We start from the raw sequence: 57,671 nt of genomic DNA on the forward strand, positions 1-57,671 counted from the left end.
TCGTGAGTGGTAATTCGGGTTAGAACCCGAATTACCACTCACGACCACCAGCCACGGCAAACGGTGACCTTGTTTCCCCAGGTCACGCACACAAGTGTCCCTGCAGTACTAGCCCTCAATACCACTCACGACAAGCCGCGGCAGACCACCCGACTACCGCGTCCGACGACTTCGCCAACAGCACCGCCGGACGTCCCGAATGAGTCATTCGCGACCTTCCGGCGAGCGCGAGCCGCGCCGGAGGTCCGCCCGGCGGCGCGGAAACGTCCGAAGAGGACGGTCAGTGGGCGAAGGCGGTGAGGAACCGGTCGCGGAAGGAGTCCATCTTCCAGATCGGCGCCTGCGCGCCCGGGTGCAGGCCGTCCTGCCAGCCCCAGCCGGCGATCCGGTCGAGCACCTTCGGGTCCTTGGCCACGATGGTGATCGGCACGTCGTGGACCGCGCCCTGCGGGGTGACCACCGGCGGCTGGTGGTCACCGAGGAACACCAGGACCGTGTTTTCGTCGCCGTACTGCTTGACGAACGAGATCACCGTCTTCAGCGAGTAGTCCGTCGCGTCGCGGTAGGCCTCGCGGATCTTCTCCGGATCCTTCCAGACCGACTCCGGTGCCTCCCCCGCCGCGGGCTGGGGGTTGAAGATCGAGCCGTCGCCGACCTGGTTCCAGTCGACCAGCCAGGGCCGCGGCGACCACGGCGCGTGGCTGGAGACGAGGTCGACCTCCGCCATCACCGGCCGCTGCGGCGAGGCGTTCGCGAGCTCCTTGCGCTGCAGCATCGAGAGCGAGAACTGGTCGGGCATGGTGGCGTAGGCGTAGCCGGGCCCGTGGTACCCGATGGAACGGGCGTCGTAGTAGGCGTCCGGGTGGTAGAACTTCTGCCCCTCCGGCCAGTCCTTCGTGTGCGCGGGCACGTCCCAGACCGTCCGCCAGCCCGCCCGCTGGAACGCCCCGCCGAGGGTCAGCCGGTCGCTGCCGAGGAGGTCGTTGTACCGCTGCTGGTTGTCGATCCACATCCCCGACTGCACCGTCGAGTGCGCCAGCCAGCTGCCGCCACCGAACGTCGAGGAGGACAGGAAGGCGCTCTTCGCGCCGATGCCCGCCGCGCGCAGCTCGGCCGTGCCCGCGTCGAGCGTCGGGCCGATCTTCGCCCCGATGACCGGGTCGTCGAGCGCGACCCGGCCGTAGCTCTCCACGAAGGTCAGCACGACGTTCTTGCCGCGCAGCCCGGTCAGCAACTGGGCGCCCGGGGTGGCCCGGAACGCGTCGTCGGCGGCCACCTCCCCGAACGGCCGCTGGTCCTTCAGGTCGGCGCCGACCTGGCGCAGGTCGCCGTAGGCCAGCGCGGCGGCGCTCTGCGCGGCGACCGGCTGCCCCGGCGCGATCTCGACGCCGAACACCGAGGAGACGATCCAGACCACGGCGAGGACGGCCACGACCCGTGTCGAGCCGGTCCGCCGTCCGGCGGCGACGCGGCTCAGCCGCAGCATCGCCAGCACCATGAGCACCACGACGGCGACGGCGAGCAGGCCGGCGCCGATCAGCGCGGCGATCGTGGCCGCGTTGCCGATCTGGCCGGCCAGGAACTCCACGCCGGCGTGGAAGAAGCTCCAGTCGTAGATCGGGTCGAACGGCTTCTCGAGGGTGGCGTAGAAGCCGGTGTCGAGGGCCTTCATCAGGGTCAGCAGCCCGAGGCCCAGCCCGACCAGCACGGCGGCGACGCGGCGCGCCCGCGGCGGCAGGACCAGCAGGAACGCGCCGATGACGAGCCCCTCGACCGGCACCCGCACCAGCGCCGCGAGAGAAAACGAGCCGAGGTCGTCGGGGGCGAGGAGCCCGAACAGCACCAGCAGCGCGGCCAGCACGGTGAGGACCCGGCCCGCGACGACGTGACGGCGCCGCCCGGGCCGGGGCAGCCCGAAGTCGGGCAGCGCCGCTCCCGCGATCGGGATGCGGCGGCGGACGCGCCGCCCCAGCGGCAGACCGATGTTTCCAACCATGGCGAGCCTCACGTCGTGGTGCACGGTGGTGACCGCCGGCCCGTGCGGCCGGGCGGCGATCGTCACCCCGATATACGGGCAACGGCGGCCCGTGGTTCACGCGCCCCCGGGTCCGCACACCGCCGGCGGCCGGAGGTACGCCTTTTCCGGGACGATCCGGACGATCGGCCGCCCGGCATCCGGTTCCGGCGGCGGCGCCCGCCCCGTACCGGCCGGCGCCGCGTCCGAAAGGCGTCCCCGGTACCCGGACGTGCTCGCCCCAAACCCCGCACACCGCCTTTCACCCGCGCAACCGCCCGAAATCCCCGGGACAGGGGAAGGAGCGTTGCGGGCCCGCGTCACCGGTGTTCTCCTCGGGGTGTCCGAAGATCGGATTACCGACGGAGGCACACGATGAATCTGTTCGACAAGGCGAAGGAAGCGCTCGGGAAGCACCCGGACCAGGCCGACCAGGGGGTCGACAAGGCCGCCGAGGCCGCCAAGCAGCGCTTCGGCGAGCACGCCGACAAGATCGACCAGGGCTCGGACAAGGTGAAGGACTACCTGCGCAAGCAGGGCGGCGGGGAGCAGGAGGCGCCCCCGCAGTGAGCCCGGCCCGGTGCTCGCCCAGCCGTCCGGGGGACGCACGCTTCACCACCCCCGCGGCTGGGTACCACCGGCTCCGTGGTCGCCACCTACCTCGTCCCCGTCCGGACCGCCCTGCTCCTGTTCCCGCTCGTCGTGCTGGCCGTGATGCTCCCGGCCGCCTTCGTCAGCTACCGCCGCCGCGGCCGCGCCGGCGGGTGGCCGACGTTCGTCTTCTACGCGTTCCTGTTCTACCTGCTGGCGGTCGCGACGCAGACGGTGCTGCCGCTGCCCGCCGACCCGGCCTACTGCGCGGGCCACACCTACGCGAGTTCGCCGCAGCTGCGGCCGTTCTACTTCGTCGAGGTGGTTTCGCAGCGGGCCCGCGGGCACTGGAGCCCCGGTGCGCTGCTGCACAACCCGGCGGTCTGGACCACCGCGCTCAACGTCGTGATGCTGGCGCCGCTGGGGTTCTACGCCCGGTACGCCCAGCGGGTGCGGCTGCTGCCCACCACCCTGATCGGCTTCGGCGTGTCGCTGTTCTTCGAGCTGACGCAGCTGACCGGCCTGTGGTTCGTCTACCCGTGCCCGTACCGGCTCTTCAGCGTCGACGACCTGCTGCTGAACACCGCGGGCGTCGTCACGGGCTGGCTGCTGGCCGGCCCGCTCGCACGCCTCCTCCCGTCGCCGGAACCCGAGCACGACCGGCGCCGCTACGCCGCGAAGGTCACCTTCACGCGGCGGCTGTTCGCCCTCGCCACCGATCTGCTCGGGTTCGCTGCGCTGCTCGGGTTCCTCTTCGGCCTGCTGACGCTGTTCGGCGAGGACCTGCACCACCGCGACACGCCGGTCGTCATCCTCGCCCTCGTGTGGTTCGTGGTGCTGCCCACCGTCACCGGGTCGACGCCCGGAAAGCGCGCGATGCTGCTGCGGGTGACCCGCCGCGGCGGGCGCCGGGCCGGGCCGATCGCCCTGCTGGTCCGCAACGGCGTGCTGCTCTCGCCGCTCTGGCTCACCTGGCTGCTGCTGGACCTGGACCGCTGGGACCTGGCCGGGCACCCCGAGCAGCTGCTCCTGCCGGTCGCGCTCGCCGGGTCGGTGTTCGTCGTCGGTGTCTGGACACCGCTGGCGGTGCTGCTCGACAACGAGCACCGGGCCCCCTACGAGCGGCTGACCCGCACCGTGAACGTCGCCGTCGTGCCACCGGAGGCCGCGGAGCCGGTACCGGTGCCGGGGCCGCCGGAGAAGGTCCTTAAAGGACAGTGACGGGATACCGCGCTGCCCGGGATCGACAGCGCTGGTAGATTGCGTGCGGAACGGGTTGAGCCGCCAGCCCGGATCCGCCCGTCCCCATCCTGGAGCTTTCGATGACCACCGACGCAGCGCGGCCCCGGCAGCGGCATTCGGGTGACGTCCGGGCGTTCGAAGCTTCCTCGGGTGCGGCATGACGAACTCGGACGACCGTGTCGGCGAGCCCGGTTCCGGGCATGAAGAGGGGGAGGGCCTCCCCACGGGGGCCGGCACGGCGAAGGAGGCGGACATGAAATTCCGAGCTGTCCGGCACGAACTCGGCATCTCCCCGGAGCTCTCCGAACTGGCGCGGGTCCGCCACTGGGTCCGGACGGTCCTGCGCGGTTTCCCGGCGACCTTCGTCGGCACGGCCGTCATGGTGGTGGACGAGCTGACGTCGAACGCGCTGCGCCACGGCCGCGCGCCCTTCCACGTCCGTCTGCTGCCCGGCGCGGCCAAGCTGCGGATCGAGGTCGACGACGGCGGGGGCGAGCCCGCCCGCCGCCGGGCGCCCTCCGACCACGGCGGACGCGGGCTGCTGCTGGTCGAACGCTGCGCGGCGGCCTGGGGCCAGCTGCGCCGGCCCAGCGGCAAGACCCTGTGGGCGGAACTGGCCACCGACCCGGATCCGGCGGGCGCCCGTGGCTGATCCGGCGCACACCGCGCCCGCCGTCGCGATCGACGGCACCGGAGGCAGGACGGCCGCACCGGCCGAAGCCGTGGTGATCGACGGCACCGGAGGGCGGACGACCACACCCGCCGCACCCGCTCCGACCGACAGCATCGGAGGCTGGACGACCGCACCCACCGCCGCCGTGGTGATCGACGCCGCCGGAGGGCGGACGACCACACCCGCCGCACCCGCCGCGATCGACAACACCGCAGACCGGACGACAGCACCGGCCGAAGCCGTGGTGATCGACGCCGCCGGAGGGCGGACGACCACACCCGCCGCACCCGCCGCAACCGACAGCACCGGAGGCTGGACAGCCGCACCCACCGCGGCCGTGGTGATCGACCGGTCCGGGACGATCCGCGCGCTCAACGATGCCGCCCACCTGCTGTTCCCTTCCGCCGGGGCCGGCCGCGCGGCGGCCGACACGGTCGCGGGTTGGCTGGTCGCCGCCCACGACCGCGGCTCGGACGAGGTCGTCCGGGGCGAGGCCGGCGAGCGTGCCTTCGTCGCGTACCCGGCGCCGCACGGCGAGGCCGTGACCTGGTGGCTGGTCGACGAGACCGACGCCCGCTCGGCGCGCGAGGCACTGGCCCGCGAGCAGCGGCGGACCGCGTTCCTCAGCGAGGCCTCCGCCGCGCTGCTGGGATCGCTGAACCTGGACCGCTGCATGGACGTCGCCGCCCGGCTGGCCGCGGAGCACCTCGCCGACGCCGCGCTCGTCGTGGCGCCCGCCGCGGGCCGGGGGTTCCCCGCCGTCTCCTGCGTGCGTGGAGGCCGACCGGCCCGGGTCCGGCTGGACATCGACCCGGACGAGCTGCCCGGTCTCGGCGAGGCGCTGCAGGGCTTCCCGCCGGTGCCGTCGCGCTGGCTCGACCCGGGCTCGGCGCCGTCCTGGGTGCTGCCGGCGGGCTTCGGGCCGGTCGGCTCGATCGTCGTGACGCCGCTGCCCGGCCACGGCGTCCCGGCCGGTGCACTGGTCCTGCTGCGCCGCGGCGACCGGGCGTCGTTCACCGACCAGGAAGAACTCTTCGCCCGGCTGTTCGCGGCGCGGGCCGGCGCGGCCATGTCGGCGGCCCGCGTGTTCGCGCTGCAGGCGTCGATCACCGACACGCTGATGCGCGAGCTGCTGCCGCCGACCCTCGCACAGCTCGGCGGGGTCGAGTTCGCCGGCCGCTACCGCCCGGCCCGCGACGGGGAGCGGATCGGCGGCGACTTCTACGACGTCCACCCGGCGATCACCGCCGACGGCGACGAGTCCCTCGCCGTGCTCGGCGACGTCTGCGGCAAGGGCCTCGACGCGGCCGTGCTGACCGGCAAGATCCGGACCACGCTGCGGGCGCTGCTGCCGATGGCCGGCGACCACCACCGGCTGCTCGAGCTGCTGAACCGCACCCTCGGCGGCAATGCCGACGCCCGGTACGTCACGCTCGTGCTGGCCTCCGTGCGACGCGAAGGCGCCACCGTCCGGCTGCGCGTGACCTGCGCGGGGCATCCACCGCCGCTGATCGTGCGGACCGGCGGCGGGGTCGAGGAGGCCGACAGCCGGGGCACCCTGATCGGGGTGCTGCCCGAAATCAAGGCGACGAGCGCGGACATCACGCTGCAGCCCGGGGAGACCTGCTTGCTCTACACCGACGGGATCGTCGAAGCGAAGGGCGGCCCGCTCGGAGACGCGATGTTCGGGGAAGAGCGGTTGAAGCAGGTGGTGGCCGAGTGCGCGAACATGCCGGCCGACGCCGTCGTCGAGCGCGTGCAGATGCTCGCCTCGCAGTGGATCGGGCGCGGCACCCACGACGACATGGCCGTGCTGGCGATCACCGCGCCGCGCGCGCAGCCGACCGGTCCTGACCTCGCATGAGCATCGCTGCCCACCGCACCGGGGTGGCCGAGCACGCCGAACGGCTCTGGGCCGCCGTCACGACCGGCGACGAATCCGCCGCGGTCGACGTGGTGACCCGGACGCTCGGCGACGGGACCGACCCGGAGACCGTGCTGCTCGACGTGATCGGCGCGGTCCAGCGGCGGGTCGGCCGCGAGTGGGCGGCGAACCGCCTCTCCGTCGCGCAGGAGCACGTGGCGACCGCGATCAACGACCGGGTCATCGCCACCTTCGGCCACCTGCTGAAGCGGCCGGAGCCGCACCTCGGCCGGATCGCCGTCGCCTGCGTCGACGGCGAGTGGCACGCCATGCCGGCCCGGCTGCTGTCGGAAGTCCTGCGGCTGCGCGGATTCCAGGTCGACTACCTCGGCGCGCAGGTGCCGGCCCCGCACCTGGTGGCCCACCTGCACCGGACCGGCCCGGACGCGGTGGCGCTGTCCGGCTCGCTGGCGACCCGCCTGCCGACGGCGCACGCGACGATCACCGCGTGCCAGGCGGCGGCGACCCCGGTCATCGCGGGCGGCGCCGCTTTCGGGCCCCACGGCCGGTACGCGCGACTGCTGGGGCGCCGAAGCGTGGGCCCCGGACGCGCGGGCGGCCGCCGACCGGCTGGCCGAGCCGCTCCCCCGGCCGCACAGTGCTCATCAGCCGCTCGACGATCTGCCGCACCTGGCCGACCAGGAGTACACGCTGGTCACCCGCAGTTCGGGCCGGCTGGTGAAGACGGTGCTCGCCGGCCTGGAGGAGCGGCTCCCGGCCATGCGCGCCGACACCGACCTGCAGCGCCAGTACACGGCCGAGGATCTCGCGCACATCGTCGAGTTCCTCGCGACCGCCCTCTACGTCGGCGACGGCGAGCTGCTCACCGGGTTCCTGACCTGGACGGCCGGCATCCTGACCGCGCGGGGCGTCCCGGCGGTCTCGCTCGTGCCGGCCCTCGAGCTGCTCGAAGCGGAACTGCGCGACTTCCCGCGGGCCACCGGCATGCTCCGCAGCGCGCGAACGGATCTGGCGGAGCGGCCCGCCGGATCGGCCCGGCCGGCATGACGATCACCGGCGAAGCGCGGGATTTCCGAGCTTGGCTCGATTCCTGAATCGTCGCCGAGCGGCCATCGCCCGGACGTGGTCGGCGGTAAGGGTGCTGGCCGACCGGGCGGACGAGCATCTCGTTCACGTCCACCGTGGCGGGCCGGCCGACCGCATGAAGCACTGCCCCGGCGACGTCGGCGGGTCGAGCTTGGGGTGTTCCACCCCGGCCTGCCGCCCCTGCACGGCGCCCAGGCCGGCACCCGGTTGGAACAGGGTGCCCGGACCGGCCGCGACGCTGGTCGCGCAGGCCCAGGTCCGGTCCGGTGACGTCGGGATCATCTTCGCCAACTCCGGCGTCAACGCCTTCCCGGTCGAAATCGGCGACGAGCTGATGCTCTGAAGGCCCGCGACCGGCGCGCTCACGCCTGCCGGCGCGCCGGCTTCGACGGCCACCAGATGCGCCGCCCGACGTCGATGGTCAACGCGGGTACCAGCAGGGAGCGCACCAGCAGCGTGTCCAGCAGCACCCCGAACGCGACGATGAACGCGATCTGCGCCAGGAACAGGATCGGGATCACCGCCAGCGCCGAGAACGTCGCGGCCAGCACCACGCCCGCCGACGTGATCACCCCGCCCGTCAGCGACAGCCCGCGCAACGTCCCCTCGCGCGTTCCCCGCGTCAGCGCTTCCTCGCGTACCCGGGTCATCAGGAAGATGTTGTAGTCGATCCCCAGTGCCACCAGGAAGACGAACCCGAACAACGGCACCACCGGGTCGGCGCCCGGGAAGCCGAAGATGTGGTTGAACACCAGCGCCGACACGCCCATCGTCGCCGCGAACGAGAGCACCACCGTCGCGATCAGCAGCAGCGGTGCCAGCAACGACCGCAGCAGCAACGCCAGCACCAGGAAGATCACCAGCAGCACGATCGGGATGATCAGCGCCCGGTCGCGCTTCGACGTCTGCTGGGTGTCCAGCTGGATCGCCGTCGGGCCGCCCACTTTCGCGTTCGCCTGCGGGACCGCGTGCACCGCGTCGCGCAGGCGGGCGACCGTGGCGACCGCCGCCTCCGAATCCGCCGGATCCGTCAGCACCGACAGGATCTGGACGCGGCCGCCTACCTCCTTGGGGCGACCGTCCGGGCCGGGCACCGGGAACGACTGCGCCACTCCGTCTATTGTGGACGCCTTCAGCACCGCGGGCAGCGCGCCGGCGTCGGCGATCGTGATCGCGGGTGCGCCGAGGCCGCCCGGGAAGTGCCGGCCGAGGACCTCCTGGCCGGTCCCGGATTCGACCTCGGTCAGGAAGACGTCCGACTGCGCGGTGCCGGACGCCTTGAGCTGCGGCAGGAACGCGACCCCGACGCCGAGCACCAGCGCCGTCACCACCCAGACCGTGCGCGGGCGGCGGCCGACCAGGCGCGCCACCCGGCCCCAGATCCCGGACGTCTCCGGGTGCGGCGAGCCCAGCGCCGGCTTGAACGGCCAGAACGCGCCGCGGCCGCACAGGGCCAGCGCGGCGGGCAGGAACGTGGTCGAGGCCAGCAGTGCGGCGCCGATGCCGATCGCCGCCACCGGGCCGAGGCCCTTGTTCGAGTTCAGGTTGCTGAACAGCAGGCACAGCACGCCGAGCACGACCGTGCCCGCCGAGGCCGCGATCGGTTCGAGCGTCGCGCGCCAGGCGAGCTTCAGCGCGTCGAACCGGCTCGGCGTGTCGCGCAGCTGCTCGCGGAACCGCGCCACCAGCAGGAGCGCGTAGTCGGTCGCCGCGCCGAAGACGAGGATCGAGAGGATGCCCTGGCTCTGGCCGTTGAGCGCGAGGACGTCGTGCTTCGCCAGCAGGTAGACGACGAGACTGGCGAGCCCGAGCGCGAACACCGCCGACAGCAGCACCAGGAACGGCAGCAGCGGGCTGCGGTAGACGGCGATGAGGATCAGCGCGACCACGCCGCCGGCCACGAGCAGCAGGATGCCGTCGATGCCGCCGAACGCCTTGACCAGGTCGGCGATCTGCCCGGCCGGCCCGGTGACGAGCACGGTGAGCCCCTCCGGAGCGCCGCCGAGGCGCGCCCGGACCTCCTTGACGACGTCGGCGGGGTTGCCGTCGGCGAAGACGGGCACCGCGAGCTGCGCGGCCTGGTCGTCCCGCGGTGCCGGCTCCGGCTCGCCGAGCGGGCCGGCCACCCCGGGCACACTGCCCAGTTCCCGCGCCCTGGCCTCGAGGAACCGCCGGTCTTCGCCGGTCAGGCCGTCGGTGCGCTCGACGACGACGGTGGCGGGCAGCACCTGACGCGGGCTGAATGCCTTCTGCTCGTCGGAAACCTCGGTGGCTTCGGCCGAGCGCGGCAGGAAGGCGGCATTGTCGTTCTTCGCGACCTCGCTGAGCTTGCCGGCGAACGGCCCGCCGAAGCCGCCCAGGCCGAGCCAGGCGATCACCAGGAGGGCCGGGATCAGCCAGCGGAGGCGGCGCGGGTTCTCGTTCATAGTCGCTAAGGTCCTTTCGAGCGCGAACACGCCCAATTGTTCAGCAAGCTGAACATTCTGCACGATGACCCTGACGACCCCTGAGCGACGGGTGAGCACAGCACGGTGAGCACGACCCCCGAACCCGATCTGAGCACCTGGCCGACCGGCCGGCTGCTGGCCGTGGCCGCGCGACTGGTGGAGCAACGCTGGGTGGCCGTGCTCGATGGCATGGGCCTCACCCACGCGGGCCTCATCGCGCTGCACACCCTGCGCGACGGGCCGCTCCCCCAGCGGACGCTGGCCCAGCGCTGCCAGGTGACCGACCAGACGATGAGCCGCACCCTCGACCGCCTGGCCAAGGCCGGGTTCGTGAGCCGGGCAGCGGACCCGGCCGACGGCCGCCGTCACCTGACCCGGCTGACCACCAGCGGCCGGGCCGTGCACGAACGGGCCGTGCGCGCCGAACCCGCGCTGCTCGGCGGACTGGGCGACGACGACGCCTTCCGCACCGGCCTGCTGGCCCTGATCACCCGGTTGTCCGCGGGCGATTGAGAGCGCGCGGCTCGGGGTAGCTCTTCCTACATGTGGATCGCGCTGAGCACACCGGTGGCCGTCCTGATCGCTACCGTCCTGATGGAGCGGTTCGAGCGACGATGCAGCCCGGTGCCCAGCGCCGAGACCGAAAGCCCGCCGGCCCGAGGCTGACGCGGACCGCACCCCTCCCCTGTGATCCACGTCTCACTCTCCTCCTGAGAGAACCTCGACCACCCCGCCCGGCGACTGACCGGGCAGATCCGGTGCGACGAGAACCGGGTTCAAGGGAGGAGAAGATCACCATGCGCGGCACGAAATCCACCCGCACGGTCACCGGCCTGGCCCTCGCGGCCGGGCTGGTCACGGCGGCGAGCATCGGGATCGCCGGCGGCGCGTCGGCGGATCCGGGATCCACGGAGGGGACCATGACGAACGCGAATCAACCGCCCCGGGGCGCACGGGCGACCGTGCAGGTGAGCCCCAACCCCACCACCCAGCGGGGCCAGGAGGTGACCATCACCGGCAACTGCGGTGGCGGCACCGGGCTGAAATCCGTGCTCGGCGGGTTTCCCGAGCGACCGGCCCTGGAGAACATCCGGATCATCGAGTCCGGCCCGGACCGGTTCGTGGCCAAGGCGAACGTGGCCGGGCACATCGGCAACGGCGTCGGGCCGGTGTTCGTCGACTGCGGCGGCGAGGCGGGGGTGACCCTGCTGGTCACGCACGTCTGAGGAGGTACGGCAAACCCGCTCACCGGCACAAAGCCCTCAGCCGGTGAGCGGGCGCCGCGACAATGTCCGCCGGAATTCAGCAGGTCTTCCACGCGAAGTGATAAATCGTGTCCACGCTCGCGTGTTCGGAATCCATTTCGATGTAACTGCCACCGGACGAGGAACCCGCATCCGCCCGCAGTTCCGCATTGATGTTCAGGTTGCGGCTCTCGCCGCACGGGGCGAACACCAGCTCGGCCACGTCGGTGACGTCGGAGGCTCGCCACACCCCGTGGAACGGGCCGGGGAAGGTGTGCCGCACCCGGGCGGTCGGCGCCGTCCCGGCGAAGTAGTAGTTGGCTTGCTCGAGTGCGCTCGCCCCGCTCTCGATGTGCGCGTAGCCGCGGTACGACGCCTCGGCGATCGCGTACGTGAATCCTTGCGGCACGTGGACGAGCACGTTGATCTGGCAGTTCTTCCGCCCTTCGAGCGCGGACACGCCACCGCCGGCCTTCGCGGTGAAGTTCGTGTAGTGCACCGTGAACGAGGTGTTGTCGGACGCGACGTCGGCCGACGCGGTGGCCGTGCCCGCCGGGCAGCCCGAGCCGTTGATCGTCTTGATGTCGAGCGTGATCTTTTCGGTCGGAGCCGACGCCGCCGAGGAATCGACGGGAGCGACGAGGGTGGACAGAATCATTGCGCCTACGACCGACATACCGAGCATGACGCTCCTCCAAATGGGCCACGGTGCCTGGTGGTGATGATGATCGCGCGCGGAGAGGATCGTAGCGCGATCGCAACCTTTTCGACGGCCACTGAACGGAGTAACACGACTGCACAGAGCACGGGAAATCCATTTCCCGCTATTTCACGTTTCCCGGGGCCCGAAATTCGGGGAATCGAAGGTCAAGAAGACTGGTCCAGACCACGGGTGCGCAGGGTGTACGGCGGGATGCAGCCGCCGACCAGCGCTTCGGCGTCCAGCGTCGCCGCTGCCGTCCCCCGCTCCGCGAACCGCCGCGCCACCAGCGCGCCCGGGTTCTCGACCGGGTCCGCGCGGCCGGACAGGAACGCCCACTCGTGCTCGTCGGAGCCGAAGTACAGCACCGCGCCGAACACCTCGCGGAACCGCTGCCAGGACGCGCGCAGCGTCTCGTTGCGCCACAGCGTCGGGCAGCCCGCCTGGCAGGTCACCACCCCGCCCGGCGCCAGCAGGCGCGCGCAGCGGACGAGGAAGTCCGTGCCGTACAAGCGGTTGTGCTGTGCGTCCGGATCGGTGTTCTCGTCCGGCAGGTCGATCACGACCACGTCGTAGGTCTCGCCCCGGTCTTCGGCCGCGGCGAGGAAGGCCCAGCCGTCCGCATAGGACACCCGGATCGGCCCGTCCCCCCGCTCGGCGCGCGCCAGGTCCGCCGGGGTGTAGCCGTAGGGCAGGTGCTCGGCGCAGGCGCGCACCGCCTGCTCGTCGATGTCGACGTGGTCGACCAGCTCGGCGCCCGCGGCGACGGCCAGCTCGCTCGCGACCCCCTCGCTCGACCCGACGACGAGCACCCGCCGCACCCGCTCGGCCAGCAGGAGGGCGGGCACCATCAGCGCTTCGTGGTACACCAGCTGGCTCGCCTCGGTGCTCTGGCGCTCGCCGTCGCAGAACAGCGAAACCCCGTGCGCGGTCGTCCCGATCAGCACTTCCTGGTACGGCGTGCGCTCGTGGAACCGCACGTCGCCGACCTCCCAGACGCGGGTGAGGCCGGCACCGAGGAGTTCGTGGATCAAGGGCATCAGCGTTCTCCCCGGTGGAGGACCGACAGGTGGACCGAAGCGGCGTGCAGCGAGGCCGCCAGCAGCCGCAGGGCGTGTTCGGGATCGGCGCGTTCCCCGCAGGTGAACACGTCGGCGAAGAGCGACCCGTGCTCCGGGTAGGTGTGGACGGACGCGTGCGACTCGGCCAGCAGCGCGATCACCGTGGCGCCCTGCGGCGCGAACTGCTGCGCCACCACGTCGAGGACCGTCGCGCCCGCCTCGGTCACCGCGGCCCGCAGCAGCTCCCCGAGGCGCACCGGGTCGTCGAGCAGGCCCGGGTCGACCCCGTGCAGTTCGGCGAGCACGTGCCGCCCGGTGAACCGGCCGACGTCAGGCATCGCCCCACCTCCCGACGCAGTACGTGCGCAGCGGCTCGATCCCGTTGAACCCCACCGACGCGTAGCTGGCGGTGTAGGCCCCGGTGCCCGGCAGGTCGAGCCGGTCGCCGCTGCGCAGCGACCGGGGCAGTGCGTACGGGGTCCGCTGGTAAAGCACGTCGTCGCCGTCGCAGGTGGGCCCGGCGAGGACCACCGGGCCGTCCGGGCCGTCGGGTGCGTCCACGGGTTCGAACCGGTAGGCGATGGCTTCGTTCTCGGCCTCGGCGAGCCCGTTGTAGCGGCCGATGTCGAGGTAGACCCAGCGCCGCTCGTCCCGCTGCGCGACCAGCACGACCTCGGTCCGCAGCAGCCCGGCGTCCGCGACGAGCACCCGGCCGGGCTCGAGCAGCAGCTCCGGCCACCCGGCCGGGAAGGACGTGCCGAGGGCCGTCGCGATCGTCGACGCGTACGCGGCCAGCGGCGGGACAGCGGTGCGGTGGGCGGTCGCGAAGCCCCCGCCGAGGTTGAGCCGCGTCATCCCGACGCCGTGCGCCGCGGCTTCGCCGAACAGCTTCGCCGCGGTGGTGATACCGATCTCCCACGCGGTGACGTCCGGCTGCTGCGAGCCGACGTGGAAGGCGATGCCGGGCCGCAGCCCCAGCGCGGCCGCGCGCAGCACCAGGTCGAGGGCTTCGGCCGGGACGCAGCCGAACTTCCGGCCGAACGGCGTCGCCGAGTCCGGCGCGTCGAGCACGACGCGGATCGACACCGCCGAGCCCGGCGCGTACCGGCCCAGGTGGTCGACGTCGGCGGGGGCGTCCGAAGTGAACTCCCGGACCCCGCGCTCGAACGCGAAGGCGATGTCCCGGGGTTTCTTGATCGGGTTGCCGTAGGCGATGTCCTCCGGAGCGGCCCCGCGCCCGAGGCACAGGTCGAGTTCGGCCGGCCCGGCGACGTCGAAGCCGATCCCGGCCGCCACCAGCGCGTCGAGCACCGGCGGCGCCGGGTTGGCCTTGACCGCGTACCGGATCAGCGCGCCCGGGAACGCCGAGCGGAACGCCCGTGCCCGGTCGGCCACGACGTCGGTGTCGACGACCAGGCACGGGGTCGGCGGGTTCCGCTCGGCCAGGAACCGGCGGATGGGGTCGGCGCACACGGCGCCAGTGTCGCAAACGGCGTCAGACGAACCGCCACAGGTGGTCCGGCGTCCCGTTATCGTCCCACTGGGTCACCTGCGCACCGTCCGCCGTGGACTGCTGGTCGACGGCCATGACCTTGCCGCTGCGGACGTTGACGAGCTTCGACCAGCCGCCACCGGCGTCGACGATCCGCCAGTTGTGGTCCGGCGTGCCGTTGTCGCGGTACTGCTGGACGTGCGCGCCGTTGTCGAGGCTCTGGTCGTGCACGGCGAGGACCTTGCCGCTGTTGCGGTTGACGATCCGGACCGTGCCGTCGCCGTTGTCCACCACGGCCCAGAGGTGGTCGGCGGTGCCGTTGTCGGCCCACTGCGTCACCTCGGCGGTGTCGGCCAGCGACATGTTGGAGACGGCCAGGACCTTGCCGGACCGCTGGTTCTGCAGTTTCCGCCACACCGTCGCCGACGCGGCCGGGCGGGTGAGCAGCGCGAGGTAGCCGCCGGCGACCGGGCGGGCCTGGAAGCCGCGCTGGGTGGCGTCGGCGACGACGTACCAGTCGCTGAACGGCACCCGCTGGGGCGTGGTGTTCGCGTAACTGTAGACGCCCTCGACCAGCGTGGTGCGGATGTTCGGCTGGTCGGCGAGCCAGGCCGCGGTCCACAGCTCCCAGTCGGCTTTCGTGTAGTTGTTGCGCGGGTCGAGCAGGACGCCGTGAGCACCGGCGCGAGCCTGGTACCAGGCGGCTTCCTGCGCCGCGACGCCGAGCGGCACCAGGTCGAGGCCGAGCACGCGGTCGGCGAAGCCGTTGTACTTCAGGCTCCACGTGCCGGGCTGGTCGTAGGCGAGCCGCAGGTGCTGGCCGTCCTCGGCGAGCGTCACCCACTGGCTGACGTAGCTGCGCGAGGTCGAGCGGTACCGCCGGGCGTCGGCCGCGTTGCCCACCGCGGCGGCGATGACGCCCATCGCGCCGATCCCGACGATCCCCTTCAGGGCGAGGTTCGCGCTGTGGGCGATGAACCCGGTGAAGTCGTCGGTCTGGTTCTGGAAGCCGGGGTCGAGGGCGTTGGCGACCAGGTACTCCGCCCACTGCCGCAGGATCGGGTAGTGGGTGTTCGCGAACGCGGTGGCGTCGGCCGCCGGGAGCCGCTGCACCAGCGCGGCCGCCATGATCAGCATGTTGGCCGACTCCTCGACCGGCATGCTCTCCTCGTTGCCGTCGTTGTGCCCGGTCGCGTCCGGGTAGTGGGTGCCGAGGTCGTGTTCGGCGAACGGCATCGGCCAGCCGCCGCGCTCGGCGTAGTCGAGCAGCGGCTCCAGCAGCAGCCGCAGGTAGGCGGGCGACAGCTGGAGATAGGCCGGGAACGCCGGGTAGGTGACGTCCACTGTGGACATGTTGCCGTTCGAGGAGATCTCCTTGAGGAACGCCCAGGGCGCGCCGCCCCGGTCGACCAGCTCGGTGCCGCCGAAGGCCTGGCGCAGAGCGAGCGCGCAAATCCCGGCGTAGTGCTCGCCGGTGCTGCCGCCCCCGGCCGCGGCGACGGCGTCGTCGTGCAGGCGCTGGTCGATCGCGGTGGCGGCCGACAGCGCGGCGGCGTAGTCGTTCGCGAACCACACCGCCATCTCCGGCCAGCTGCCCCAGTAGTGCGTCCACCAGGGACGCAGCTCGGCGCCGAGGTAGCGGACCGCGGGGGTGCGGACGTGCCCGATCGAGAGCGTGAACGGGGCCGACGTGCCACCGGCGGCGATCGTGCCCAGGTTCTTGTTGAAGGCCAGCACCGGCCAGCGGTCGTTGATCGCCCGCGGCTGCGCGGTGTCGCTGGTGCCGGCCAGGGCGCCCTGGCTCGCCGAACCGGCGCGCACCACGGTGTCCTGCCCGATCTGCCAGGTGGTCCCCGCCGTCGGCGCGGCGAGGACCAGGGAGCCCCAGCTCGCCTGGTCGCCGTTCTCCTGCAGCACGCCCGGGCTCGCCGGGGTGCAGCTGAGGAGGGTGTAGCCGCTTGTTTGCTGCTGCGTCCAGGTGACGGGGGTGGCGGTGTTGCCGTGCACCCACTCGGCGGAGGTGTCGAAGTGCAGGTCGACGGCGTGGGCGCGGCCGTCGGCGCTGGTGGCCTGGAGGGTGACGTACCCGAACGGGACGCACTGGCGCTGCAGGTTCGCCGGGTCGACTGGCGAGAAGAACGTGACGGTGAGGTTCACGCCGCCACCGGTGAGGACGTAGGTGGAGCGGGTCCCGGTGACCTGGAGGCTGAGCTGCGTCATCGGGGTCAGGGCCGGGCCGGCGGGCAGGGCGGGTGAGCCGGCGAAGACGTAGGCGGTGCCGTCGATGCGCGCGAGGCCGCACAGTGCGGTGATGTGGCCGGTCCAGAAGCTCGACCAGGTGCCGGCGAGGGTGTCGGCTGGCTGCCAGGTGGACAGGTAGGGCGAGCGGACGATCAATGGCGTGGCGGGCGGCCGGATCGGGCTGAAGGTCCCGGCGGCGGAGGCGGTCCCGGGCAGCCAGAGTGCGGCGCCGACGGCGGCGGCGGTACCCCCGGCGAGCCGGAGCAGATCGCGGCGGGTGAGGTGATCGCGTTCTCGGTCTCGGGAGGACATCGGTGGCCCCTTCCAGCGGCGGTCGAGCCGGGCAGGGACTTTTTTACATCGTTGATACAACGTTGTAAATCCGCCGATGGTTGCTGCCGGGCCGGGGTGCGGACCAGTGGAGCCGCAGGTCCGGCCAGCGACGTCCGGAATGACTCATTCCTGGCGTCGGAGGTCCTGAATGAGTCATTCATGACCTTTGTTGCGGGGGTGAGTGGGTGCCGGAAGCAGGTGGCCGGGCGGGCGCCGGCACCACCTCGCGCACCTGCAACTCGTCGACCCCGCCGACGTCCCGCGGTTCCGGCGGCTCGGCGCGACCGCGACCGTCCAGCCGCTGTGGGCGGTGCACGAGCCGCAGATGGACGAGCTGACCATCCCGTTCCTCGGCGACGCCCGCGCGGCCCGGCAGTACCCGTTCGGTGCCCTGCTGCGGGCCGGGGCCCGGCTGGCCGCCGGCAGCGACTGGCCGGTGAGCAGCCCCGACCCGCTGCAGGGCATCCACGTGGCGGTCAACCGGATCCCGTACGGCGAGGACGTCCCGGCGTTCCTCCCGGACCAGCGGATCGGCCTCGCCGCGGCGATCACGGCCTACACAGCGGGTTCCGCCTACGTCAGCCACTTCGACGACAGCGGCGCGATCCGCCCCGGCCACCGCGCCGACCTGGTCGTCCTCGACCGCAACCCCTTCGACGGCCCCGACCGCGAGATCGGGGCCGCGAAGGTGGCGATGACGTTCACCGGGGGCCGCTGCGTCCACGGGTCGTGACGGCCGCTTCCGGCTCGACGCTCACCCGCGGCCGCAGAGGCCGGGCTTCGAGGCCCTCGACGTCGATCACCAGGAACCAGTGGGCGTTGGCCGGAATGTGGATCTTGAACATCGGCGCGGTGGCCACCCCGCCGTGCATGCGGTAGTACTGCCGGCGCCGGTAGGCCTGGAAGTTGACCGCGGTCAGCAGCCTGACGTTGGCCATCGCGTCCAGGCGGACGGTGACCACGGCGTCTCTTCGCACCTTCCCGAGGTCGAACACGCTCGCTTCCATTTCGTCCCTCTTCCACGCGTGAATTTCGGTTCGGATTTCGCGGTCGCGGGCAGCGCGGATCGCGCCGCGGAGCACACGACGGACGGAAGGTCGGGACGGGACTAACCGGGCCCGGTGCCCGGCTTGCACGGCCGCCAGAGCGGCACGAAGTCCCCGTGCGTCCAGGGGGACGCGCGGAAGCGGTGCGGAGCGTGGCCCGCGGCCAGGAAGGCGGGCGGGACGCCGGAGCCGGCGCCGGTGGCGGCGTCGGAGGACGGCCCGGGCGAGCCGGGATGGGCCGGGGCGTCCCCGGGCCGGTGGTTGCCGGCGGTGGCGCGGTGGATCGCGGTCCTCTGCGGCCTGGCCGAGGTGGGCGCGGTGCAGGTGCGGCCGGGGGTGGCCGGGTGCGCGGCCTTCCCGGGGGCGGGAGCGCGCTTCCAGGCCTGGTCCGGCGGTGGGCCGGCCGCCGCGGTACGAGCGAGCGGGGTTGCCGGCCGGACGCCGGAGCCGGCCGCGGGCGCTTCGACGGCCTCGGTCACCGGAGCGACGACGGGCCGGCCGGCGCCGTCGGCGACAGGGGTGAGGATGTCGTTCAGGGCGGGCGAGGTGCCGCCGGTTACCGGTTTGACGACGCCGGTCAGGGCGGAGGCGATCGGTTCGACGAGCGGGGCGGCGGCCTTGGTCAGCGGGGAGAGGAGCTCCTTCGCGGCGCCTGAGACGGGTTCGAGCACGGGCCGGGTGGCTCGCGCGACGGGCGCTACGACGGCAGCGGCGGTTTCCGTTATCGGGGAGACCACGGCTGCCACGGCACGCGTCACCGGGGCGGCGGCACGCACGACCCCGGTCACCGGCGCGGCAACCACAGCCACGGTGTCGCCGACCGGCGAGACCACCGCTGCCACGGCACCCGTCACCGGGGCGGCGGCACCGGCCACCGGCGCGGCAACCTCAGCCACGGCTACGCCCATCGGCGAAACCACAGTGCCCGCCACCGGCTCGGCAGCACCCGCCGCCGATGCGACAACCGCAGCCGCAGTGTCACCCACCGGCGAAACCACCGCACGCGTCACCGGCCCGGCAACACCCGCCACCGGCGCGGCAACCACAGCCGCAGTCTCACCCACCGGCGAAACCACAGCACGCGTCACCGGCCCGGCGACCGCGGCCGCACTCGTCGCACCCGGCGAGGCAACCGTCCCCACGACCCGCGCCGCAACCGCGGCAGCGTTCCCCGACGACACCGCCGCCTTCGCCGTAAGCGAAACCGCCGAGCCGGCCGCGATCGGCGCCGCGACCGCATCGGCAGCCGGTCGCGAAGCCCGCGTGGCAGCCCGCTCCCCGTTCCGCGGTGCCTCGACCGCCGGTACCCCGCCCGTGCTCTTCGGCTGAGCCACCGGCGGCACCAGCGCGTCCACCACCGCCCCGATCGGATCCCCGCCACGGCCCGGCTGCCCAGCCGCCTCGGCGTTGCCCGACGTCAGCCAGCACACCAGCCACAAGCCCGCCACCGCTCCCGTCACTACCAGCAGCCGGCGGGCGACGACGGACGCGCCGCCCACCTCGCGAGCCCGGGTCACGTCGGCGAACCTCCACGGTGAGAACAGGCCTGGGACGTACCCTCCAACGCCGGTACCCACACCCCTGCTACGGGCCGTCCGGCGCTTCCACTCGGTCGGCCTAGTGCTTCCGTCGCGGCAAGCCCGGCTCGGGACTCCAGTCGGGCGAGACCGATGGGCCAGGTGCCCGCGCCGGGGTGCGTCCGCCCCGGTCAGGCTTCCTGTGCCCGCCGCTGCCCCGAAAGCGTGCCCAGGGCCGCGACGCCGTGCTGCAGGCCCTCCCGGAACGTCGCGCGCTGGCCCGGGCTCAGGTCGGCCAGGAGCGCGCTCTCCAGCTCCGCGACCGCCGGTGCGCAGCCCGCGAGCAGTTCGCGTCCGGCTTCGGTGAGGCCGGCCAGCAGGACGCGCTTGTTGCCCGCCTTCGGGGTCCGCGCGATCAGGCCGCGCTTCTCCAACGTCAGCACCATTTCGTGCATCGTCTGCGGCCGCAGGAACGACCGGCGCGCCAGCTGGGCCGAAGACAGCGCGCCGCTGGCCTCGAGGACGCTGAGCGCCGTGTACTGCAGCGTGGTGAGCCCGAGCGGCCGCAGGGCGTCGTCGAGCAGCGCCCTGATCACCAGCTCGAGCCGTTTGACCAGGTAAAGGGTCAACGGCGCGCCGGCGGGCTGCTCCTGGGCCGAGGTCGTCACGGCGCTCATCATGGCACGCGCCCGCCACTATGCTCCGATCATGGACCTCGGTCGGCAGACCCGCGTGCGCCAGGCGTTCGACACCTTCTTCGGAGCTGCGGAACCGCCGGCGGAAAACCACGTCCTCGAGCTCTTCCACCGCACCGCGGAAACCGTGCCCGCGTACCGGAAGTTCCTGCGGGAGCACGGGATCGACCCGGCGAGCGTCACGACGATGGCGGGCTTCGCGCGGCTGCCGCTGCTCGACAAGGCCGGCTACCACCGGAAGTACCCGCTGCCCGAGCTCTGCCGCGGCGGCACGTTCGACGAGCTCGACATGATCGCCGTCTCCTCCGGCTCCAGCGGCCGCCCGACGATCTGGCCGCGCGCGCTCGAAGACGAGCTGCACGTCGCCCGCCGGTTCGAAACCGTCCTGGCCGGCGCCTTCCAGGCCGACCGGCGCCGCACGCTCGCCGTCGTCTGCTTCCCGCTCGGCACCTGGGTCGGCGGCCTGTTCACCGCGGCGTGCGTGCGCCACCTCGCCGCCAAGGGCTGCCCGATCACCGTCGTGGCGCCGGGTAACAACAAAGCCGAGATCCTGCGTGTGCTGCCCGAGCTCGCGCCGCACTTCGACCAGGTGGTGCTGCTGGGGTACCCGCCGTTCGTCAAGGACGTCGTCGACACCGGGCTCGCCGAAGGCGTCGACTGGCCCGCGTACGCGATCAAGCTCGTGCTCGCCGGCGAGGTGTTCAGCGAGCAGTGGCGCGAGCTGGTGGCCGGGCGCGCCGGGATCGCCGACCCGGTCCGCGACATCGCGTCGCTGTACGGCACGGCCGACGCGGGCGTGCTCGGCACCGAAACCCCGGTGTCGGCGGGCATCCGCCGGTTCTTCGCCGGCCGCCCGGACCTGGCCCGCGAGGTCTTCGGCGACGCGCGGCTGCCGACGCTCGTGCAGTACGACCCGGCGAGCCGCTTCTTCGAGGTGCACGAGGGCACCCTGGTCTTCACCGCGGACGGCGGCATCCCGCTCATCCGCTACCACATCGCCGACGACGGCGGGCTCCTGCCGCACGCCGAGCTCCTCGGCTTCTGCGCCCGGCACGGCTTCACGCCGCCACCGGGCCCCGAGCTGCCGTTCGTCTACGTGTTCGGCCGCTCGCTGTTCACGGTGTCGTTCTTCGGGGCGAACGTCTACCCGGAGAACGTGACCGTGGGCTTGGAGCAGCCCGGCATCAGCGACACCGTGACGGGCAAGTTCGTCATCGAGTCGGTCGAGGACGCCGACCGCGACCGCCGGCTGCGCGTCACGGTCGAGACGGCGCCGGGCGCCACCGCCGACGCCGGCCGGATCGCGGCGGCCGTGCGCGATCAGCTGGTGCGGCTCAACAGCGAGTTCGCGCACTACGTGCCGCCGGAGCAGCAGCTGCCGGACGTCGTCCTGCGGGCGGCGGGTGACCCCGAGTACTTCCCCGTCGGAGTCAAGCACCGCTACACGCGGCAGGCCTAGTACTGCAGGGCGAGAACTTTGTTCGGTGCGGCCGAAGACAGCCTGCCAGGACAATCCTGGACGCCGGTCTGCCGGTCTGCCGCAGCTGGTCGTGAGTGTAATTTCGGTTTCTACCCCGAATTACCACTCACGACCACCAGCCACGGCAAACGGTGACCTTGTTCCCCAGGTCAAGCACCGCTACACGCGGCGGGCCTAGGGCCGGGCGAGTTTGCGGAACCGTTCGCGGCGCTCGTCGGCCGACGAGCCGTCGGCGATGTCGTCGTCGAACCACGAACACAGCGCCGCCCACAGCTCCGCGCGGGCCGCGAAGTCGTCCGCGACCACCGGGGTCTGCTCGAGTTCCGCCACGTCCGCCACCAGGTGGTCCAGCCGGCGGTCGCACAGCCGGACGTACTCGCGGACGACGATGTTCGCGTCGAGGTTCGTCTTCGCGCGCGGGCCCGCCGCCCCGCGCAGCTGGGCGTGCAGGCTTTCCTCGCAGTAGCGCGGGAATCCGGAGATCGAGCCCGGGTAGCCGGACTCGGCCGCCCAGTCGCGGAACGCGCAGATCGCCTGGTAGCGCGTGTACCAGTCCTGCTTCCCGGCCGCCAGGTTCGCCAGCTTCCGCCAGGCGTCGCGGTCGGCCGAACGCCAGCGGTCGAGGGTGCGGCCGTCCGGGAGCGGTCCCTCGTCGAGCGCGCGGACGCGCCAGAAGTGCGCCCGGCAGCCCGCGATCTCGGCGACCAGCCGGCGGACGTAGCCGACCTGCTCCCAGACGTGGGCGCGCTGCGGCCGCAGCGGTGCCGCGCGGTCCGGGGAGAACGTCACCATTTCGAACACGCGGAACAGCTCGTGCCCGCGCAGGGCCGCGAGGTCCGGGTCCTCGCCCATCACCCAGGAGCGGCGCTCCGGCAGCCGGCCGCTGTGGCTGATCGTCGCCGCGTGGTAGAGCTCGCGGACCGCGCGGCGGGCCACCTCGTCCCGCGCTTCGCCGAGCAGACGCGGGTTGCGCGCGCGGTCGCGCAGGTCGCGTTCGCCGCGCGGGCCGACTTCGAGCATCGCGATCGCGTACACGCTCGCCGCGTTGTAGCACTCCTCCCACGACCGGCGCGGCCCCGCGGCTTCGACGGTGTCGTCGAGCGCACCCGGGTCCGGCGGCCAGCGCCGGTCCGGGCAGACGTCGGCCAGCCGGACGCGGCTGCCGGGGTAGGCGGGCCGGGGCTCGGGTACCGCGCCGGTGACCGGTTCGACGTCCGCCATCGCGCGCCGCACCACCGACCAGACCAGCGACAGGTCGAGCGCGCGGTTCGTCAGCTGCTTCCAGCTGGGGCGCCAGCGGCGGCCGAACCGCCGGTAGTCCTCGATCAGCCGCTCGATCTCGTACTGCGACAGCGCGCCCAGGTACGACCGCATCTCCGCGGCGCGCTGGTTGTACTCGGCCAGCTGCGCCGGGGTCGCCTCGCTGATCAGGAGCTCCTCGACCGGCACCTGCAGCACGCGCCGGTGCAGCTCGAGCCGCATCTCGCGGGGGATCGCGTACGGGCGCGTCCGGACGTCGAGGTCGACGTACCGGCGGAAGCGCAGCTCGATCGCCACCCGCAGTTCGGCGCGGCGCAGCGCCCGCGCGTCGCCGGGGGCGCCCGCGGTGGTGCGCCGCACCCACCAGGACCCGGCGACCGAGTCGCCGTGGCCGAGGACGAGCGCGTGCCGGTAGCGGGCGATGAGCAGGGCGACGGCGCGGCCGCGGCCGGCGTGGCGGGGCTGGCGCGCGAAGTCGGGGCCGATCCACCAGCGGGCCAGCCGCGGGTGCCCCCGGCTGCAGACGGTGATCACGTCGTCGTAGGTGGCGAGCGCGTCGAGGTGCAGGTCGAGCTGTTCCTGCAGGGCGGCGATCTCGAGCCTGATGTAGACGTTCGAGGGGTCGAGGCTGACCGCGCGGTAGTACTCGGCGAGGGCTTCGTCGTAGCGGCGGTAGGCGATGAAGTGGTTGGCGCGCTGGTAGGCGTCGAAGAGCTCGTACGGGATCTTCGCGCCGCGCCAGGCGGCCCAGTGGATGTTCGTGCGGACGTAGGCGCTGCGCGGGATGACCAGCGCGGCCACGGCGTTCGCCGCGCGGTGCAGGACGCGCGGCCAGTTCGCGTCCTCGATCACCAGGGGACTCGCGGCGAACCGCGGGACGCGCACGAGTTCCAGGATGAGCTGGTGGCGGCCGGGGGTGTTGCCGGGCCGCACGGTGCCGGTGACGGTGAACGCGGCGGGCGGCTGGGCGAGCCGGATCACCTTGGTGACCGCCTTCCACCAGCCGTCCGCGGAATCGCCGGCGTGCTCGACGATCTGGAGGAAGTCGTAGGAGCTGCCGGCGCCCGGGACCGGTGTCGGGGTGTAGAGGCGGGAGGCGTTGAGGAACCGCTTGAAGGTGGCGGTCAGCTCGACGGCGGAGTCGATCTCGCGGTCGTGGCTGCCTTCGGCCCGTTCGTCGACGAACACCCGGATGTCGATCTGGTTGGCCCGGTAGGCGGCGGCTTCCAGCCGCGCCTTGCCGACGAAGTACAGCGTCAGGACGGCGGAGATGACCACCACGGACGTCTGCAGCACGGTCCAGGTGATCACGGTGGCGACCTTCGGGTCCCGCACGAACGTCCAGGACTGGAAGAACGGCAGGTAGGGCACGACGGCGAAGCCGGCCGCGACGAGCCCGGCCGTCACCGCGGCCAGCCACCACCGGATCCGGTGGGCCGCGGGCAGTTCCGCCTGGTCAAAGCCGCCGAGACGCCGCGCGTGCACCATCGATCACCCCCTCGTGTCAGATTACTCGCGGAGGGGGTGCGGTGCGTTACGGCCCGTTATCCGCGACGTCGGCGATCACCTGGGCGTGACGTCGATCGTCCACCGGCCCGGGAATGCGCCCAGTGGCATTGGGTGCGTCAGATGGCGCTGTGGCGAAGTCGTCGGATGCGGTAGCCGGGTGGTCTGCCGCGGCTTGTCGTGAGTGGTATTTAGGGTTCTAGCCCTAAATACCACTCACGACAAGCCGCGGCAGGACGGTAACCGGACCCTGGCCCGCCTTCGCTAACAGCATGGTCACATGCACCCAACGCCACTTTAGGGCGCTTGTTCCGGATGGCAAACAACGCGCAACGCGCGACAACTAGTGCAGATGCACTATGCTGAGGGTTCACGGTTGAGCCGTCAGCCGCAGCCGGACGTTTCGCGCCCGGGCAGGCACGCTGCCTCGTCCGGCCATCTCCGTCCCGATACGTCCGGTCCGCCCCCGCTGCTTGACGAAAGGGTGCCGCGATGGTTCCGGAACCGCGCTTGGCCGACCAGCTCACCGCCACCGACCAGCTGATCGCCGGCGGCCACATGTCCCTGCGGGTGCGCTCCCCCGGCCCCCGCACCCTGCTGGTCGAGGTGACCGGCGAGGTCGACCTCAGCACCGCCCGCCGCCTCGACGAAGTCCTGCAGGACCGGGTCCACGGCGAACTCGATGAGCTCGTCATCGACCTCGACGGCGTCACGTTCTTTTCCGTTGCCGGGCTGAACTCGCTGCTGCGCGCCCGGCTGCTCGCCGATTCGGCCGGGGTCTGCCTCACCGTGGCCGCGGGGGCGTCCCGTGCGGTGCGGCGGCTGTTCACGCTGCTGCCGGCCGGCTTCGGCAGCCTCGCGAAGGTGCGGCCGGTCCCCTGACCGGTCACCCGGACGCCGGACGGCCCAGCCGCCGGATGGCCTCGACGATCACCGCGTTCGGCGCCCCCTTGACCAGGTACTCGGTGACGCCGGCCGCGGCCAGCCCGGCGATCGAGGCCCGGTCGGCGTAGGCGGAGAAGGCCAGGATCGCGGTGTCCGGGCTGCGCCGGGCGATCTCGCGGGCCGCCCGTGCCCCGCCGCCGCCCGGCATCCGGACGTCGAGGACCGCGACCGCGGGCCGGTGCCGCTCGGCGAGCAGGATCGCCTCGTCGGCGTCGCCGGCCACCGCGACCACGGCGATGCCGTCCTCGGACTCCAGGACCTCCCTGAGGACGTCGCGGATCATCCCGTCGTCGTCGGAGATCAGCACGCGCAGCTCGGTCACGGTTCGAGCTCCGTCGCGTCGGGCAGCAGGGGCAGCCAGAACTCGACGACGGTGCCCTCGCCGGGCGCGCTGTCCACCGAGAGCCAGCCGTGCGCCGCTTCGGCGCGTTCGTGCATCTCGACCAGCCCGAAGTGGCCCGCGCCGGCGTCGCCCCCGGCCGTGCCGACGCCGTCGTCGGTGATCCGCACCAGGGTGCCGTTGTCCACTGTGGACAGCGTGACGGCTACCCGGGTGGCGCGCGCGTGCTTGTGGACGTTGCTGAGCGCCTCCTGGCAGATCCGGTACACGGTGATCGCCGCTTCGGGCGACGGCTCGGCGGTCAGCTCGTCCCGCACCTCGTGCGTCAGCCCCCAGCGGCCCGCGACGTCGTCGGTGTAGGCCGAGACCGCCTCCACCAGGCCGTGCCGGTCGAGCTCCGGCGGGCGCAGCCGGGAGACCAGGCCGCGCAGCCGGGCGATCGCGGCGGCGACCGACTCGTCGAGGCTGCCGACGGCGCTCGCGTGCGGTTCCGGCAGTCGGGAGGCCAGCAGCTGCAGGCGCATGCCGACGGCCACCATGGACTGGATCGACTCGTCGTGGACGTCCCAGGCGATCCGGCGCCGCTCCACCTCCTGCGCCTCGACGAGGTGCCCGACCAGCCGGCGGCGTTCGCGCAGGGCCTGCTCGGCGTTGCGGCGTTCGGTCATGTCGCGGGTGACCTTCCCGAACCCGTGCAGCCGCCCCTGCGCGTCGTACAGGGCCGTGATCACCACGTTCGCCCAGAACCGGGTGCCGTCCTTGCGCACCCGCCACCCCTCGTCCTCCAGCCGCCCCTCCGCGACGGCGACCTCGAGCTCCCAGGCCGGTTTTCCGGCGGCGACGTCGTCCGCGGGGTAGAACACCGAGAAGTGCTGCCCGATGATCTCCTGCGCCGCGTACCCCTTGATCCGCTCGGCGCCCGCGTTCCAGCTCGAAATGTGCCCGCCGGTGTCCAGCATGAAGATGCCGTAGTCCTGGACGCTCTGGACGAGCAGGCGGAACCGCTCTTCGCTCTCCCGCAGGGCCAACTCGGCCATCCGGCGTTCGGAAACGTCGCGGGTGACCTTCCCGAACCCCTGCAACCGGCCCTGCTCGTCGTACAACGCCGTGATCACCACGTTCGCCCAGAACCGGGTGCCGTCCTTGCGCACCCGCCACCCCTCGTCCTCCAGCCGGCCGTCCGCGACGGCGACCTCCAGCTCCCGGGCCGGCTTCCCCGCCGCCACGTCTTCCGCCGGGTAGAACACCGAAAAGTGCTGCCCGACGATCTCCTCTGCCGCGTACCCCTTGATGCGCTCCGCCCCCGCGTTCCAGGTCGAGATCCGGCCCTCGGTGTCGAGCATGAAGATCCCGTAGTCGAGTACTCCGTGCACCAGCAGGCGGAACCGGTCGTCGTCCATGCGGCAACTCTGCCGGATGGCCGCCCGCCCGGCACGGCCACCGGCCCGGCTCAGCCCGCGAGCTCCGCGGGCGAGGCCGGCAGGACGCACCAGACCACCTTCCCGCGGCCGTGGGGCGCGGTCCCCCGCACCGAGGACAGCCGGTCGACGAGGACGAGGCCCCAGCCCCCGTCGGTCCCCGCGGGGCGCCGCACCGGGGGCGCCGGGTTGTCGTCGAAGACCTCGATGCGGACGTCCCCGCCGTCCACGCTCAGCCGCAGGACCGGGTCGCCGCCGCCGTGGCGCAGCGCGTTCGTCGCGAGCTCGGTGACGACCAGCAGCGCGTCGTCGACGGCGGCACCGCCGGTCCAGGCCAGCAGGGCGAGCCGGGTGAACCGGCGCGCGGCGGCGAGGCCGCGCGCCGAACCGCTCAGCACGCACTCCGCGGTGAGCGGGGCAGGAATGGTCACGCCGTAAGCCTGCGCGAAGGGCACCCGGCGGCACGAGATGCAAAAGCCCCCACCTGGCTGGTGCAGCTGCATCAGCCGATGAGGCCCTCCCGGCGGGCCACCGCGACGGCTTCGAGCTTCGACCGCGCGCCGAGCTTTTCCAGCACCCGCTGGACGTGGTTGCGCGTGGTGTTGCGGGAGACGCCCAGCCGGAGGCCGATCTCGTCGGTGGTCGCGCCTTCGGCGAGCAGGTCGAGGGTTTCGCGTTCCCGGGCGGTCAGCGCCGCGCCGCCGCCCGGCCCGCGGCCGGTGAGCCGGTCGAAGACACCGGGCAGCAGCTCCGGGTCGAAGACCACGCCGCCGGCGGCCACGTCCCGCACGGCGGACTCGAGCACGCCGAGCTGGGAGGACTTCAGCAGCAGCCCCGCGCCGCCCGCCTTGGCGACCTGCACGGCGACCGCGGGGGTCGCGTCGCCGGTCAGCACCAGCACCCGCGCGCCGCCCGCACCGAGCTGCGCGACGACGCCGAGGGCGTCGCCGTCGGCGAGCCGCCGGTCCAGCACCACGACGTCCGGGGCGTGCTCGAGCACGTCGGCCACCGCCTCCGCCCGGGACCGGGCCCGGCCGACCACGGTGATCCCGTCCGCGCGGTCGAGGGCCAGCTGCAGCGCCTCGGCGACCATGTCGTGGTCCTCCACGAGCAGGACACGGACGGGACGAGGCTCATCGGCGCTGCTCACGGTGTTCCCTCACTCCGATGGTGACTGTGACAACCGGGCCTTCGCCCCGAGGCCGGGGGCTTCGCCACCCGGACCCCCCGAAAGCGGTGTGCCCGCCCATCCTAGGCGCCCGGGCGCGGGATCGCCGCCGGTCACCAGGCCGGGGAACTCGGCCGCAGCAGTCCTTCGGGGCCGGTGACCGGCAGCCAGTCGACGAGGTCCTCGTGGTGGCCCGCCGCCCGGAACACCGGCGGCCGGAACGAGCCGGCGGGCGACCCGGCGGCCCGCAGCGCCTCGAGGAACCGGGCGACCGCGCACGGCGGGGGCAGCACCTCGGGGCCGCCGAGGTAGGCGAGCACCTTCGCCGCGTCCCCGCCGGCGGGCTCGACGACCACCGACCAGCCGTGCACCTCGTCCCAGATCAGGGCCAGGTCGTGCCCCGGCAGGTCCGGGAGCGTGCGGTCGAGGGCGACGTACCCGGAGGCGGGCACGTCGAGGTCGAGCGAACACGACTCGAAGCCGACACCGACCGCCCGCGCGACCCGGGCCAGGTAGGCACGCAGCCCCCGGGCGAAGTGGTACTCGACGTCCCTGCCGAAGCCGATGAGCTTGTTCATGGTTCCGCCTCCCGCACCCATTGCAGGCTCGGAATACCCGATTCGGCCGGCGATCACACTTTCGTGGTCATTCTTCGATGGCCCCGCCCACCGCCCGGAGGTGCGCACGGAAAGTCAAGGCCGGATCCGTTTCCCGGGCCGCAAGGAAATCACCGAAACGCACCTGCTGCCGCAACGGTTCGCCGCCGCGGATCCGGTCGGCCTGGCGGCGTTCGGTGTCACGGATTCCTTCGGCGAGGGTGAACAAGTCACCCGCCCGGGCGAGCGGGACGAAGAGGACGCCGTCGTCGTCGCCCAGCACGAGGTCCGCCGGGCCGATCCGCCAGGTCCCCACGATCGCCTCGGCGAGCCCGCCGTCGACACGCGGCCCGAGACTGAGCGGGCCGGTGGGCAGCGAGCCGAGGCTGAACACCGGCAGCCCGATCGCGCGGATGTCCGCGGTGTCGCGGTGCAGGCCCCAGATCACCACTCCGGAGAGCCCGGCGGCGCGCGCTTCGAGGACGACGAGGTCCCCTACGCAGCTTTCGTCGAGCCGGCCGCCGTTGTCGACCACCAGCACCCCGCCTTCGGGGGCGTCTTCCAGGGCTTCGAGGAAGACGTCGACGCTGCCGACGTGCCGGGCGGGGACGGCCGGGCCGAACAGCCTGCTGCCCGGCACCACCGCGCGCGTCGGGGCCGGCGCGCACCGCACCGGCAGCCCGGCGCGGATGCAGGCGTCGGCGAGGTGTGCGGTGGTCAGCGTGGCGAAGCGCTGCCTGAGTCCTTCGTGCTCCATGCCCGGAATCTAGTACTACAGGGACACTTGTGTGCGTGACCTGGGGAAACAAGGTCACCGTTTGCCGTGGCTGGCGGTCGTGAGTGGTAATTCGGGTTCTAACCCGAATTACCACTCACGACCAGCTGCGGCAGACCGGCAGACCGGCGTCCAGGATTGTCCTGGCCGGCCATCTTCGGCCGCACCGAACAAAGATCTCGCCCTGCAGTACTAGCCAGCGTCCCGGGTCTCCCCCGTCAGCCACGCCAGGTACTCGGCGCTGCCGCCGACGATCGGGGTGGCGATCACCTCCGGCAGGTCGTAGCCGTGCAGCTGCCGCAGGCGTTCGGTGAGCGCTGGCACGCGATCGGCGGTCGTCTTGATCTCCACCCGCCACTCCTGGTCGGTCTGCACCGCACCCTCCCACCGGTAGACGCTGGTGATCGGGCCGACGACCTGGGCGCAGGCACCCAGGCGGGCTCGAATCGCCTGCGTGGCGAGCTCGCGGGCTGCTGCTTCCGAATCCGTCGTGGACGTCACGATCACGTGTACTGCCGGCATGCCGCCGAGGCTACCGGCGAGGTCACGGCGTCGCCTTGGTCTTCGAGCTCGTGGTGGTCGTCGGGGTCGTGGTCGTCGTCGGAGTCGTCGTCTTGGCCGGCGTCGTCGTGCGGGGCGGCGTCTTGCGCCGGGTCGGCGGGGCCGTCGTGTGGGGCGGTACCGCCGTCGCCTGGGTGGTCTGCGGCTCCTCCGGCGGCGGCAACGTCACCAGCGTGGGTGTCTCGCTCGCCGCACTCGTCGACGGCGCCGGGGTGGTCCCCGACGGGCTGCCGCCGGAGTTGCTCACCGCCACCGCCACGCCGCCGATCGCCACGACCGCCACCGCGCACAGGCCCACCACCACGCCGCGACGGGAGGCCCGCCGGCCCGGGGTCGAGCCGGGTTTGGCACCACCCAGCGCCGGTGGCGGTGCGCCCGCCCCGAACTCGGGCATGACCATCGCGCGGGTCTCCGGCCGCGGCGACGGCACGCGCGGGACGTCCGGCACCGGCGGGACCGCCGGCCTCGACTCCGTCGCCTGCACCAGCCCGGAGCGGCCGGAGGCGAGCGCCGCCGCTCCGAGCGCGACGCCGTACTTCGGGTGGATGTCGACGGCCGTCGGGCGGCCGAGTTCCGCGGACACCAGCTGGGACACCAGCGGGATCCGTGACGAACCGCCCACCAGCAGCACCGCGCCGAGGTCGGCCGGGCGCAGGTTCGCCGAGCGCAGGGCGCGGTGCAGCGAACCGATCGTCGCCGTGATCGACGGGCGGATCATCTCCTCGAACTCGCCGCGGGTCAGCCGGACCTCGGTCTGCACCGACGGCAGCAGCACCGGGACGGCCACCTCGGTGTCCGCGGACAGGGCCTCCTTCGCCAGCACGCATTCCTGGCGCAGCCGCACGACCGCCGCCACCGCGCGCGGGTCGTCCGGGTCGACCTGCGACAGCGTCCCGTCGAGGGCCCGGTCGACGTGCCCGAACACGGCCTCGTCGAAGTCGATTCCGCCCAGGCCCTCGATGCCTTCCGGCGTGCCGAGGATTTCGAACCCGCCGCCCCGCTTGCGGAGCACGGTCGCGTCGAACGTGCCGCCGCCGAGGTCGTACACCGCGACGACCGCGCCGTCGTCCAGCCGCTCCTGGGCCGCGTAGTGCGCCGCCGCGGCCTCGGGCTCGGTGATCAGGCCGACGCGGTCGATCCCGGTCAGCTTCGGCACCTGCGCGAACAGCTCCCGCTTGTAGGGTCCCCAGTTCGCCGGGTGGGTGAGCATGATCCGGTCCGGGCGCCCGCCCTGCTGCCCGGCGACCGTCCGCACGACGTATCCGAGCAGGTGGGCCATCAGTGACGCCACCGAGTGCGGCGCGCCGCCGAGCAGCACCGGGGTCGGGTCGCCCAAGCGCCGCTTGAACTCCCGGGCCACGCGGTCGGGTTCGGCGGCCGCGCGCCGGGTCGCCGCGTCGCCGGCGAGCACGCTGCCGTCCGCGCGCAGCAGCACCACCGACGGGATGGCCGCCGTGCGGTCGCCGAGCGAAACCATCTCGACGTGGCCGGCCCGATCGACGGCGGCGGCCGTGAAGGTCGTGCCGAGGTCGATGCCCAGTCCGTAGCCCATGTCAGCCTCCGCCGCCGGTGTGCGCGTGGTCCCAAGTCGGGTGATCTGCGGGAACCGGTTCGGGCTCCGCGAAGTGGTGGTCTTCGTGCTCCGGCGGGTCGTGCGGCTCCGCCGGCGGTGGATCGTGCGGCTCCGGCGGCGGGTCGTCGGGCAGGTGCCGCGCGTCCGGCACGGCGTCCGGTTCCGGCTCGTGGTGCCGGGGCGGCTCGAACGGGCGATCCTTCCCGGCGGGATCCGGGTGCCGCGGCGGCTCGAACGGGTGGTCCTTCTCCGCCGGGTGCGGCCGGGTCCCGGTGACCTCGCCGGCGTCGTGGTGCACCGGTGCGCGTTCGGTGGCGAAGCTGTGCCGCGGGACCGGGTGCTCGGCGAGCGACGCCGACGCCGCCAGCGTGGTCTCGACGGCCACCGGCGCACTGTCCACTGCGGACGGAAGCCGGCCGACCGTGACGACCGGCGGGGGCAGCGGGCCCGGCAGCGCCGGGGCCGGGGCGGTGACCTGCGCGGTCACCGTGACGCCGCGGCCCTTGTCCGCGATCACCTCGGTCTGGTGGATGGCCGGCCCGGCCGGCTCGCCGAACGGGTCGTCGGCCGTGGCCTGCTCGTCCACGACGACCCCGACCTCGATCCCGGGCGGCCCGGTCTCGGCTTCGTCGAGGATCACCGTCTCCTCCTGGAACACCTCGATGTCGCCGTGCCCCGGCGCGTCGGGGGTGAGCTCGTAGGTCAGCGAGCCCTCGTGCTCCACGGTGATCGTGCCGTCCGGGTTCTCGTGGATGACGATGCCGGCGTCCTGGACGATGTCGATGTCGGTGTCGCCGGGGGTGCCGTCGCCGGGGACGACGAGGTGCTGGTGGTCGACGTACACCTCGTCGCTGCCGTTGTCGTGCACCACGAACCGTTCGGTCGCGTCGATGATGAAGTTGCCGAACTCGTCCTCGCGAACGTCGATCTGTTCGAACTCCTCGACGGTGGGCAGCTCCTTCAGCGGCACACCGCCGGTCGTCTCCGGGTGCCAGACCGTGCCGGTCCGCGCCTCCACGTGGCCGTCCTCGCCGCGGGTGACGGTGCTGGTCTCGACCTGCGGCACGTACTCGTGGGCGCCAGTCTCGTGAGCGGCAGTGTCGTGCGGGGTCTCCGCGGCGGCCGGCTCGGGCTGGGACGGCGGCGCGGCGGGTGATCCGGGCGCGAGCGCGTTGCCCGCCACCTCCGACGCGACGGCGCCGGCGACGGCCGCGGCCGTCCGCTTGATCTTCTTCGGCAGCTCGTTCACCGCAGGACCTCCGCCCTGGCTTCGCTGAGCAGGATTCCCTCGCAGGTGCGCACCAGCACGCGCGCCGCTTCGCGGACATCACGCGGGGACGCGGGGTGCTCGGCGCGCCGTTGCCACCTCAGCAGCTGCGCGCCGAGCGCCTGCCGGATCGCGGTGCGGCCCGCGTCCCCCGGCAGGCCCAGCCGGCTCGGCACGTCCACCCCGGTCGCGCCGAGCAGCCGTTCCGCGTCGCGGGCCTCGTCGGTGGTGAACAGCACGACGCCGAGCCGGATCGAGTCGATCAGCCGGATCTCGGCGAACTCGTGCGCCCCCGCGACGATCCGCTCCCATTCGTGCAGCAGGCCGCCGGTGCGGTCCGGGTAGGCGCGCAGCACCTGTTCCACCGCCTGCAGCGCCGAGCGGGCCTTGAGCACGTCGGCCCGCGCGGCGAACTGCGTGGTCAGCAGCGACCGGAGGCGGTGCAGGCCGCTGCGGGCCAGCAGTTCGCCGGACAACGCCCTGGCGCCCGTCACCAGCTCGCCGCCGACCAGCTCGTGCGCCAGCCGCACGCCGAACAGGCCGTAGCGGGCCAGCAGCTCGGCGCGTTCGGCCGCCGGGACGTCCACTCCGGGCTCGTCGGACTCGCCGGAGAACCGGTCGGCCGAGGTCAGCAGCCTCGCCACGGCGGCCTCCGGCGCGGCCGCGAGCCGCCGGAACGCGCGGAACTCGGACTCCTTGAGCGTCGCCGCGGAGCTGGCCAGCAGCCCGGCCACCGGGACCACGGTCTGGCAGAGCCCGCGGACGCGGGAGTCGCGGGCGTAGCGGCCGGCGATCTTCGCCGCCGAATCGAGCGCGTCGGCCCGGGCGTGCCCGACTTCGTCGGCCTTCGCCAGCACGCCGATCGTGTTCACCGGGCGGCGCTGCGCCGGGTCGTCGTGGAAGGCGTCGAGGAACCGGACGTCGTCGCCGTGCACGTGCCGCATCAGGTACACCACGGCGTCGGCGGTGCCCACGCCGTCACCCTCGGGCACCAGCGCCGCTTCGGTGCGGCCCGAGACCTCCGCGCGCGCCGAACCGAGCCCGGGCGTGTCGATCAGCGTCATCGCGCGCAGGGCGGGCGACGGCCAGTCGACGACGAGCCGGTCGACGTCGTCGGGCGCGATGCCGAGTTCGAGGCCGAGTGTGCCGGACAGCCTGCCGAAGGGCAGCTGGCGCGGCATGCCGCGGACGGGGTGCAGCATGATCCGGTAGGTCGGGCCGTTGCGGTACCAGGTGACGACCCGGGTGCACTCCCCCGCGTCGGTCGCCGCCAGTTCCTGGCCGACGAGGGCGTTGAGCAGGGTGGACTTCCCGGCCTTGACGCGGCCGGCGATCGCGACGCGCAGGGGTTCGGCGAGCCGGCCGGCGATCTGCCGCAGCTGCGGCTCGGCGGGCGAACCCGCGTAACCGGCGCACGCGCGGGCGACGAACCCGCGGACCTGGAGGTGGAGCTGGTTCATCGGGCCACCGCCTTGACGGGCTTCGATCCGCTGCGGACGGTGAGCTCGTCGGCGCGGCGGTGGAGCACCTCGAGGGCTTCGATGTCGGCCTCCAGCCGCTTGAGCTCCGCCGCCTCGGCGTCGTCGTCGACGACGGCCTTCTTGGCGTTCGCGAGTGCTTCGGTGAGGGAGCGCTGAAGTTCCTCGACGCGCGCGCTGTAGGCGTCGCGGAGTTCTCGTTGGACGGTGCGCATCGCGTCCCGGGAATCCTTGCCGACCTGGAGGTTGAACTCGTCGACGAACCGGCGCACCGCGGTCTTGGCCAGGCCGCGGCGCTTCTCCAGCTGCCGCTTGCGCTCGTCGACGAAGCCGGATCGGCCCATGAGCAGGCCGGCCGCGACCCCGAACGGCGTCGGGATGGCCAGCGCGGCCATCTTGGTGAGCATGGAGAACATCAGGAAGCCGCTGTAGGCCTTCTGGAACGCGGCCATCCCGGTGGCGCCGCGGGTCTTGACCCCGGTGAAGGACGAGTCGATGTCGATCTCCTCGACGACCTTCACCGGCGCCTGGACCTCGCGCGGCAGCACGGCCTGGGATTCGGCGAGCTCGAAGTGGTCGGCGACCCGGCCCGCCACGCCCCTGGCGTGCTTGACGAACGTCGCGTAGTTCTCGAGCGTCTCGTTCGCCAGGCGCTGCCGCAGCCACTTCTCGAACTCGGCCCAGTTCTTGGCGGGGTCGCCCTCCTCGATGGCCTCTTCGGCCTCGTGCAGGACGCCGCGGGAGCGGGCGCGCAGGTCGTAGTCCACATCGGACGAAATGTCGGCGAAGCCGTCGAAGAGCAGCTGCTGCCACTTCGCGGACTGGCTGCGCAGCGCGTCGACGCGGTCGTTGACCCGGCCCAGTTCCGCGACGAGCGCGGCGGACTGCTCGGGGTGGGCGAGCGCGGTGCGGCGGGCGCGCAGGCCGGCGTGCAGCTGCCCGACCGCGGACCCGACGTGCAGGCCGACGGCGTTGAGCGCGGCCCGCTCGGCGTCCCCGACCACCCCCTGCAGGCGCTTGACCAGCTGCGGGAAGCCGGATTCGACGTTCATTTCCTGGTCGGCCGAGCGGGCGGCGACGGTGCGGAGCTCTGACGAGACGGCGATCGTGTCGATGGTGATGCCGCAGGCCGCGAGGTGGCCGGCGTTGAGCTCGAGGATGCGCCGCCACTGCGGGTAGAGGTCGATCTTGGTGAGGACGAAGAAGACGGCCGGGCAGAGTTCCTGCACCGTGCGGAGGAACCGCAGCTCGGCGCCGGTGAGTTCCTGGGAGGCGTCGGAGAGGAAGAGGACCGCGTGCGCCCGCGGGAGGGAGCTCACGGTGACGGCGTTGTGCAGCGAGCCGAGCCCGCCGACGCCGGGGGTGTCGACCAGCACCAGCCCACCGGAGAGCAACTGGCGGCTGATCGACGCGGTGACCGACTTGAGCCTGCGGACGTTGCCGGGATTCCCGGCTTCGCTCACATGTGCAGGAAGGTCTTCGAGGGAGATCCGCTCGGTCCACGGCGGCGACGACGGGTCGGCCGGCTCGTAGGTCGCCAGAGCCCCGGACTCCGACGCGTACCGGACCACGGTCGGCACCGCGGTCGCGATGTCGTCGTCGACCGGGCAGATCTTCGCGGTCAGCAGGGCGTTGATGAGCGAACTCTTGCCCTGCTTGAATTCCCCGACGACGTAGACGGTGACGTCGGGTTCGGACAGCAGGCGCCGGGCGTCGGTGAGGCGCTGGACGAGATCGTCCCGCCCGTAGGCCTTCGCACCCTTGACGGCCAGGTCCAGGGTGTCGAGGGCGATGCGCCCCCCGCCACTCGGCTCCTGCATGACCGCTCCTCTTGCTTGTTCACTCGGTTGCCGGCGCCGGTTCAGTAGTGGTCGGCGTCGTGGTGGTGGTGATCGGCGTGGTGGCCGTGGTCTTGGTGGCCGTGGTCGTGGCCGCCGTGGTGGTGCTCGTGTTCGTGGCCGTGGTGCTCGGTGGCCGCCTGCTCGTTGAACTGGTTGCCGCCGTGGTGGCCCTGGGCCTGTTCGTTCTGGAAGATGTTGCCGTGGCCGCCCGTGGAGGCCTGCTCGTTGAACTGGTTGCCGCCGTGGCCTTGGCCCTGTTCGTTCTGGAAGATGTTGCCGTGGCCGCCGGTCGAGGCCTGCTCGTTGAACTGGTTCCCGCCGTGGCCACCCGAGCCCTGTTCGTTCTGGAAAATGCTCCCGTGGCCGCCTGTGGAAGCCTGCTCGTTGAACTGGTTCCCGCCGTGGCCACCCGAGCCCTGCTCGTTCTGGAAAATGCTCCCGTGGCCGCCGGTCGAAGCCTGCTCGTTGAACTGGTTCCCACCATGACCGCCCGAGCCCTGCTCGTTCTGGAAGATGTTTCCCACGCCGCCCGTGGAAGCCTGCTCGTTGAACTGGTTGCCACCGGAACCGCCGGAACCCTGCTCGTTCTGGAACACGTCACCGTGGTGGCCGGCCGACGCCTGCTCGTTGAACTGGTTCGCACCGCGGCCGGCACCCTGCTCGTTCTGGAAGATGTCCCCACCGCGGCCACCCGTCGAAGCCTGCTCGTTGAACTGGTTCCCACCCGAACCACCCGAACCCTGCTCGTTCTGGAAGATGTCCCCACCGCGGCCACCGGTGGAAGCCTGCTCGTTGAACTGGTTCCCGCCGTGGCCTCCGGAACCCTGCTCGTTCTGGAAGATGTCCCCGCCACCACCCGTGGAAGCCTGCTCGTTGAACTGGTTCCCACCCGAACCACTTGAACCCTGCTCGCTCTGGAAAACGTCGCCCGATGAAGTCGTCATCGTGTGCACTCCTGACATTCGGATCGGTGAAGCCCGCGCCCCTCCGTTGTCATCCAGTGTCGAGCCGCCGGACGTCCGGGTCATGAGTAGCGACCTACTCGGGTTCCCGCGCCCCGGCCGGCCGGTTACCTACGGACCGTCGCCCGGGTTACTCCCCGGCTCCGGCTGCCCCACCACCGAAGCGAGCTCCCGCCGCCCCGAAATACCCAGCTTCGCGTAGACGCCGTGCAGCACGTTGTCCACCGTGCGGACCGACACCACGAGGCGGTCGGCGACGGCTCGGCTCGTCAGGCCGGTGGCCACCAACCGCGCGATCTCCAGCTCCCGGACCGTCAGGTCGAGCGGGGTGTCCAGCAACGCCAGCGCCGGAGTCGCGGCGTCCTCACAGGACGCGAGCCACGCCTGGGCCCGCTGGGCCGAGCCGACCGCGCTGCCCAGCTTGCCCGCCGTGCGGTGGAGCCGCGCCGCCTCGGCCGCCGCCTCCGCCGCCAGCAACCGGGCCCCGAGGCCGGCGAACGCCGTTGCGACCGCGTCCACACCGGCCGCGTCCCCCGTGGACAGTGCCCGCGCGTGGGCCGCGTACAGCGACACCAGCGGCCCGTCCAGGCCCGAGGCGAACTCGGGCACGCCGAAGCGGACCAGGTCGTGCCGGATCTCCGCCGCGACCGCCGCCCGGCCCGTCGATTCCGCGGCCGCCGCCGCGGTTGCCGCCAGCTCCGCGGCCCGGGTCAGCTCGCCCCGGGCGGCGGCCGCCCAGGCGCCGGCCCAGTCACCGAGCGGGCCGGGCAGGTCCACGTCCTCGGGTCGGCCGGCCATCGCCGAGGCCCGGGCCCACGCCGCCGTCACCGCGGGGCGGAATTCGTACGGCTGGTCGTGTCCCTCCACGGCCAGCGCTTCGCGGAGCCGGCGGATCGCCGCCCGCACGTTGCCGTACGCGAGCGCGACCGTCCCGAGGGACGCCGCCGCGCCCGCCAGCGCCGGGCCCCAGCGGTCGCGGACCGCGTGCCGGTAGTCGTCGCCCGCCAGGTCCTCGGCCTCTTCCAGGCGGCCCGCCCGGCAGAGCGCGACGATCCGGGCGTGCTCCAGCCGGACCCGGGACCCCGGCACGGAGGCACCGGACGTCGCGATCGCGAGTCCCTCTTCGACGACGCCGAGGCACGCTTCGGTGCGCCCGGAATCGGCGAGTGCCCCGGCCGCGACCACGAGTGCCCCGAGGCGGAGCTCGTCGCCGCGGTGGTGGCGGTCCAGCACCGGGCCGAGCAGGTCCAGGGCCGCGCCCGCCGCGCCGGCCGCCGCGCGCAGGGCCGCCCGGGCGATCACGAGGTCGTCGGCCGGGCCGGACACCGCCGTCTCGGCCGTGTCCAGCACCGCTTCGGCGTCGGAAAACCGGTTCAGGCCGAACGCCAGGTTCCGGGCCCGTGTCCCGGCGACGCGCGCGTGCTGGACGTCCGACACCGTTTCGCCGGCGAGCTCCGCCAGCAAGGCATCGGCGTCGGCGTGCCGTCCGCCCGCGATCCGGACCTGGGCCAGCAGGAACTTCGCGGCGAACCCGCCGCCCAGCCGGACGGCTTCCGCGGCCAGCTGCTCGGCCTGCGGGAAGTCCTTGCGCAGCAACGTCTCCGCCGCGTCGCGGACGAGCTGCGGGTCGGTCGGCAGCCCGGCGGCCAGCCGCCAGCGCACCAGCCGCGGCTTGTCCTCGGCGCGCCGGGCGCCGGTCAGGTCCAGGGTGCGGGCGAGGATGCGGTAGGTGTCGCGCTGCCGCAGCGGCGACGTCCGCCGCCGGATCACCTCGGCGTAGAGCGGGTGCGCGAGGCGGACGTTCAGCCGCCGCCCGGTGCGTTCCGACACGACGAGCCCGGCCTGCTCGGTGGAGGCCAGCACGCGCGCGGCGCCGAGCCGCAGCAGTGGTTCGCAGCCCAGCGGCTCCCCGAAGGCCAGCAGTTCCAGCAGCCGCCGTTCGTCGGCATCGACGCGGTCGGTGCGGGTTTCGATCAGCTCGACCAGCCGCGGGGACGCGCTGAGGGCACCGCTCCACCGCCACAGGCCGTCCGCGGCCGACAGCGAACCGCTGTCGAGCCCGCCCTGGACGAGTTCCCGCAGGAACAGCGGGTTCCCGAGGGTCAGGTGCCACAGGCGGTGCTCCGCGCCGTCCTCGAGCCGCCCGCCCAGTGCCGCGGTGATCAGTTCGGCGGTCTGCGGCCGGCTCAGCTCGCCGACGTCGAGCCGCTCGGCGACGCGGTCCTTCCACATCGCGAACACCGGGCCGGGCACGCTCACCCCGTGCGGCGCGATCACGACGACGAACGCCGACGCGGTCGCGGCCAGCTGGTGCACCAGGGTCGCGGAAAGGTCGTCGAGCAGGTGTGCGTCGTCGACGCAGAGCACGAGCCGGCGCCCCTCCGCGCCGCGGGTGAGGTGGCCGGCGACCTGGTTGAGCCGGTGGGCGCGGTCCGCCGTGCCGTCCGCGCTGCCGGGCAGGAGGTGGGCGAAGGCGCCGAACGGGATCGTCGAAGCGGACGACATCGCGCGCACCCAGTGCGTGCGCGCCCCGTCGGCGGCCAGCTCGGCCAGCAGCACCTTGGCCAGGCGGGTCTTGCCGGCGCCGGCGCGCCCGGTCAGCAGCAGGCCGCACACCTCGGCGTCGGCCAGCGCCCGGCGCGCGAACGCCAGTTCCTGTTCGCGGCCGACCAGTGGCCAATCGTTCACCACCCCCACTGCCTCCCCGCCCGCCTGTCGTCCACGCACAGCTGTGTTGGGATAATGACAATGCCGGGACCCACGAAGTACCGAATCCGCACAGCAATTTGGCATAAATCGCCAAGCGGTGCGACAAAACCGACAAAGCAGACACTTGATCTGCAATTTGGTGAGCATTTTCCGGCAATTCTCCCGACACCGTGATCAACCGTTTTCGCGGAATTCAGGACAACGCCTCGCCGGAGGAGCCAGGATGGGCGAGCCCGTTCCCCGACGTGAGGATCCGAGGATGCGCCGCCTGCCCGCACTCGCCACCGCCGCGATCACCACCGCCGCCCTGCTGACCGCCGGGACCGCCCACGCCGCGAGCCCGCCGTTCTCCGCGTCGGTGTTCCGCGCGACCCACAACAGCTATTCGGGCAACGTCGACGGCGCCAAGAATTCCGTCACTTACCAGCTCGACCACGGAGTGCGGTTCCTGGAACTCGACGTGCACGACAACGGCTACGCGACGTCGCGCGACTACGCCGTCGGGCACGACTCGCCCGGGAACCTCGTGGACCACAGCGGCGGCAACCCCGCGTCGAACAACCTCCGCGACTGGCTGGCGGTGGTGAACACCTGGTCGGCGCAGCACCCGGCCGCCGCCCCGATCGTCGTCATGCTCGACCTCAAGGACGACCTGACCGACAACCCGTCGTTCGCGGCGGGCAACCTGACGGCGCTCAACCAGGAACTGGAGTCGGTGTTCGGCGGACGGCTGCTGCACGCACAGGACTACCCGGCGGCGCAGCCGGACGTCGACGCGCTGCGCGGGCGCGTGCTGCCGCTGCTGTCCGGTGACGGCGGCTCCCGCACCGAGTACAAGCGCGACGTCGGCTACCACCCGGCGGTCGCGCTGAACGGCCGCGGCCAGGTCGTCGAGGTGCACGACTCCGGGACCGGCGGGCTCTGGTACTGGACCGGGACCTACGGCGCCGACGGGCGGGTCACCTGGCTGCGGCACGGCAAGTACGACAACGGCCAGACGCCGGCCGTCGCGCTCAACGACAACGGCGACCTCGTCGAGGTCCACCAGTCCGAGGGCGCGTCCACCCTCTGGTACCACGTCGGCAAGCTCGGCGCGGGCGGCGAGATCACCTGGCAGGAAAGCCACCAGTACGACAACGGCGTGCTGCCGACGGTCGCCTTCACCGACGCGACGCACCCGCGGGAGATCCACAAGAGCCAGAACAACAGCCAGAACTGGGCCTGGGACGGCGTGCTGACGGGCACCACGGTGTCGTGGACCGGCAACGCCAAGACCTCCGACGCGCGGTTCGCCAAGGCGACGGCCACCAGTGCCGGTCGCACGGTGTCCGTGTGGACCGGCGCGGACGGCCCGACCTCGGCGCAGACGCTGCGGGCCGACACCGACCGGGTCGGCGGCGACCGGATCCGCTACCGGCAGGTCGCCTTCGACGAGTTCCAGAAGGGCGACAGCGCCGAGCTCCAGCAGGGCGCGCTGTTCTACGGCGCGCCCGCGTCGGAGTCCGCGTTCATCACCTCGGCGAGGCAGTCGGGCAAGCTGGTCCGGGGCTGGGACTTCGATTCGGGGAGCCAGGCCACCTCTCCCCTGGCGAACTACCCGGCGACGAACCACCCGTACGACAGCTGGTACCAGACGCTGCTGACGCAGAACGGCGCCGTCGAGTAGGCCACCGTCAGCGCTTCGCCAGGGACCGGTAAGCGGCCCTGGCGAAGCTCGACGGCATGAAGAACCCGACCGTCCTGATCTCCGGCGCGAGCATCGCCGGCCCCGCCCTCGCCTGCCTGCTGACCCGCCACGGCTGCACCGTCACCGTTGTCGAACGCGCCCCGGCGCTGCGGCCCGGTGGCCAGGCCGTCGACTTCAAGGGCGCCACCCACCGGACCGTCCTGGAGCGCATGGGCATCCTCGACGAGGTCCTGCGGCGGCAGACGGGCGGACAGGACCAGACGATCGTCGACGCGGCCGGACGCGCGCGGGCGGTGATCCCCGGCGAGTTCACCGGCGGCGAGATCGAGATCCGGCGCGGCGACCTGGCCGAAATCCTCTACGCGCACACGGACTGCGAGTACGTCTTCGGTGACACCATCACGTCCCTGACCGAAACCGCGGACGGCGTCGACGTCACCTTCGCCCACGCCCGGCCCCGCCGGTTCGACCTGGTCGTCGGCGCCGACGGCATCCATTCGAACGTGCGGCGGCTGGCGTTCGGCCCGGAGCGCGAGTACGTGCAGTACCTCGGCTACCACTACGCGCTGGCCGAACTCGGCGAGGAGATCGGCGGCGACGACGCGGAGATGTACAACGAGCCGGGCCGGATGGCCGCCGTCGGCGGGCCGAAGGCGTCGGCGTTCTTCGTCTTCGCCTCACCGGAGCCGGACTACGACCGCACCGACACCGAGAAGCAGCGGGAGCTGCTGATGGACGCCTACCGGGGTGCCGGCTGGCGGGTGCCGGAGCTGATGGCCCGGATCCCGCGGGCCCGCGAGTTCTACCTCGACTCGCTCAGCCGGGTCACCATCGACCGCTACTCGCGCGGCCGGGTCGTGCTCCTCGGCGACGCGGCCTACGGCAACACCCTCGGCGGCTTCGGCACCGGCCTGGCGGTCGTCGGCGCGTACGTGCTCGCGGGCGAACTCCGGGCAGCCGGTGGCGATCACCGGATCGCGTTCGCCCGCTACCAGGAACTGATGCAGGACTACGCGAAGGTCTCGCAGCGCGGCAGCGCCGGGCCCTTCCTGGCACCGCCGTCCCCGCTCCGGATCAAGCTGCGGGACTGGACGTTCAAGTCCCGCGTCCTGCTCGGCCTGATGCTCAAGGCGACCGACAAGTTCGCCACCGACATCAAGCTGCCGGACTACGCCTCGGGGTCGTAGGCCAGGTTCGGCCGCAGCCACTGCTCGACCTCGGCGATCTCCACGCCCTTGCGGCGGGCGTAGTCCTCGACCTGGTCGCGGCCGAGGCGGCCGACGGTGAAGTACTTCGAGTCCGGGTGGGCGAAGATCAGCCCGGACACGCTCGCCGCCGGCGTCATCGCGTACGACTCGGTCAGGTCCATGCCCAGCTCGCCGGCCGCCAGGAGCTCGAACAGCTCGCGCTTCTGGCTGTGGTCGGGGCTGGCCGGGTAGCCGAGCGCCGGGCGGATGCCGCGGAACCGCTCCGCGTGCAGGTCCGCCAGCTCCGGCTGCGCGTCCGGCTCGAACCAGTCGCGGCGGGCGCGCAGGTGGATGTGCTCGGCGAACGCCTCGGCGAGCCGGTCGGCCAGCGCCTTCACCATGATCGCGCGGTAGTCGTCCTGCTCGGCTTCGTACCGCTTGGCCAGCGCCTCGGCGCCGTGGATGGCCACCGCGAAGCCGCCGAGGTGGTCACCGATCGGCGCGATGTAGTCGGCCAGGCAGCGGTTCGCGCGGTCCGCGGGCTTGGCCGTCTGCTGCCGCAGCATCGGGAAACTCACGTGCGCGTAGTCGCCCTCGAGCAGGATGTCGTCGCCTTCGCTGTGCGCCGGCCAGAACGCGTACGCGCCCTTCGCGGTGAAGCTGCCGTCGGCGATGATCTGGTCGAGCAGTGTGTTCGCGTCGTCGAACAGCTCACGGGCGACCGGCTGCTCCAGGATGGCCGGGTACTTGCCCTTGAGCTCCCAGGCGAGGAAGAGGAACTGCCAGTCGACCATCTCGCGCAGTTCCGCGATGGCCGGCTCGATCACGCGGACGCCGGTGAACGCCGGGGTCGGCAGGCCGTCGAACGCCACCTTCTCGGGGTTCGCGCGGGCCTGCTCGAGGGTGAGCATCGGGCGCCGCTGCTTGCTCGCGTGCTGCTCGCGCAGCACCTCCTGGTCGGCCCGGTTCTTCTCGGCCAGCACGATCGAGCGGTCCGGGTCGAGCAGGTCGGACACCACGCCGACCACGCGCGAGGCGTCGAGGACGTGCACCGTCGCGTTGTCGTAGGCCGGGGCGATCTTGACCGCCGTGTGCTGGCGGGACGTCGTCGCGCCGCCGATGAGCAGCGGCATCTTCAGGCCGCGTCGCTGCATTTCGGTGGCGACGGCGACCATCTCGTCCAGCGACGGCGTGATCAGCCCGGACAGCCCGACGGCGTCGGCGCCTTCGGTGACCGCGGTGTCGAGGATCTTGCCCGCCGGCACCATCACGCCGAGGTCGATCACCTCGTAGTTGTTGCAGCCGAGCACCACGCCGACGATGTTCTTGCCGATGTCGTGGACGTCGCCCTTCACCGTGGCGAGCACGATCTTGCCCTGGCCGCTCGCCGACTCCAGCCGGCCCTCTTGGCGCGCCTTCTCCTTCTCCGCCTCCATGAACGGCTCGAGGTAGGCGACGGACCGCTTCATCACGCGCGCGCTCTTGACCACCTGCGGCAGGAACATCTTGCCGGAGCCGAACAGGTCGCCGACGATCTTCATGCCGTCCATCAGCGGGCCCTCGATGACGTCGAGGGGCCGGGGCAGCTGCTGCCGCGCCTCTTCGGTGTCGTCTTCGATGTAGTCGACGATGCCGTGCACCAGCGCGTGGGACAGCCGCTCGCCGACCGTGCCTTCGCGCCAGGAGAGGTCCACGACGCGCTTGGTGCCGCTGCCCTTGACGTTCTCGGCGAAGCTGACCAGGCGGTCGGTGGCGTCTTCGCGGCGGTCGAAGAGCACGTCCTCGACCAGCTCGAGCAGGTCCTTCGGGATGTCTTCGTAGACGGCGAGCTGGCCGGCGTTGACGATGCCCATGTCCAGGCCGACCTGCACGGCGTGGAACAGGAACGACGAGTGCATCGCCTCCCGGACCACGTCGTTGCCGCGGAAGGAGAACGAGAGGTTCGAGATGCCGCCGCTGATGTGGACGCCGGGACAGCGCTGCTTGATCCGGGGCAGCGCGTCGATGAACGCCTTCGCGTAGCCGTTGTGCTCGGAGATGCCGGTGGCGACGGCGAGGACGTTCGGGTCGAAGATGATGTCCTCGCCCGCGAAGCCGGCCTGCTGGGTCAGCAGGTCGTACGCGCGGCCGCAGATCTCCACCTTGCGGTCGGCGGTGTCGGCCTGGCCCTGCTCGTCGAAGGCCATCACGACGACGCCGGCGCCGTAGTCGCGGATGGTGCGGGCCTGGGCCAGGAAGGGCTCTTCGCCCTCCTTGAGGCTGATCGAGTTGACCACGCCCTTGCCCTGCAGGCAGCGCAGGCCGGCTTCGAGCACGCTCCACTTGGAGCTGTCGACCATCACCGGGATCCGGGCGACCTCGGGCTCGGTGGCGATGAGGTTGAGGAACGTCGTCATCGCCTGCTCGCCGTCGAGCAGGTCGGCGTCCATGTTGACGTCGAGCAGGTTCGCGCCGCCGCGGACCTGCTCCAGCGCGACGTCGACGGCGCCCTGGTGGTCGCCGGACTCGATGAGCCGCCGGAACCGCTTGGAGCCGGTGACGTTGGTGCGCTCGCCGATCATCACGAACCCGGTGTCGGCGCCGATGCCGAACGGCTCGAGGCCGCTGAAGCGGGTGAACGCGGGCGGCCCGGGCACCTCACGCGGCGTGACGCCCTTCGCGGCTTCGGCGATCTTCGCGATGTGCGCCGGGGTGGTGCCGCAACAGCCGCCGACCACGTTGACCAGGCCGTCGCGGACGAAGCCGCCGAGCAGCCCGGCGGTCTGTTCGGGCGTCTCGTCGTAGCCGCCGAACGCGTTCGGCAGCCCGGCGTTCGGGTGGCAGGCGACGTAGGTGCCGGCGAGCCGCGAGAGTTCCTCGACGTGCGGACGCGCTTCCTTGGCGCCGAGCGCGCAGTTCACGCCGACGACCAGCGGCTTCGCGTGCTCGATCGAGCTCCAGAACGCCTCGACGGTCTGCCCCGACAGCGTCCGGCCGCTCAGGTCGACGATCGTCACCGAGATCCACAGCGGCAGGTGCGGGGCGACCTCGCGCGCGGCGGCGATCGCGGCCTTGCAGTTCAGCGTGTCGAAGATCGTCTCGATCAGCAGCAGGTCGACACCACCCTCGGCGAGCCCGGCGATCTGCTCGGCGTAGGTGGCCTTGACCTGCTCGAACGTGACCGCGCGGTACGCCGGGTCGTCGACCTTGGGCGACAGGCTGAGCGTGACGTTGAGCGGGCCGATCGACCCGGCGACGAACCGCCCACCGTGTTCATCGGCGGCCTGGCGGGCCAGCTGCGCGCCGCGGACGTTCATCTCGTGGACGTGCGCCTGCAGGCCGTAGTCGGCCTGGCCGATGCTGGTGGCGGTGAAGGTGTTGGTCGTGGTGATGTCCGCACCCGCGGCCAGGTACTGGCGGTGGACGTCGAGGATGACGTCCGGGCGGGTGAGGTTCAGCAGGTCGGGGTCGCCGGTGACGTCGTGGGTGTGGTCGCCGAAGCGGTCGCCACGGTAGTCGGCCGGAGTCAGCCCGGCACCCTGCAGCATGGTTCCCCAGGCGCCGTCCAGGACCGCCACGCGCTGGTCGAGCAGCGCGCGCAAGCGTGCTTCTGAGTCGAACGCCGTGGACTCGTGCGGGGTGTTCACCGGCAGCCTCCCTCAGTCGGGAGGCGCCCTTGGTTGGTCATTCCCGACCGAGCGTGGCGGACCCGGCGGTCCGTCGCAGCGCCTCTCGGCCTGTGGTCCACGGTATCGGAACCGGCCCCGTGCACGCCATCCCGCCCCGCCGGCGCGTCCACGGAGTGGGACACTGTCCGTCCACAATGGATTATCCGGGTCACCCTGCACCTCCGTCGACCGACCAGCCCGCGGCTGCCGCCCCCGAGTGTGACAGTCCCGGATCGAGCGCCTCTCAAGACCACCGAAAGTGTCCAGCGAACGACGCAGAGTCACCATGGCGTCGCCTTGAAAACTGAAACACGTTCTAATACGCTCCCCGGGTGGACTACGGAATCGTGCTGTTCACCAGCGACCGAGGGATCACTCCGGCGGCCGCGGCGCGCGCCGCGGAAGCCGCGGGGTTCTCGACCTTCTACGTCCCCGAGCACACCCACATCCCGGTGAAACGCGAGTCGCCGCACCCGCGCACCGGGGACGCGTCGCTGCCCGACGACCGCTACAGCCGGACACTCGACCCGTGGGTCGCGCTGGCGACGGCGGCCGCGGTCACTTCGCGCATCCGGCTGTCCACGGCGGTGGCCCTGCCGGTCGAAAGCGATCCGATCACCCTCGCCAAGACGATCGCCAGCCTCGACCACCTCTCCGGCGGCCGCGTCACCCTCGGCGCCGGCTTCGGCTGGAACGTCGACGAGCTGACCGACCACGGCGTGCCCGGGAACCGCCGCCGCACCGCGCTGCGCGAGTACCTCGAGGCGATGAAGGCACTGTGGACGCGGGAGGAAGCCGCCTACGACGGGGAGTTCGTCTCGTTCGGGCCGAGCTGGGCGTGGCCGAAGCCGGTCCAGCCGCACATCCCGGTGCTGCTCGGCGCGGGCCCGACCGAGAAGACGTTCCGCTGGATCGCCCGCCACGCGGACGGCTGGCTCACCACGCCGGCCGACACCGACCTCGACGGGCACGTGGCACTGCTGAAGGAGATCTGGCGCGACGAAGGCCGTTCGGACGCTCCCCGGATCTGCGCGCTCGGCGAGCGGCCGGATCCGCAACGCCTGGCGCACCTGGACTCCCTGGGCGTCACCGAGACGATCTTCGGGCTCCCCGACCGCTCGCCGGACGAGGTCGAGGCGTGGATCGGGCGGCTGGCCGGCAAACTCACCCTGCGGGTCGTGAGTGGTAATGACGGTTAGAACCCTAATTACCACTCACGACCAGCTGCAGCAGGCCGCTTTCCGCGGGGTCAGCTCTTGACCGCGACGCCCTGGCGCGCCCGCAGGTCGAGCTCGATCTGCTCCAGCGAGCGGCCCTTGGTCTCCGGGACCAGCCACTTGGTGAGCACGAACAGCACCACGTTCACCCCGGCGAACAGGAACATCGAGCCGCCGATGCCGAGGGACTTCGGGTCCGAGATGAGCGGGAACACCGCGCTCACGATGCCGGTCGACGCCCAGAGGACCACGCTGCTGAGGCCCATGCCCGTCGCCCGGTACTTCAGCGGGAACACCTCGGCCATCATCACCCAGACGACCGCGCCCCAGCCGAGCTCGTAGCCGACCAGGTAGAGCACCATCATCACCAGCATCAGCAGGCCGCGCGTGCCGGTGTCGTGGACGTTCAGCACCACCAGGCCGGCCGCCACCAGCGTCAGCACCATGATGACGTTGCCGATGAGCAGCAGCGGCTTGCGGCCCCAGCGGTCCACCACGAACACGACCCACGCGGTGAAGAGGAACTTCGTGACGCCCAGCAGCACGCCGGACAGCAGGGCGGCCTGCGTGGCGAAGCCGAGGCCGATGAGCATCGTCGGGAAGTAGGCGTTGATCGCGTTGACGCCGCTGAACTGCTGGCCGATCGCGAGCAGCAGAGCCACCACGAGCATCGGCCGCACGAACCCGGAGAACAGGTCGCGGATCCGCGGCTTCTCCTCGGTGTCGAGCCGGATGACCTCGTGGATGGTCGCGATCTCCTCGTCGAGGTTCACGGTGTTGCCGTGCGCGCTGGCCAGCACCCGGCGGGCCTCGTCCTCCTGGCCGTTCTTGACCAGCCACCGCGGCGTCTCCGGGAGGAACACCAGCCCGATGAGCAGGATCACCGCGGGCACGATCGCGCCGGCGAACATCCAGCGCCACGCCGAGATCGGCCCGAGCCAGTAGCTGACCAGGAACGCGATCAGGATGCCCAGCACGATGAAGATCTGGTTGAGCGCACCCATCGCGCCCCGCCACTTGGCCGGCGCCAGTTCGGACAGGTACGTCGGGACGGTCGACGACGACAGCCCGATGCCGAGCCCGATGACCAGGCGCGAGAGCACCAGCAGCACGAATGTCGGCGAGAAGGTCGCCGCCAGCGTGCCCACGATGACGATGCCCGCGGCGACCATGATCGTGCGGCGCCGACCGAGGGCGTCGTTCGTGCGGCTGGAGAACAGCGCGCCGACGATGGCGCCGACCGACAGGCTGGCGGTGATCACGCCCTTGTCCCAGCTGGTCAGCGCCCACAGTTTCCCGATGAACGGGAGCACCCCGGAGATGACACCGAGGTCGTAGCCGAACAGGATGCCGCCGAGCGCGCCGAAGAAGTACAACGTGGTCCGGCCGATGTGCCGGGCCGTCGCTGTCTGTGTACTTGACTGATCGGTCATCTGCCGGGTCGCCTCTTTCGTAGGTCCAGTCCACCAGCGGCCACCACACTCACACGCCGGAAAATGGCGGGCAAGAAGATCCGTGATAACAATTCAGAAACCTGATCGACGTTCACGTACATGACTCCGGCAAATCCGGCACCACCTCGGCTGGAAATCCACTGTGGACTGTACTGCTCACCGAAATCGTCGAACGCTTTACAACGCTCGGAACACTGGTTTACCTTCCCTCTGGAAGCGCTCCCAGAGTGTGGAGGCCAAGGTGCACAACGTCGTGCCAAGAACGCATTCCCCGTCCAGGTTCCGATCAGCGAGACGCCTGATCGTCAGCGCGCTCGCCGTTCTCCTGCCCGCCGCCGTCGCGGTCACCGTCGGCGCGCCGGCCTCCCCGGCCGCACCGGCGGCCACCACCTGGCGCAACGCCGAGATCGCCGGCGGCGGGTTCGTCCCCGGCATCATCTTCAACCAGACCGAACCCGGGCTGGTCTACGCCCGCACCGACATCGGCGGGGCCTACCGCTGGAACACCGCCACCGGCCGCTGGCTCCCGCTGCTGGACTCGGTCGGCTGGACCGACTGGGGTCACAACGGTGTCGTCAGCCTGGCCACCGATCCGGTCGACCCGAACCGGGTCTACGTCGCGGCCGGCATGTACACCAACAGCTGGGACCCGAACACCGGCGCGATCCTCCGGTCGGCCGACCGCGGTGCCACCTGGCAGGCCGCGGCCCTGCCGTTCAAGCTCGGCGGCAACATGCCCGGCCGCGGGATGGGCGAGCGGCTCTCGATCGACCCGAACCGCAACAGCGTGCTCTACCTCGGCGCGCCGAGCGGCAACGGGCTCTGGCGCAGCACCGACTCCGGCGTCACCTGGGCGAAGGTGACCAGCTTCCCCAACCCCGGCAACTACGCACCCGACCCGAGCGACACGACCGGCTACTCCAGCGACATCGAAGGCGTCACCTGGGTGACGTTCGACCCGACGACCGGCACCCGCGGCAGCACCACCCAGACGATCTACGCCGGCGTCGCGGACAAGCAGAACACCGTCTACCGCAGCACCGACGGCGGCGCGACGTGGGCGCGGCTGGCCGGCCAGCCCACCGGGTACCTGGCGCACAAGGGCGTCCTCGACGCGGCGGGCGGCTACCTCTACCTGTCGACGAGCGACACCGGCGGCCCTTACGACGGCGCCAAGGGCGACGTCTGGAAGTACGCCACGAAGACCGGCACCTGGACGCGGATCAGCCCGATCCCCTCCGACAGCACCGACGACTACTTCGGGTACAGCGGGCTGACGATCGACCGGCAGCACCCGAACACGCTGATGGTCGCCACGCAGGTGTCGTGGTGGCCGGACGTCATCTTCTTCCGCAGCACCGACGGCGGCGCCACCTGGACCCGGATCTGGGACTTCTCCAGCTACCCGGACCGGTCGCTGCGCTACACCCAGGACATCTCCTCGGTGCCGTGGCTGAACTTCGGCCTCCAGGCCGCTCCCCCGGTGCCCTCGCCGAAGCTCGGCTGGATGACCGAGTCGGTCGAGATCGATCCCTTCGACTCGAACCACCTGCTCTACGGCACCGGCGCGACCATCTACGGCACGTCCGACCTCACGAAGTGGGACAGCGGCGGGAAGATCACCATCAAGCCGGTCGTCGGCGGCCTCGAAGAGACCGCCGTGCTCGACCTGATCAGCCCGCCGTCGGGCGCTCCGCTGCTGTCGGCCCTCGGTGACATCGGCGGGTTCCGGCACGACAGCCTCGACGCGGTCCCGGCCACCATGTACACCCAGCCGGTGTTCACCACGACCACCAGCCTCGACTACGCCGAACTGTCGCCCGCGACGATCGTGCGCACCGGCACGCTCGACCGGTCCGCGCGGCCGAACGACAACCGGATCGCCTTCTCCACCGACGGCGGGAAGAACTGGTTCCAGGGCGCCGAGCCGGGCGGGAACGCCAGCGGCGGCACGGTGGCCGCGGCCGCCGACGGCAGCCGGTTCGTCTGGAGCCCGGACGGCGCGAACGTCAGCTATTCCGTCGGCTTCGGCTCGTCGTGGACGGCGTCGACCGGCGTCCCGGCCGGCGCGGTGGTCGAGTCGGACCGGGTCGACCCGAAGCGGTTCTACGGGTTCGCGGCGGGCAAGTTCTACGTCAGCACCGACGGCGGCGCGAAGTTCACCGCGACCGCGGCCACCGGGCTGCCGGCCGGCTCAGCGCACTTCAAGGCGATGCCGGGCGTGGCCGGGGACATCTGGCTGGCCGGCGGATCCGGCACGGCATACGGCCTGTGGCACTCGACCGACTCCGGAGCGTCCTTCACGAAGCTGGCGAACGTCGCTGAGGCCGACAACATCGGGTTCGGCAAAGCCGCTCCCGGCCGGACGTATGCGACGTTATACACGATCGCCAAGATCGGCGGGGTCCGCGGGATCTTCCGTTCGGACGACGCGGGGGCTTCGTGGACGCGGATCAACGACGACCGGCACCAGTACGGCAACATCGGGGCGGCGCTGACCGGCGATCCGCGGGTGTACGGGCGGGTGTACGTCGGCACGAACGGCCGGGGCGTGATCGTGGGTGAGTCCGGGGGCAGCGAGCCACCGCCGACGAGCACCACGCCGACCACACCCACGACCACCACGACCACGACTCCGACGACCACCACCACGCCCACGACGACCACCACCCCGGTGCCGACGGGCTCGTGCACGGCGGCCTACGCGGTCACCAACCAGTGGCAGGGCGGCTTCCAGGCCTCGGTGAAGCTGGGCAACACCGGCACGGCGGCGGTGACCGGCTGGACGGCGACGTGGACGTTCGCGGACGGCCAGCGGGTGACGCAGGCGTGGAACGCGCAGGTCACCCAGAACGGCGCGGCGGTGACGGCACTGGACGCGGGCTGGAACAAGACCATCCCCGCGGGCGGGAGCGCGGAGTTCGGCTTCACCGGCTCGTCGGGAACGGCGAACAGCAAGCCAACGACGATCTCGCTCAACGGCCGAACCTGCACGACGTCCTGACCAAGTTCGTGAAGGCCACCTTGAGGAACTACAACTTCCTCAAGGTGGCCTTCACGAACTTCGGATGCACGGGCGGGAAGGGGGTTTCAACCCACCCCCAGGCGGTTGAAACCCCCTCCCCGCGCCCCCAGTCCAGGGCCCCCGCCCGAGCAAACCGCAACCTGCTCGGGCGACGTCCCCGGTGATGTCCACTCTTCCTGGTGCCGGTGGCAACCGCCATTCCTGCCCAAAGGGCACTTTTTCGCCCACTCACCACGTCGCTGAGCTGCGGAAACGCGGTTCGGAGGCAGCGAAAATACCCACCCGGGCGGGCAAAACTTACCCGGCGGACAGCGGGGGGCTCAGGCGCTCTCGAGCACGATCTTGCCGATGTGGGTCCGGGACTCCAGGTGCTTGAGCGCTTCGGCCACCTCGTCGAAGGCGAACCGGCGGTCGATCACCGGCTTCAGGCCGGTCCGCTCGATCGCGGTGTTCATCGCCTGGAACGTCTCGCGGGAGGCGTTGGTGAGGCCGCGCAGGGTCAGCTGCTTGACCAGCACCAGGATCGGGTCGGCGCCGCCTTCGTGGGTCAGGACGCCGGCGACGGTGACGTGGCCGCCGTAGCGCGCGGCGATCATCGACTGGCCGATCGTGCCGCCGCCGCCCACGTCGACGACGTGGTCGACGCCGCCGCCGGTCAGGCCGGCCACGGCGGCTCCCCATTCCGGGGTGGTCGCGTGGTTGAGCGTCTCGGCGGCCCCGAGCTCTCGCAGCCGCTCGAGCTTCTCGTCCGAGCTCGACGTCGCGACGACGTGGGCGCCCCCGAGTGCGGCGAACTGCAGCGCGAACGTGGACAGGCCGCCGCTGCCGAGGGTGAGCACGGTCTGGCCCGGGGTCAGCCGGCCTTCCTCGACGATCGCCCGCCACGCTGTCACGCCGGCGCTGGGCAGCGTGGCGGCTTCGGCGTAGTCGAGGTGCGCGGGCACCGCGACCAGGGCGTGCTCGGCGAAGACGGCGTACTCCGCGAGCACGCCGTCGAGCGTGCCGCCGAGGTCGTCGGCGGTCTTCTCCGGTGTGCCGGGTCCGGCCAGCCAGTCCGGGAAGTAGGTCGCCGCCACCCGGTCACCCGCGGTCCAGGCCTGCACCCCGTCCCCGACCGCGACGACCTCACCCGCGCCGTCGGACAGCGGGATCATGTCCGGCTTCACCGGTTTCGGGTAGAAGCCCTTGAGGATCATCAGGTCGCGGGCGTTGACCGCCCACCCGCGCAGCCGGACCAGGACCTGCCCGGGACCGGGTTCGGGCACCTCACGCTCGCCCAGGACGAGCCCGGCGCCGGGACGGGGCAGGGAAAAGAACTTCACAGCGGCTCCAAGGGGTCGGGAACACTCCTCAACGAGGCCAGTGTGTCGAAGCCGCGAGCTCCCCGTCGACGATCGCCAGGAGTTCCGGGGTGAGTTCGGCGAGCGACGTCGCGAAGTGGCGGACGCCGGCGGCGGCCATGAAGTCCCGCTGCCGCGCGTGGGCGGGGCTCGACGGGAACCCGGCGAACCCGGCGCCGTGCGCGCGGGCGTCCTCGGCCACCCGGCTGACGTCGTCGACGAACACGATCTCGTCGAACCCGACGCCGAGCACGGTCCGGGCGATGTGGCCGACGCCCGGCCGGTGCTCGTTGATGCTCACGTAGGGCACCTCGGGATCGAGGAGGTCCACGAAGTCGCCCAGGTACCGGTCGAAGGTGTGCTCGCGGGTCCGGCCGCCGTAGCAGACCAGCCGGACCGGGAGCTTCGACAGCGCCTCCAGACAGTCGCGCGCACCTTCGGCCACCCGGATCGGGTGCTCGGCCAGGTAGTCCTGCCGCGCGGCCCACAGCTGCTTCAGCGTCTCCTCGGCCGGCTGGTCCAGACCGCAGAGCCGGGTGACCTTCTCCGCGACGACGATGTCGCGCAGCCCGATGACGTCCCGCTCTGCCGCGGCGTCGTAGACCCCGCCGTGGCCGGTGACGAACCGGGCGATCATGGCCAGGTAGGTGTCGTCGATGAGCACGCCGTCGCAGTCGAGCGCGACAACACGCAGCTTTGCGAAGCCGCTCACCGCTGCGCGAACACTTCGCGCGCGGCCGCGATCGCGTTGAGCGCGGCCGGGAACCCGCAGTAGAACGCCAGGTGCAGCACGGTTTCCACGACTTCCTGCTCGGTGCCGCCGACGTTGAGCAGGCCGTGGATGTGCACCTTCAGCTGCGGCAGCGCGGTGCCCAGCGCGATGCACGCGGCGATCGTGACGATCTCGCGGTGGCGCAGGCTCAGGTGCGGCCGGCTGTAGATCTCGCCGAAGGTGAATTCGACGATGTAGGTCGCCAGGTCGGGGGCGATGTCGCGCAGGCCGTCGGCGACCTTCTCCCCCGCCTCGCCGTCGACGGCCTTCATCGCCGCCAGGCCGCGCTCGTAGCGGTCCTCGATGCCCGCCCACGGCACTGAGCCGTCGGCCTCCTCGGCGGCCGACGGCTCTTCGGCGGGCAGGCCGTCGAAGGCCGCCTTGAGCGCCGTCAGGGCGTTGAGCGTCGCCGGGAACCCGGCGAACGAGCTGACGTGGATCACGGCCTCGATCAGTTGGCGGCGGGTGCAGCCGACGTTGAGCGCGGCCTTGGCGTGGAACTGCAGCTGCGAACCCGCGTAGCCGAGCGCGGTGAGGGCCGCGACCGTCGCCAGCTGGCGCTCCGGCAGCGGCAGGCCGGGCCGGTGGTAGACGTCGCCGTAGATGAACCCGACGCACTGCTCCCCGAACTCGGCCTCCCCGATGCTCTCGAACAGGTCCAGCACGGCCGGCCGGTCGGTCCCGCCGAGCTGCTGGATGAGTTTCAGGCCCTGGGCGAAGGACGCGGAGCGGTCCTGCTGCTGCAGGTCGGACATCGTGGCGTGGTTTCCCTTCCGGAGTGACGGCTCAGCCGAGGTAAGCCCGCGTGGCCTGGTCGGCCTTGCGGCGTTCGAGGGTGTCGACGCGCCCCTGCACGATCATCGAGTACTCGATGCCGGCGGTGGCGACGGTGCGACCCTGCTGGTACACCGCCGTCGTGGCGCGGAACTTGAGGTTGGTCTCCCGGCCGAGGTCGGACTCGACGATCACCGACTCGACCGTGGCCGGCAGCGGGAACAGGAAGTCCTGGAAGGACAGGTCGATCCGCTTCCACACCCCGGCGTACGAAGCCGGGGTGAGGCCGGGGCGGATCGCGGTCTCGAACTGCGCGATGCAGATCTGGCGCATCGCCTCGATGATCACGATGCCCTGCACGTGCTCGCCGGTGTGGTGATCGAGGACGAGTTCGTTGTCCCGGTGGATCCGCAGCTCGGCCCGGCAGTGCGTGGGTACCGGGCTGTGCACGCCGGCGAGCAGGACGTTCTCCGGCCGGTTCTTGTGGACGACGACGGGTGGTTCGGACGGCAGCCGGAACGTCTCCGGGTCCGCGAGGCGGACGATGCCTTCGGTCTTCTCGCAAGCGGCTTCGAGCAGGTCGCCGTCGGTCGCGTCGATGCCCTGGCCGAAGTGGACGATCCAGCGGCAGCCCGACGCCGTGAGACCGCCGGAATCGAACAGCGCCAGCAGGCCGGACAGGGTGTACACCCGGTCGTCGCGGGCGAACTGCGCAAAGCGGTCGGCGACCACGACGACGTCCTGCCGGGTGCGCCCTTCGAACGTCCAGTCCTCCTCGCACGGGGTTTGCGGGCACGAGAGCTCGTGCGGTGCCACCTCGGGCGCCTCCGTCCGGTGTTGATCTGGGGTCACGGCCGCGCCGAGGCGTGGGCGTTCAGGAGTGCTTCGGCGAGGTTGCGAGCCGTCGTGGCAGAGCGCCAGCGCGGTCCGGACAGCTCGGTGGCCATCAGCTTCAGCATGGCACGCACCATGTCCGGCTGTTTGCCCACCCCGGCGTCCAGCAGGGGTTCGACCTGCGCCGCGGCGCCGTCGAGGTCGTCGAGCCGCAGGTGCGCGCGGCCGGTGTCGATCCGGATCATCGGATCCATCGCTTCCCAGCGGTTTTCCAGCGACAGCTTTTCGAAGGCCTCGCGGGCGGTGGTGAACTCGCGCAGCGCGGCCGAGGCCTGCCCGACCGAAAGCAGCGAGTTGCCGGCCATGTAGTGGCGCCGGTCCTTCGTGATGTTGAAGAAGCTGTCCTCGCCGCCGGCCCCGATGTCCGGGTCCTCGATGGCCGTCCAGCGCGCGATGGCGTCCAGCACCTGCCGCTCGGCCTGCACCGACGACCAGCCGCGCGCCTCGGCGAGGATGAGCGGGGCGTCGGTGAGGCGCCCGCCCGCGTGGTAATTGAGCCCGTCGGCCGCGAGTTTCGCGGACTCGATGCCGTTCCCGGCCCAGAACGCCACGCGCGCCTGGGACGTGCGCACCCAGCGCCGGGCGAGGAAGTCGTCGGCGTACTGGGTGTAGAGCCAGGCGGCGGAGTTGAGCTCGCGCGAGCGCCGGTACCGGCCGAGGTCTCCCGCGATCCAGGCCATCATCGCGCTCGACTTCGCCCCGACGAGCAGCAGGTCCTGGGTCTGTTTCGGCCGCTGCCGGCCCTTCAGCAGGGACGCGGTCCGTTCCTCGATCACGGCGAGCTGGCCGAGGATCGAGTCCGGCGCGGTGCGGGTGTAGGCGCCGCCCAGGAAGTCGAGGTCGGACCACAGGTCGTCGAGCTGCACGTCGTCGACGTTGGTCTTCGTGAGCAGGATGGCGTCGTCGAGGGCGCCGGCGCCGATCTCCTCGTCGGCCCGGGTTTCGGCGCGGGCGAGGGTGCGGGCCGGCGGTGCCGCCGGCCCGGGCGCGCCGGCCATCGCGGGCTGCAGGTCGGCGTGGTATTCGGCGAGGTCCTTGGCCGGCAGCTGCTCGAGGTCGTGCAGCCCCAGCAGGCACTTCCAGCTGGTGCCGTAGACCTGCGCCAGCACCCGCAGCGCGGCGACGGTGGGCCGGACGCCGCGGTCGGGCCACTGCTCGTACTCCCAGATCCGCGTGCCGCGCATGCCCGCGCGGGGGTCTCCGGTGACGGCGTTGTACTGGTGCGCCGCGACATCGAGCGAGAGCTCGGACGCCAGCCGCCACGCGGTGCGCGGCGGGATCCGGCATTCGACGATCAGGTTCTTCGCGACCTGGGCCGGGATCGCCTCCTCGGGAAAGCCCAATGCGGTCAGCCGCTCGCGCAATTGCGCGCGGTAGGGCTTACTCCCTGGTTTGGCCTGTCGACTCATCGTTCATCCAACGATTTCGGGAGTACGGGGGCATGCCGCCGACCCTACCGCAGCGTCAGCTCGGGGGCCCAGATCATCACCGGGCCGGGAACCGTGCGTTTCCCGAGAAGTTGAATATA

The 57,671-nt window shown here is 72.1% G+C and carries 46 protein-coding genes, 1 pseudogene and 1 riboswitch; of the genes and pseudogenes, 17 read left to right on the forward strand and 30 right to left on the reverse strand.

The genetic code is table 11. The features are described 5' to 3' along the window. Nucleotides 1-280: 280 nt before the first annotated feature. Nucleotides 281-1,996: a sulfatase-like hydrolase/transferase gene (locus tag ACLJQF_RS36950; RefSeq protein WP_410615050.1), complete on the reverse strand. Its 1,716-nt coding sequence runs from the start codon at nucleotides 1,994-1,996 to the stop codon at nucleotides 281-283. Nucleotides 1,997-2,389: 393 nt separating this feature from the next. Here ACLJQF_RS36950 and ACLJQF_RS36955 point away from each other — a divergent pair, with 393 nt between their 5' ends. The 7 genes and pseudogenes from ACLJQF_RS36955 to ACLJQF_RS36985 all read left to right on the forward strand — a co-directional run bounded on the left by ACLJQF_RS36955 (nucleotide 2,390) and on the right by ACLJQF_RS36985 (nucleotide 7,834). Next, a complete protein-coding gene (locus ACLJQF_RS36955; RefSeq protein WP_410614922.1) occupies nucleotides 2,390-2,584 on the forward strand; it encodes an antitoxin in 195 nt (64 codons plus the stop codon). A 75-nt stretch (nucleotides 2,585-2,659) separates the two neighbouring features. Continuing rightward, entirely contained in the window at nucleotides 2,660-3,826 is a 1,167-nt protein-coding gene (locus ACLJQF_RS36960; protein WP_410614923.1) for a VanZ family protein, read from the forward strand. Nucleotides 3,827-4,100: 274 nt separating this feature from the next. Further along, nucleotides 4,101-4,499: an ATP-binding protein gene (locus ACLJQF_RS36965; RefSeq protein WP_410614924.1), complete on the forward strand. Its 399-nt coding sequence runs from the start codon at nucleotides 4,101-4,103 to the stop codon at nucleotides 4,497-4,499. Next, nucleotides 4,492-6,384, forward strand: a complete 1,893-nt coding sequence (locus tag ACLJQF_RS36970) for a PP2C family protein-serine/threonine phosphatase (protein WP_410614925.1) — start codon at nucleotides 4,492-4,494, stop codon at nucleotides 6,382-6,384. Before ACLJQF_RS36965 ends, ACLJQF_RS36970 begins: the two co-directional genes overlap by 8 nt. Further along, nucleotides 6,381-6,884, forward strand: a pseudogene (locus ACLJQF_RS36975) (B12-binding domain-containing protein); the annotation flags it as partial. The gene ACLJQF_RS36970 and the pseudogene ACLJQF_RS36975, both read left to right, overlap by 4 nt. A 238-nt stretch (nucleotides 6,885-7,122) precedes the next feature. Beyond that, complete coding sequence (locus ACLJQF_RS36980; RefSeq protein ID WP_410614926.1) at nucleotides 7,123-7,452, forward strand: cobalamin-binding protein; 330 nt, start codon at nucleotides 7,123-7,125, stop codon at nucleotides 7,450-7,452. A gap of 256 nt (nucleotides 7,453-7,708) precedes the next feature. Then, nucleotides 7,709-7,834, forward strand: a complete 126-nt coding sequence (locus tag ACLJQF_RS36985; protein ID WP_410614927.1) for a hypothetical protein — start codon at nucleotides 7,709-7,711, stop codon at nucleotides 7,832-7,834. Between the two features lie 19 nt (nucleotides 7,835-7,853). Here ACLJQF_RS36985 and ACLJQF_RS36990 read toward each other — a convergent pair whose 3' ends face one another. Next, complete coding sequence (locus ACLJQF_RS36990) at nucleotides 7,854-9,917, reverse strand: MMPL family transporter (protein WP_410614928.1); 2,064 nt, start codon at nucleotides 9,915-9,917, stop codon at nucleotides 7,854-7,856. Between the two features lie 105 nt (nucleotides 9,918-10,022). Here ACLJQF_RS36990 and ACLJQF_RS36995 point away from each other — a divergent pair, with 105 nt between their 5' ends. Both ACLJQF_RS36995 and ACLJQF_RS37000 read left to right on the forward strand, forming a co-directional pair. Further along, the gene (locus ACLJQF_RS36995; protein WP_410614929.1) at nucleotides 10,023-10,451 is read left to right on the forward strand and encodes a MarR family winged helix-turn-helix transcriptional regulator; all 429 of its coding nucleotides are present in this window, start codon (nucleotides 10,023-10,025) and stop codon (nucleotides 10,449-10,451) included. A gap of 284 nt (nucleotides 10,452-10,735) precedes the next feature. Then, nucleotides 10,736-11,164: a hypothetical protein gene (locus tag ACLJQF_RS37000; protein ID WP_410614930.1), complete on the forward strand. Its 429-nt coding sequence runs from the start codon at nucleotides 10,736-10,738 to the stop codon at nucleotides 11,162-11,164. 76 nt (nucleotides 11,165-11,240) lie between these two features. On the opposite strand, the gene ACLJQF_RS37005 is transcribed toward ACLJQF_RS37000, so the two are convergent. From ACLJQF_RS37005 to ACLJQF_RS37025, 5 genes are all read right to left on the reverse strand, one after another. Beyond that, nucleotides 11,241-11,867, reverse strand: a complete 627-nt coding sequence (locus tag ACLJQF_RS37005) for a DUF4360 domain-containing protein (protein ID WP_410614931.1) — start codon at nucleotides 11,865-11,867, stop codon at nucleotides 11,241-11,243. 182 nt (nucleotides 11,868-12,049) lie between these two features. After that, the gene (locus tag ACLJQF_RS37010) at nucleotides 12,050-12,922 is read right to left on the reverse strand and encodes a spermidine synthase (RefSeq protein WP_410614932.1); all 873 of its coding nucleotides are present in this window, start codon (nucleotides 12,920-12,922) and stop codon (nucleotides 12,050-12,052) included. Beyond that, nucleotides 12,922-13,281: an adenosylmethionine decarboxylase gene (gene speD / locus ACLJQF_RS37015; protein ID WP_410614933.1), complete on the reverse strand. Its 360-nt coding sequence runs from the start codon at nucleotides 13,279-13,281 to the stop codon at nucleotides 12,922-12,924. The genes ACLJQF_RS37010 and speD overlap by 1 nt, the downstream gene beginning before the upstream one ends. Next, on the reverse strand, nucleotides 13,274-14,416 hold the full coding sequence (locus ACLJQF_RS37020; RefSeq protein WP_410614934.1) for a type III PLP-dependent enzyme: 1,143 nt from the start codon (nucleotides 14,414-14,416) through the stop codon (nucleotides 13,274-13,276). The genes speD and ACLJQF_RS37020 overlap by 8 nt, the downstream gene beginning before the upstream one ends. 22 nt (nucleotides 14,417-14,438) lie before the next feature. Then, entirely contained in the window at nucleotides 14,439-16,988 is a 2,550-nt protein-coding gene (locus tag ACLJQF_RS37025) for a glutaminase domain-containing protein (RefSeq protein WP_410614935.1), read from the reverse strand. Nucleotides 16,989-17,190: 202 nt separating this feature from the next. Between ACLJQF_RS37025 and ACLJQF_RS37030 the strand changes: the two genes are divergently transcribed. Next, entirely contained in the window at nucleotides 17,191-17,742 is a 552-nt protein-coding gene (locus ACLJQF_RS37030; protein ID WP_410614936.1) for an amidohydrolase family protein, read from the forward strand. Here ACLJQF_RS37030 and ACLJQF_RS37035 read toward each other — a convergent pair. From ACLJQF_RS37035 to ACLJQF_RS37045, 3 genes are all read right to left on the reverse strand, one after another. Then, nucleotides 17,711-18,016, reverse strand: coding sequence for a DUF1883 domain-containing protein (locus ACLJQF_RS37035; RefSeq protein WP_410614937.1), 306 nt, complete (start codon nucleotides 18,014-18,016; stop codon nucleotides 17,711-17,713). The two genes, ACLJQF_RS37030 and ACLJQF_RS37035, sit on opposite strands and share 32 nt — an antisense overlap. A 101-nt stretch (nucleotides 18,017-18,117) precedes the next feature. Further along, the gene (locus ACLJQF_RS37040; RefSeq protein WP_410614938.1) at nucleotides 18,118-19,572 is read right to left on the reverse strand and encodes a hypothetical protein; all 1,455 of its coding nucleotides are present in this window, start codon (nucleotides 19,570-19,572) and stop codon (nucleotides 18,118-18,120) included. Between the two features lie 191 nt (nucleotides 19,573-19,763). Continuing rightward, nucleotides 19,764-20,252: a MarR family winged helix-turn-helix transcriptional regulator gene (locus ACLJQF_RS37045; RefSeq protein WP_410614939.1), complete on the reverse strand. Its 489-nt coding sequence runs from the start codon at nucleotides 20,250-20,252 to the stop codon at nucleotides 19,764-19,766. Between the two features lie 28 nt (nucleotides 20,253-20,280). Here ACLJQF_RS37045 and ACLJQF_RS37050 point away from each other — a divergent pair, with 28 nt between their 5' ends. Then, nucleotides 20,281-21,726, forward strand: coding sequence for a phenylacetate--CoA ligase family protein (locus tag ACLJQF_RS37050; RefSeq protein ID WP_410614940.1), 1,446 nt, complete (start codon nucleotides 20,281-20,283; stop codon nucleotides 21,724-21,726). Nucleotides 21,727-21,921: 195 nt separating this feature from the next. Here ACLJQF_RS37050 and ACLJQF_RS37055 read toward each other — a convergent pair whose 3' ends face one another. Further along, nucleotides 21,922-24,495 (reverse strand): hypothetical protein, encoded by a 2,574-nt coding sequence (locus tag ACLJQF_RS37055; RefSeq protein ID WP_410614941.1) that lies wholly within the window; start codon nucleotides 24,493-24,495, stop codon nucleotides 21,922-21,924. 510 nt (nucleotides 24,496-25,005) lie between these two features. Here ACLJQF_RS37055 and ACLJQF_RS37060 point away from each other — a divergent pair. After that, a complete protein-coding gene (locus ACLJQF_RS37060; protein ID WP_410614942.1) occupies nucleotides 25,006-25,395 on the forward strand; it encodes an STAS domain-containing protein in 390 nt (129 codons plus the stop codon). A 4-nt stretch (nucleotides 25,396-25,399) separates the two neighbouring features. On the opposite strand, the gene ACLJQF_RS37065 is transcribed toward ACLJQF_RS37060, so the two are convergent. The 11 genes from ACLJQF_RS37065 to ACLJQF_RS37115 form a co-directional block, all read right to left on the reverse strand. Further along, nucleotides 25,400-25,780 carry a response regulator transcription factor gene (locus ACLJQF_RS37065; RefSeq protein ID WP_410614943.1) on the reverse strand — a complete coding sequence of 127 codons (381 nt, stop codon included), beginning with the start codon at nucleotides 25,778-25,780 and terminating at the stop codon, nucleotides 25,400-25,402. Continuing rightward, complete coding sequence (locus ACLJQF_RS37070; protein ID WP_410614944.1) at nucleotides 25,777-27,198, reverse strand: PAS domain S-box protein; 1,422 nt, start codon at nucleotides 27,196-27,198, stop codon at nucleotides 25,777-25,779. The genes ACLJQF_RS37065 and ACLJQF_RS37070 overlap by 4 nt, the downstream gene beginning before the upstream one ends. A gap of 50 nt (nucleotides 27,199-27,248) precedes the next feature. Then, nucleotides 27,249-27,647 (reverse strand): ATP-binding protein, encoded by a 399-nt coding sequence (locus tag ACLJQF_RS37075; protein WP_410614945.1) that lies wholly within the window; start codon nucleotides 27,645-27,647, stop codon nucleotides 27,249-27,251. 71 nt (nucleotides 27,648-27,718) lie between these two features. Further along, a complete protein-coding gene (locus ACLJQF_RS37080) occupies nucleotides 27,719-28,366 on the reverse strand; it encodes a response regulator transcription factor (RefSeq protein WP_410614946.1) in 648 nt (215 codons plus the stop codon). Nucleotides 28,367-28,497: 131 nt separating this feature from the next. Further along, complete coding sequence (locus tag ACLJQF_RS37085) at nucleotides 28,498-28,962, reverse strand: DUF6292 family protein (RefSeq protein ID WP_410614947.1); 465 nt, start codon at nucleotides 28,960-28,962, stop codon at nucleotides 28,498-28,500. A gap of 67 nt (nucleotides 28,963-29,029) precedes the next feature. After that, entirely contained in the window at nucleotides 29,030-29,737 is a 708-nt protein-coding gene (locus ACLJQF_RS37090) for an RraA family protein (RefSeq protein WP_410614948.1), read from the reverse strand. Nucleotides 29,738-29,947: 210 nt separating this feature from the next. Continuing rightward, nucleotides 29,948-30,277: a divalent-cation tolerance protein CutA gene (gene cutA / locus ACLJQF_RS37095; RefSeq protein ID WP_410614949.1), complete on the reverse strand. Its 330-nt coding sequence runs from the start codon at nucleotides 30,275-30,277 to the stop codon at nucleotides 29,948-29,950. A 22-nt stretch (nucleotides 30,278-30,299) separates the two neighbouring features. After that, nucleotides 30,300-31,868, reverse strand: a complete 1,569-nt coding sequence (locus tag ACLJQF_RS37100) for an Hsp70 family protein (RefSeq protein ID WP_410614950.1) — start codon at nucleotides 31,866-31,868, stop codon at nucleotides 30,300-30,302. Nucleotide 31,869: 1 nt separating this feature from the next. After that, on the reverse strand, nucleotides 31,870-33,138 hold the full coding sequence (locus tag ACLJQF_RS37105; protein ID WP_410614951.1) for a hypothetical protein: 1,269 nt from the start codon (nucleotides 33,136-33,138) through the stop codon (nucleotides 31,870-31,872). Further along, nucleotides 33,135-34,616 (reverse strand): dynamin family protein, encoded by a 1,482-nt coding sequence (locus ACLJQF_RS37110; protein ID WP_410614952.1) that lies wholly within the window; start codon nucleotides 34,614-34,616, stop codon nucleotides 33,135-33,137. Before ACLJQF_RS37110 ends, ACLJQF_RS37105 begins: the two co-directional genes overlap by 4 nt. Continuing rightward, complete coding sequence (locus ACLJQF_RS37115; RefSeq protein ID WP_410614953.1) at nucleotides 34,613-36,454, reverse strand: dynamin family protein; 1,842 nt, start codon at nucleotides 36,452-36,454, stop codon at nucleotides 34,613-34,615. The genes ACLJQF_RS37110 and ACLJQF_RS37115 overlap by 4 nt, the downstream gene beginning before the upstream one ends. A 47-nt stretch (nucleotides 36,455-36,501) precedes the next feature. Between ACLJQF_RS37115 and ACLJQF_RS37120 the strand changes: the two genes are divergently transcribed. Next, a complete protein-coding gene (locus tag ACLJQF_RS37120; protein WP_410614954.1) occupies nucleotides 36,502-37,377 on the forward strand; it encodes a hypothetical protein in 876 nt (291 codons plus the stop codon). A gap of 171 nt (nucleotides 37,378-37,548) precedes the next feature. On the opposite strand, the gene ACLJQF_RS37125 is transcribed toward ACLJQF_RS37120, so the two are convergent. Beyond that, nucleotides 37,549-40,125: an AAA family ATPase gene (locus ACLJQF_RS37125; RefSeq protein WP_410614955.1), complete on the reverse strand. Its 2,577-nt coding sequence runs from the start codon at nucleotides 40,123-40,125 to the stop codon at nucleotides 37,549-37,551. A 280-nt stretch (nucleotides 40,126-40,405) separates the two neighbouring features. Here ACLJQF_RS37125 and ACLJQF_RS37130 point away from each other — a divergent pair, with 280 nt between their 5' ends. Next, nucleotides 40,406-41,812 (forward strand): hypothetical protein, encoded by a 1,407-nt coding sequence (locus tag ACLJQF_RS37130; protein WP_410614956.1) that lies wholly within the window; start codon nucleotides 40,406-40,408, stop codon nucleotides 41,810-41,812. 56 nt (nucleotides 41,813-41,868) lie between these two features. After that, a complete protein-coding gene (locus ACLJQF_RS37135) occupies nucleotides 41,869-43,020 on the forward strand; it encodes an FAD-dependent monooxygenase (RefSeq protein WP_410614957.1) in 1,152 nt (383 codons plus the stop codon). Here the strand turns inward: ACLJQF_RS37135 and metH are convergent. Next, on the reverse strand, nucleotides 43,002-46,646 hold the full coding sequence (gene metH, locus ACLJQF_RS37140) for a methionine synthase (RefSeq protein WP_410614958.1): 3,645 nt from the start codon (nucleotides 46,644-46,646) through the stop codon (nucleotides 43,002-43,004). The two genes, ACLJQF_RS37135 and metH, sit on opposite strands and share 19 nt — an antisense overlap. A 14-nt stretch (nucleotides 46,647-46,660) precedes the next feature. Beyond that, nucleotides 46,661-46,739, reverse strand: a riboswitch (S-adenosyl-L-homocysteine riboswitch). 260 nt (nucleotides 46,740-46,999) lie between these two features. Here metH and ACLJQF_RS37145 point away from each other — a divergent pair. Next, nucleotides 47,000-47,866 (forward strand): LLM class F420-dependent oxidoreductase, encoded by an 867-nt coding sequence (locus ACLJQF_RS37145; RefSeq protein WP_410614959.1) that lies wholly within the window; start codon nucleotides 47,000-47,002, stop codon nucleotides 47,864-47,866. A 50-nt stretch (nucleotides 47,867-47,916) separates the two neighbouring features. Here the strand turns inward: ACLJQF_RS37145 and ACLJQF_RS37150 are convergent, their stop codons facing one another. Beyond that, complete coding sequence (locus tag ACLJQF_RS37150; protein ID WP_410614960.1) at nucleotides 47,917-49,317, reverse strand: sugar porter family MFS transporter; 1,401 nt, start codon at nucleotides 49,315-49,317, stop codon at nucleotides 47,917-47,919. Nucleotides 49,318-49,591: 274 nt separating this feature from the next. Here ACLJQF_RS37150 and ACLJQF_RS37155 point away from each other — a divergent pair, with 274 nt between their 5' ends. Further along, a complete protein-coding gene (locus tag ACLJQF_RS37155) occupies nucleotides 49,592-52,342 on the forward strand; it encodes a cellulose binding domain-containing protein (protein WP_410614961.1) in 2,751 nt (916 codons plus the stop codon). A 341-nt stretch (nucleotides 52,343-52,683) separates the two neighbouring features. Here ACLJQF_RS37155 and ACLJQF_RS37160 read toward each other — a convergent pair whose 3' ends face one another. From ACLJQF_RS37160 to ACLJQF_RS37180, 5 genes are read right to left on the reverse strand one after another with little or no spacing between them, the layout of a single operon-like run. Then, nucleotides 52,684-53,685 carry a zinc-dependent alcohol dehydrogenase family protein gene (locus ACLJQF_RS37160; protein WP_410614962.1) on the reverse strand — a complete coding sequence of 334 codons (1,002 nt, stop codon included), beginning with the start codon at nucleotides 53,683-53,685 and terminating at the stop codon, nucleotides 52,684-52,686. Between the two features lie 28 nt (nucleotides 53,686-53,713). Continuing rightward, nucleotides 53,714-54,415, reverse strand: coding sequence for an HAD family hydrolase (locus ACLJQF_RS37165; RefSeq protein WP_410614963.1), 702 nt, complete (start codon nucleotides 54,413-54,415; stop codon nucleotides 53,714-53,716). Next, on the reverse strand, nucleotides 54,412-55,230 hold the full coding sequence (locus ACLJQF_RS37170) for a carboxymuconolactone decarboxylase family protein (protein WP_410614964.1): 819 nt from the start codon (nucleotides 55,228-55,230) through the stop codon (nucleotides 54,412-54,414). The genes ACLJQF_RS37165 and ACLJQF_RS37170 overlap by 4 nt, the downstream gene beginning before the upstream one ends. A 31-nt stretch (nucleotides 55,231-55,261) precedes the next feature. Further along, nucleotides 55,262-56,065 carry an AfsA-related hotdog domain-containing protein gene (locus ACLJQF_RS37175; RefSeq protein WP_410614965.1) on the reverse strand — a complete coding sequence of 268 codons (804 nt, stop codon included), beginning with the start codon at nucleotides 56,063-56,065 and terminating at the stop codon, nucleotides 55,262-55,264. Nucleotides 56,066-56,097: 32 nt separating this feature from the next. Then, on the reverse strand, nucleotides 56,098-57,552 hold the full coding sequence (locus ACLJQF_RS37180) for a hypothetical protein (protein ID WP_410614966.1): 1,455 nt from the start codon (nucleotides 57,550-57,552) through the stop codon (nucleotides 56,098-56,100). Nucleotides 57,553-57,671 lie beyond the last annotated feature (119 nt).

It is taken from the genome of Amycolatopsis sp. lyj-109 (genome assembly GCF_046548995.1).
GTDB lineage: Bacteria > Actinomycetota > Actinomycetes > Mycobacteriales > Pseudonocardiaceae > Amycolatopsis.

What these genes read in the sequence shown, in the direction of transcription:
- ACLJQF_RS36950 (WP_410615050.1), bottom strand. Translation starts at nt 1,996, where the DNA reads ATGGTTGGAAACATCGGTCTGCCGCTGGGGCGGCGCGTCCGCCGCCGC.
- ACLJQF_RS36955 (WP_410614922.1), top strand. Translation starts at nt 2,390, where the DNA reads ATGAATCTGTTCGACAAGGCGAAGGAAGCGCTCGGGAAGCACCCGGAC.
- ACLJQF_RS36965 (WP_410614924.1), top strand. Translation starts at nt 4,101, where the DNA reads ATGAAATTCCGAGCTGTCCGGCACGAACTCGGCATCTCCCCGGAGCTC.
- ACLJQF_RS36990 (WP_410614928.1), bottom strand. Translation starts at nt 9,917, where the DNA reads ATGAACGAGAACCCGCGCCGCCTCCGCTGGCTGATCCCGGCCCTCCTG.
- ACLJQF_RS37000 (WP_410614930.1), top strand. Translation starts at nt 10,736, where the DNA reads ATGCGCGGCACGAAATCCACCCGCACGGTCACCGGCCTGGCCCTCGCG.
- ACLJQF_RS37005 (WP_410614931.1), bottom strand. Translation starts at nt 11,867, where the DNA reads ATGCTCGGTATGTCGGTCGTAGGCGCAATGATTCTGTCCACCCTCGTC.
- ACLJQF_RS37010 (WP_410614932.1), bottom strand. Translation starts at nt 12,922, where the DNA reads ATGCCCTTGATCCACGAACTCCTCGGTGCCGGCCTCACCCGCGTCTGG.
- speD (WP_410614933.1), bottom strand. Translation starts at nt 13,281, where the DNA reads ATGCCTGACGTCGGCCGGTTCACCGGGCGGCACGTGCTCGCCGAACTG.
- ACLJQF_RS37025 (WP_410614935.1), bottom strand. Translation starts at nt 16,988, where the DNA reads ATGTCCTCCCGAGACCGAGAACGCGATCACCTCACCCGCCGCGATCTG.
- ACLJQF_RS37035 (WP_410614937.1), bottom strand. Translation starts at nt 18,016, where the DNA reads ATGGAAGCGAGCGTGTTCGACCTCGGGAAGGTGCGAAGAGACGCCGTG.
- ACLJQF_RS37045 (WP_410614939.1), bottom strand. Translation starts at nt 20,252, where the DNA reads ATGATGAGCGCCGTGACGACCTCGGCCCAGGAGCAGCCCGCCGGCGCG.
- ACLJQF_RS37050 (WP_410614940.1), top strand. Translation starts at nt 20,281, where the DNA reads ATGGACCTCGGTCGGCAGACCCGCGTGCGCCAGGCGTTCGACACCTTC.
- ACLJQF_RS37055 (WP_410614941.1), bottom strand. Translation starts at nt 24,495, where the DNA reads ATGGTGCACGCGCGGCGTCTCGGCGGCTTTGACCAGGCGGAACTGCCC.
- ACLJQF_RS37060 (WP_410614942.1), top strand. Translation starts at nt 25,006, where the DNA reads ATGGTTCCGGAACCGCGCTTGGCCGACCAGCTCACCGCCACCGACCAG.
- ACLJQF_RS37070 (WP_410614944.1), bottom strand. Translation starts at nt 27,198, where the DNA reads ATGGACGACGACCGGTTCCGCCTGCTGGTGCACGGAGTACTCGACTAC.
- ACLJQF_RS37085 (WP_410614947.1), bottom strand. Translation starts at nt 28,962, where the DNA reads ATGAACAAGCTCATCGGCTTCGGCAGGGACGTCGAGTACCACTTCGCC.
- ACLJQF_RS37090 (WP_410614948.1), bottom strand. Translation starts at nt 29,737, where the DNA reads ATGGAGCACGAAGGACTCAGGCAGCGCTTCGCCACGCTGACCACCGCA.
- cutA (WP_410614949.1), bottom strand. Translation starts at nt 30,277, where the DNA reads ATGCCGGCAGTACACGTGATCGTGACGTCCACGACGGATTCGGAAGCA.
- ACLJQF_RS37100 (WP_410614950.1), bottom strand. Translation starts at nt 31,868, where the DNA reads ATGGGCTACGGACTGGGCATCGACCTCGGCACGACCTTCACGGCCGCC.
- ACLJQF_RS37110 (WP_410614952.1), bottom strand. Translation starts at nt 34,616, where the DNA reads ATGAACCAGCTCCACCTCCAGGTCCGCGGGTTCGTCGCCCGCGCGTGC.
- ACLJQF_RS37115 (WP_410614953.1), bottom strand. Translation starts at nt 36,454, where the DNA reads ATGCAGGAGCCGAGTGGCGGGGGGCGCATCGCCCTCGACACCCTGGAC.
- ACLJQF_RS37130 (WP_410614956.1), top strand. Translation starts at nt 40,406, where the DNA reads ATGCGCCGCCTGCCCGCACTCGCCACCGCCGCGATCACCACCGCCGCC.
- ACLJQF_RS37135 (WP_410614957.1), top strand. Translation starts at nt 41,869, where the DNA reads ATGAAGAACCCGACCGTCCTGATCTCCGGCGCGAGCATCGCCGGCCCC.
- ACLJQF_RS37150 (WP_410614960.1), bottom strand. Translation starts at nt 49,317, where the DNA reads ATGACCGATCAGTCAAGTACACAGACAGCGACGGCCCGGCACATCGGC.
- ACLJQF_RS37170 (WP_410614964.1), bottom strand. Translation starts at nt 55,230, where the DNA reads ATGTCCGACCTGCAGCAGCAGGACCGCTCCGCGTCCTTCGCCCAGGGC.
- ACLJQF_RS37180 (WP_410614966.1), bottom strand. Translation starts at nt 57,552, where the DNA reads ATGAGTCGACAGGCCAAACCAGGGAGTAAGCCCTACCGCGCGCAATTG.